Below are 43284 nucleotides of genomic sequence, written 5' to 3'. Positions count from 1 at the left end.
TCTTTGCCTCATGTGTGCCTTGTCCTCTTTTCATTCTACCTCCTTCAATCCTGTCACCCTGAACCCTAACCGTCACCCTGAACTCGATTCAGGGTCTAATGTTTTTGCTTTAGTTTATAGGGTAGGGGGGGTGCCTCATAACCCCTTGATTTTAAATGATTCCTGCTTCAATTTTGCTTCACTATTGAACCAAATCACCATCCTTACTTCCTCTCTTTTCATACCCAACCCCCTATAAACTATAGTTAGATAATAACACATTAAACCCTATTTGTCAAGGGAAAAATGAACTATGGTTTTCATTGCCTGCCATCCCCCGCTCAATCTTTATGTGTTAAAATAAATGTGTGAAATCTATCTCCAACAAGCCTACAGTTCATCTTATCCTCATAGCCCTCTTAGGCATTCTTTCATACTCAAATACATTCAATTCGCCTTTTCAGTGGGATGAAGACTTTCTTATAGCACAAAATCCTATTGTAAAAGACCTTTCATATTTCCTTGAGCCATCAAAGGCAAAGGGATTTGAATATTATGGTGCCTTTAAAAGCAGATATATTGGTTATCTCACATTCGCACTAAACTATAAACTTCACGGCACTGATGTCAGGGGCTATCATATTGTAAACCTTACAATTCATATCCTTAATGCCTTGCTTGTGTATTTTCTTGTTGTATTGACTTTCAGGACGCCTTATCTGTCATTGCGAGGGACAGAGTCCCGAAGCAATCTCATTGCCCTTTTCTCCGCCCTTCTCTTTGTCTCACATCCCATTCAAACAGAGGCAGTTACATATATATTTCAGAGGCTTGCCTCTCTTTGTGCATTTTTCTATCTTCTTTCAATTGTTCTTTATATAAAATGGAGGCTTGCTTTCCCCCTCCCTCGAGGGGAGGGGGTTAGGGGGAGGGTGATACCTCTACTACTCTACCTTGCCAGCATTCTTTCAGCTATCTTAGCCTTCTTACAATGCTTATAATCCCTCTTACTCTTATAGGCATTGATAAGCCTGTTGGAGAGATAATAGGAGATATAACTACTATAGTAGGTGGTTATGAGGATACCGCAAAGAAAACATATCTTTTAACCCAATTCAGAGTGGTCGTAACATACTTAAGGCTTTTGTTTTTGCCTGTAAACCAGAATATAGATTATGACTACCCTGTATTCAATTCATTTTTAAATCCACAGGTATTTTTGTCTTTTCTTTTTCTAATCTTTGTTTTTGGCTCTGCTTTTTATTTTCTTATAAGGTCTAAGTTTTCTCCAATATTAAGGTTTATCTCCTTTGGAATCCTCTGGTTCTTCATAACCCTTTCTGTTGAGTCATCTATCATACCGATACCAATGGTGATAAACGAATACAGGGTTTATCTGCCGTCAATAGGAGTGTTTACTGCCATAGTGACAGGGGCATTTCTATTTATAGGAAGGCTTAAGAATAAGAAGACGCAGAAAGTCATAGGAGCATTTTTAATTCTTATTTCCCTTGCACTTTCATCTGTTACATATGCACGAAATACTGTGTGGAAAAGCTCAATAAGTTTATGGGAAGATGTGGTAAGGAAAAGCCCTTACAAAGCAATAGGGCATAACAATCTTGGTTTTGCTTATGTTGCTAAAGGTTTATATGATAAGGCGATAGAACAATTTCTGATCACTTTACAGCTAACCCCGAATAATGCAGATATATGGGATAACAAAGGAACTACGCTCTCTACACTCGGCAGATATGAGGAAGCACTCTCTAAATAAAAATAAAGATACTGAACAAGCCAGAATGACCTTAATCCTGAGGGTATGTTGTCCCTTCCCTTCATTGAAGTAGGAATCCCGAAGCATCGGGACAGTTGCATTATATTAATTCGCCACCTCCTTCCTATCAAGACCTTGTATGGGTTCAACACATATGAGACAAGTTAATTGTTTTTCTCACTGACAATTCCACCCTCCCCTTTATCCCCTCCCATCAAGGGAGGGGAATTATTTTTTATAAGGGGACAAAGTCCCCTTATCCCCTATTCTGTAAAGAAGATTCTTTTCCGGGGGCATGGGGGCAAAGCCCCCATACCTTAAAAATTGGGCGGGTGGGTGGGAAAATAAAAAATAAAATAACTTTTTATACAACATTTCAGTCTCACATGTATCTGAACTTATTCAGAGATTTTTGCTGCATTTTCAAGTCAATTTAGAAATGTCCTATAAGGAAAATTATAGCCTCTCAATAGGACATTATCATTTTGGCGGGACAGTGGTAAATATTCTAACAATGCGCAGGCTTGTATATTATGCTATGAAAAGTATTATAATAATAAGTTCATTGGAGGAAAAGTGGAAAAAAAGTCAAAAACGGTTTTAGACCGCATATGGGATTTTCTTGCATCCGTTAAACTGGCAGTTGTCCTGTTTGCTCTCATTGCACTGACATCCATTGTTGGAACAATTATCGAGCAGCAGGCACCTTTTGAGAAAAACATACTGGTCATAGAGAAGCTCTTTGGCAAATTCCTTGCACCGACCCTTTATAGGGTTTTTGAGACTCTCGGCTTTATGGACATGTATCACTCATGGTGGTTTGTAGCACTGCTTGGGCTTTTCTCGGCAAATATCCTCATATGTTCTCTCGATAGGTTTCCAAGAATCTGGAAGACTGTTAGAGAGCCTCAGAGACCGCTTGAGGAGGAACATTTCAAAAGCGCACAAATAAGACGGGCTCTTACAATCAAGGGTAATCTTGAAAAGGCTAAGGATAAGGTAGTGAAGGCTTTTAAGTCAGCCGGATTTAATTTCTCAGAGTCAAAAGAGGCTCATGGCTATCAGATTTATACAGAGAAAGGTAAGTTCAGCAGGCTTGGAGTCTATATAACCCACTTAAGCGTACTCCTGATATTTATTGGTGCAGTTATCGGAGTATACTTTGGCTTTAAGGGCGGACTGAACCTTCCTGAGGGCACTGACAGTGCGGTTGCCTATGTAAGGACTTCTCTTAGTGAAATAGAGATAAAGGAGAGAAACACCATACTTACCGCAATGGAGGCATCCAATGGAAGCATATCCCAGGCTTCACAAAAACTAAGAGTTTCAGAGGAACATCTAAGGACGAGGATGAAGAGGGTTGGCATAATGCCCCTCGATTTTGCCGTAAGATGTGAGGACTTCGATGTGGAGTTTTATGGCAACTCGGATATGCCCAAGGAGTTTAAAAGCCTTCTCACCATCATCGATGGAGGGAAGGAAGTAGTAAAGAAATGGATAACCGTAAATGACCCGCTTAAATACAAAGGTGTCAGTTTCTATCAGTCAAGTTATGGTGCAATGGATAACCTACTTAATATGCAATTTAAGTTCAAGGTTACATCAGCCGCAGGCTTATCAGAGACCCTTAGTCTACATCAAGCAGATAAGTTTTCCATTCCTAACACTAACATAGAGGTAGAGGTTATGGACTTTAGCCCTGCCCTCAGTATGGATGCAACTGGAAGGGCATTTACATATGCGGAGATGATGCAAAACCCAGCGGCTCTTTTAAAAATCAAAGATGGCAAAGATACATATATGCAGTGGTCCTTTAAAAGGCGTCCAGATACATGGCTCATTAAAGGAGGTCATGCAATCGAGCTTATTGACATCTGGGGTGCTCAGTATACAGGGCTACAGGTCAGGCAAGACCCTGGTGTCTGGATGGTTTACTTAGGCTGTATTATAATGAGCATAGGCCTTTATGTAGCTTTCTTTATGAGTCATAGAAAGCTCTGGCTAAGGCTCACTCAGGAAAAAGGCAATACAAAGGCTGATATTGCCGCATCTGTCAATAAAAATCGTCCATCACTCGAAAGAAGGATTGATAAAATAGAGTCTGTTTTGCGGGAAGGGGGTAAATAATGGATAGCTCGTTTTTCTTTGGATTTTCAACTGTGGCTTATATCGTTGCAATGATGACCTATATAACTTATATAGCCTTCAAAAACCAGAATGTAGGCCGTGCCGCCACTTCAGTCACCATAGCAGGCTTCATCTCCCAGAGCATAGCCCTGATTTCACGCTGGGCAGAGTTCTATGACCTTAATGCAAGGCTTGGGCAGAAAGAGGGCTTGTTCGAGGACATTCTGAGGTCCGCACCTCTTACCAATCTTTATGAGTCCCTCATATTTTTTGTATGGTGCCTGATTCTTGGGTATCTTATAGTGGAGTTTAAATACAAAAACCGCTCATTTGGAGCATTCGTAACGCCTGTTGCAGGGCTTGCCTTAGCATTTATCAACCTATCAGGAATGTCAAAGGAGATAAGCCCTCTCGTGCCAGCTCTTAAGTCTAACTGGCTTTTAGTTCATGTGCTCATGAGCTTTATATCTTATGCCTGCTTTGCCCTTTCATTCGTAACAGCTCTTATGTTTCTTTCGGTCAACACAGAAAGGCAGGAGAAAAAGACTGCTTTCTGGGCTATACTTGTCATTTTTGCCCTTCTCTTTGGCATAACTACACAAAGCCCCGAGACAGTGCTTCTCTGGATAATTAGTTTCGGTTTTGTCTTGGCAGTGGACATAAAATTGAATATAGATATTACAAGAAGGATATTTCTAAAGAAAGACAGTGGCAGTATATTTAAGAGTATATTAACCACCATTGGACTGTCATTAGTCAGCATATCAGCTATATTCATATTTATCCAGCTCGTTAAGTTTCAGCTCATAAAGGCTGAGGAAGCCGCTATGATGAAACAGCTTGGCACTCAGATAGAGGCAGGTGCATTCAAAGGCACTGCAATGGGAGTTGTTGGCTTGATGTTTTTTGTGTGCCTTGTTCTCATTAAGTATTTAATCCTCGATAAGGGATATTACCTTTTCTGGACATTGACCTCAGGGCTCTTCATAGCCATACTTTCGGCAATGGGACTGGATTTCCTTAAATTCAAGGTAATGGGTTCGGCTATCTCTAAGGGTGAAAGCAGTGTGCTCAAGGCAACATTCCTCAGCCATTCTCCAGCCATTTCGGTGGTTAGCTATGCAATGGCAGTTGCACTCTTATATGCAGTCTGGAGATACGGAGAGGTCTTAAAAAAAATAATCTCAGGCTTCAATATTTCATCCGAGACTTTAGATGAGATTACATATAAAAGCATAACCATTGGGTTTCCTATATTTACCTTAGGTGGGCTCATCTTTGGTGCTATATGGGCTGACCAGGCATGGGGAGTTTACTGGAGCTGGGATCCAAAAGAGACATGGTCGCTTATAACATGGCTCGTTTATACATTTTTCCTCCATGCAAGACTTTTGAGGGGCTGGAGGGGACATAAGATATCCGTTGTGGCAGTCTTAGGGTTTGCAATAGTAATATTCACTTACCTTGGAGTAAATATGCTTCTTAGCGGGCTTCATGCATATGGAGCAATAGAATAAAAAGCGAAATGGCATGCGCCCACTGAAGCAGGGGATAGGAGAAAAGTCTGAGCATTAAAAGTAAATATATTCTAACGGTAACTACCATTCTGATAGCTATGGCATGCGTGCTGGCATATAAGACCCTCGACTCCGAAAATGAAAGAATATCTGCGGAAAACACCGAAAAGGTATCCCTTATAACAAGGATTGTGAAAAATGCTCTGATAAGCATGATGCTTGAGGGCAAAGGCACGGAGTTCAAGGGTTTCTTCAGGACATTTAGTGTTCCGGAGATAAATGCAGTCAGGCTTTTTAAGGCAGATGGCACTATCGCATGCTCAACTCAGCCCTCAGAGATAGATGTTCAGCTTTCTGCCGAGAAAGTAGGCATTTCCCAGCCGGAGCTAAACTCTTATGAGCAAGCAGGCAGGCTTATATACAGCATGAAGGTGCCCATATTCAATGAAATGCCATGCAAGAGGTGTCATGGCATTGATAAGGAGATGATGGGCATTTTGGATGTGGAATTTATCATTGAGAAAAGTAAAAGCAGGAACTTAGAAACGATTATCCTTACATTTTTAGGAGTGCTCGTTATTATTCCTGTTTGCCTTTCGTTAATCACGGCATTTTTTGTAACGAGGCCTATCGAAAATATAATAAGCTCTATAAAACGGATTGAAGGAGGAGACATCAGCACCCGATTTGTTGAGGAGAGAAAAGACGAGGTAGGAAGACTTGCCGGAAGCCTGAATTTTATGCTCGACGAGATGAGCCGTGTAAGACAGGATGCAGATAAATGCCACATAGAGTCGATGCAGAGGGTGGAAAAAATGGCAACCATAGGAGAGCTTGCATCTGCCATTGCCCATGAGATAAAAAACCCACTTGCAGGGATAAGCGGAGCTATTCAGGTATTTGCAGAGGATTTCTCCGAGGAGGACCCTCGAAAGACTATAATAAACGAGGTGCTGACCGAGATAGAGCGGCTGGATAAGGCAGTAAGGGACCTCCTTAATTTCGCAAAGCCTCCTGAGCCCTACCGCATAAAAACCCATATCATGCCTGTAATCGAGCGGGCAGTGAGGCTCCTCGGTGCACAGGCAAAAAAACAGAATGTCGATATCAATACTGTCGTAATGCAAGATATAAAAGAGGTCTATATTGACCCCGAACAGATGCAACAGGTATTCTTAAATATCATGCTCAATGCCCTACATTCGATGTTAGAAGAAGGCTCTATAACTATTGCGACTTACCTTAGGGAGGAAACTAAAGAGGCAGAGATATCTATCTCTGACACAGGGCATGGCATCACAGAGGAAAATATAAAGAATGTCTTTAAGCCATTTTTTACTACAAGGCATATGGGCACAGGATTGGGTCTGGCTATAAGCAAGAATATCGTCGAAAAACATGGTGGAAGAATAGAGCTTGAAAGCAGGGTCGGGGGTGGCTCTAATTTCCGTGTTATACTCCCTCTGGGTGTTAAAGATGTCTGAGGCAAAAATACTCGTTATTGACGACGAGAAACTTTTAAGGTGGTCTTTAGAGCAAAACTTCACAAAAGAAGGCTACACTGTATTCACTGCCGAGAAAGGGCTCGAGGGGCTTGCAGCCTTCAGGGAAGAGATGCCTGATATTACATTCCTCGACATCCACCTTCCAGATGTCTCCGGTATAACTGTCCTTGAAGGCATAAAGGAGATAAGAGGAGATGCCCTCGTTGTAATGATTACTGCATTCGGGGACATACAGACTGCTGTTAAGACGATAAAACTGGGGGCATACGACTTTCTGGAGAAACCCTTTAATATGGATAAACTGAAGATTTTAGTTCAGAAAGCCCTCGAGACGGTCTCCCTGAGAAAAGAGGTCTTTCAGTTTCGGTCTCATCTTTCGGCAAGATACGGCATTGACAGCATAGTCGGAAAGTCCGAGGAAATAAAAAGGGTTTTCGAGATGATAACAAAGATAGCAAAATCTGATGCAACGACAATTCTTCTTCAGGGAGAATCTGGTACAGGGAAGGACCTCACCGCAAAAGTCATCCACTATCAGAGTAAAAGGGCTGACAAGCCATTTATGGAGATAAACTGCACTGCATTGCCAGAGACCCTTATAGAGTCAGAGCTTTTTGGACACGAAAAAGGTGCATTCACAGATGCAAAGACAATGAAGCAGGGACTCTTCGAGCTTGCAGATGGAGGAACCATATATCTCGACGAGATAGGCGATATGAAGCCAAATACACAGGCAAAACTCCTTAAGGTGATAGAAAGCAAGGTCTTCAAGCACATCGGAGGCACAAAGGATATAGAGGTTGACATAAGGATTATAGCCGCAACGAACAAGGACATTGCCGAGGATGTTAGAAAGGGAAACTTCAGAGAAGACCTCTACTACAGGCTAAAGGTTATCCCCCTCGTTATGCCACCTCTCAGGGAAAGAAAAGAAGATATATTGATTCTGGCTAAATACTTTATCCATGAGCTTAATAGGGAATTTAAGAAAAACTTCAAGGGCCTTTCGAAAGAGACAGAGAAGTGCTTTCTTGAGTATTCATGGCCTGGGAATGTCAGGGAGCTTAAAAATGTCATAGAAAGGGTAATGATATTAGAGTCAGAAGACTATATCCTTCCCGACCACCTGCCAGTAGAGCTTACCTATAAGACACAGGCAATACAAACCGCAAAAACCATTAATATCCGTATTCCACCGAGAGGCATAGACATAGAAGAGGTCGAAAAAGAACTTATAAGACAGGCACTGGATTCAACGAGGGGCAATCAGACAAAAGCTGCAAGACTCTTGAACCTTACAAGGGATACCTTAAGATATAGGATGCAGAAATTTGGTTTCCTTCCTGAAAAGGGTGATACTTAGCACGATTTTTGCATATATTTACAAAGTTACTACAAGGTGCTATAAGGGGTTATATGCAGGTTTTAGTTGTAGACGATGAACAGCTCGTAAGGTGGTTCTTAGAAAGGGCTCTGAAAAGGCTTGGTTATGGGGTTCAGACAGTGTCAAGCATTGATGAGGCTTTGAAAATCATTGCCAATAAGGGCGTTGACCTCCTGTTTACCGACCTGAGGATGCCTGGGGGAAATGGCACATCCCTTATAAAAAAAGTGCGTGAATTGCCCACTAATATGAAGGTTGTTGTTTGTTCGGCTTTTATAACTGATGAGATGATTAGGGACTTTAATGAAAGGGGAATTTTTACCCTTAAAAAGCCATTCAAACTCACAGAGCTGGAAAACATACTTAAGCTCGTAGGCGTTTCTTAAGCCTGCCCACAAAAATATTATTCCTTATTGACCTACCTCTTTATGCATGTTAGGCTTTCCTATGGGGTTTGAGGTCTTAGATATCTCAGGAGATGTTGGAATCAGGGCAAAGGGCTCTGACCTTAAAGAGGTTTTCGTCTCAGCCGCAGAGGGGATGTACAGCCTTATAACCGATATAGATAAAGTAGATGTCAAAAAACACATAAAGGTTACGGTTGCAAGTTATAGTCACGAAGGACTTCTCGTAGCATGGCTTAATGAGCTTATATTTTATTTCGATACATATTATTTTATAGGAAAAAGAATTGTCATAAATGAGCTTACCCAAAGTAAGATAGATGCAGTTGTAGAAGGAGAGGACTTTGACCCTCTGAGACACGAAAAAAGGCTTCTCGTAAAAGCCGCAACATATCATGACCTTGTTTTAGAAGATAAAGGCGGTCTCTATCAGGTAGATGTCATATTCGATATATGAGGGAGGTGCAAATGGTAGAGGGTCTTAGAAGGCTCGATGACATAAGATTAGAGGTTCCTTTGGCTTACAAAGAGGGCATGAGGGTAAAAGGGATAATCTATGTAGATAGTGTTTTAGAGAAAGACTTGGAGGCACAGTCCATAGCACAGGTGGCAAATGTAGCGACCCTTCCAGGAATAGTAATGGCATCTATGGCAATGCCTGATATACACACAGGATATGGGTTTGCCATTGGAGGGGTTGCTGCATTTGACCTCAAAGAAGGCATCATCTCTCCAGGAGGAGTGGGCTATGACATAAACTGTGGAGTGAGGCTACTAAGAAGCAACTTGAGAAAGTGGGAGATCGAACCGAAGGTAAAGGACATCGTTGATGTCCTTTATAACGAGATACCAGCAGGGGTCGGCTCAAAAGGCAGAATCCGTCTGAGTTCTGATGAGGAAAGAAGACTTCTCCTTTATGGCGCCAAATGGGCTGTGGAGCAGGGCTATGGAGATGCCTCTGACTTAGAAAAAACAGAATCAGGTGGATTTATAGAGGGCGCAGAGCCATCTCTTATAAGCCAGAAGGCATACGAGCGGGGAAGGGCTCAACAAGGCACTCTGGGCTCGGGTAATCATTTCTTAGAGCTACAGTATGTGGATGAGATATACGATAACGAGACTGCAGGTATATTTGGCTTATTCAAAGACCAGTTTACAGTCATGATTCATACAGGCTCAAGAGGGTTTGGGCATCAGGTCTGCACAGATTTTCTCGAGGTAATGGAAAGGGCTGTCTTAAAATATCGCATAGAGCTTCCTGATAAAGAGCTTGCATGCGCACCATATGAATCTCCTGAGGCTGAGGAGTATCTCTCTTCTATGAGGGCGGCTGCTAACTATGCATGGGCAAACAGACAGTGCATCATGCACTGGACAAAACAGGCACTGCTAACAAGCCTAAATATGTCTCCACTGGAACTGGGCATGTCTTTGGTTTATGATGTTGCACATAACATTGCAAAAATAGAGGAGCATACTGTAGAAGGAAAAAAGATGAAACTCATTATCCATAGAAAGGGCGCAACAAGGGCATTCCCCCCGGGGCATCCTGAACTGCCTCCTGTCTATAAAAAGACAGGACAGCCTGTCATTATACCCGGTGATATGGGTCGGTGTTCGTATGTTCTTGCTGGTGAAGAAAAAGCAATGCACCTTACCTTTGGCTCTACATGCCATGGCGCAGGAAGGGTCATGTCAAGGCATCAGGCAATCAGACAGGCAAAGGGAAGGTCTATAAGAAGAGAGCTTGAAGATAGAGGGATTTTCGTTAGGTCCTCAGGAAGAGAGACCTTGGCAGAGGAGATGTCCGAGGCATATAAGGATGTATCCAATGTAGTAGATGTCGTCCATAAGGCAGGAATCTCAAGGAAGGTTGCGAGATTAAGACCAATGGGAGTTGTGAAGGGATAGGTTTATTTACTATCGTCGCCTCTTTGCCTTTTTATATATGCCTTCACGTGTCCATATTAAGGTAATTGTACCCATGAAACAAGTTCAGGGCATGATTCAGAATGACCTCTCTAAAAATCCCCTCCCTTGACGGGAGGGGTTGGGGGAGGGTGAACAGAAAAGTCCAATCACCCCTCACCCTCGCCCTCTCCCGCAAGGGGAGAGGGGAAAAGAAAACCATAGTTCATTTTTTTCTTGACAAAAGGGATTTAATAGGTTATCATATTAACTATGGTTTGTAGAATAGGTGAGTCTGGAAAAAGGGGTAAGGTTGATAAATATCAACTTAATCAACTTGTGAATCGTTAAAAATCAAGGGGTTATGAGACACCCCCCCTACCCTATAAACTAAACTTAGGAAGGGAAAGGGAGAAAAGACATCCGACCATGAAACAAAAGGTGTAGAGTGCTATAATATATGTTAACTAAGAATTATTAGAGGCAAATCATGAAGACTATTTCAGAGCATAAGGTCGGCACAAAGACCTTGAGACTTATTCAGGCAGATATAACAGAAAGGGATGTAGATGCAATCGTAAATGCCGCAAACAGCTCACTACAGCATGGAGGTGGAGTTGCAGGAGCAATCGTTAGAAAAGGTGGAGACATCATACAGGCAGAAAGCGATAAAATTGGCTTTACACCAGTTGGCACTGCAGTTATTACAACAGGAGGAAAACTAAAAGCAAGATATGTCATACATGCAGTTGGCCCAAGAATGGGCGAAGGAGACGAGGACAATAAACTAAAATCTGCTGTCATAAGCACACTTTCTCTTGCATCGGAGAAAGGTCTTAAGAGCATCTCAATGCCTGCAATAAGCTCGGGAATCTTTGGCTTCCCAAAGGACAGATGTGCAGGGATATTAGTTACCGAGTCATATAAGTATTTAAAGGAAAACCCCAATAGCAGTCTGGATGTTGTTGAGTTCTGCGTTTTTGACGATGCCACTTCAGGACATTTCAAAAGAGAGTTTGAGAGGCTACCTTGAAATCAGTAAGAGGCTAAAATGCCTGCCCCCCTTCCTTAAAGTGTGTTAAAATTAAATCCTTATGAACATCAGACTGACAACAGGCAAAAGCCTTCCTTTGTCAAAAGGAGAAAGCATACTGAATGCCCTTAAAAGGCATGAGATATATCTTGTATCTTCATGTGGAGGCAAAGGCACATGCGGCAAATGCAGGGTCAAGCTCATCGATGGCAAGGCTGATATAGCATCATATGGAAAGCTTACACAGGCTGAAAAAAAGAAGTCGCTTACACTTGCATGTCAGACATTCCCACTTAGCGATGTGCTTTTGGAAATCCCGGAGGAATCGAGACTCGTTGTCGGAGAAAAAATAGCCATAGCCCGCTCAAGAGACCTTTTTGAGCTTCTTAAATCCCTAAAGACAGAGGTAAGCCCAATCGCAAAGACAATAGAGCTGGATCTTCCACAACCTACTATAGAGGACAATATAAGCGACCTCGAGAGATTAAAGAGGGCACTCGAGGAAAAGGGCTTAAAGGATATGAGGTTCTCACACGCCTTTTCCTCATCCCTTTCAAAGACGCTTCGGGATTCGGGCTGGGACATAATCCTATCGTATTCCGAGGCTTCAGAGGCTATATTTATATCATCCACCGAGTCCAAAGACAGATACGGGATTTCAGTTGACATAGGAACGACAACCGTAGTCCTTTACCTTATTAATCTCACTGACGGAAGACTTATAGATGTTGGCTTTACTTATAACTCCCAGATAAGACATGGGGATGATGTCATCACGAGGATAATCTATGCAGTAGAAGGAGGAGGCATCGAGGAGTTGAGAGAACTGGTTTTAGAGGATATTAATGACCTTCTCGATGCAATAGTTGAAAGGCATGGCATAAACAGGCAGGAGATCGACTCAGTAGTCATATCAGGCAACACTACAATGTCTCATCTTTTCTGGGGGCTTGACCCTAAATACATAAGGGAGGAGCCTTATATTCCGTCTTTGAATTTCTTTCCCATGTGGCAGGCAGGCACTGCAAGACTTAAGATTAATCCACAGGCTCCGGTTTATACGATGCCGGCACCTGCAAGCTATGTTGGCGGAGACATCGTCTCAGGCGTTTTAGCCTCAAAGATGCACAGAAACCCAGAAATTTCGCTTTTTATGGATATTGGAACGAATGGAGAGATAGCAGTTGGCAATAATGAATGGCTTCTTACAGCCGCATGCTCGGCAGGACCTTGCTTTGAGGGAAGTGGGATAAAGTGTGGCATGCGGGCAACAGAAGGTGCAATAGAGGCAGTAACCATAAATCCAGAAACCTATGAGCCACAAATAGCCGTTATAGGCAATGTTGTGCCAATAGGCATCTGCGGCTCAGGTATGATTGATGCAATATCAGAGATGTTCCTGAAAGGCATAATAGACCAAAAAGGAGGGCTGAAACTGGATACGAGCCTTGCCGAAAGAATCAGGCACACAGAAGAAGGGCTTGAGTTTGTCATTTATAAAGACCCCATCAGAGAGATTACCCTTACACATGCAGACATCGAAAACATCCTGAGAGCAAAAGCCGCAATATATGCAGGACTTTCGCTTTTACTTAAGGAAGTAAACCTTACTATCAATGACATCCAGAAGGTCTATATAGCAGGCGGGTTTGGAAATTATCTGAATATAGAGAAAGCTATTATCATTGGTATGCTACCTGACATCGAAAGGGAGAGATTCTCATTCTTAGGAAATACATCCATTGCAGGCGCCTACCTGTGCCTTCTTTCAGGAGACATGAGAAAAGAGGCAGAAGACATAGCAAGGAAAATGACCTATATGGAGCTTTCCGTGTCAAGAGGGTTCATGGATGAATACATGGCTTCGCTTTTCCTTCCACATACCGATATAAACCAGTTCCCAACAGTAAGAAGGCTTACTAACCAATAATCCTTTAAGGATTTTTATATAATAATACTATCAAGTATAAAAGGTGGCATACATGAGGCAATTCAGGCAGTGGGCAGAGACACTCAGGGTGATTGCACATCCTGTAAGGCTTAAAATCCTTGAGGAGCTAAAGAAAGGCGTTAAGTGCGTAAGCGATTTTGAGGAGTTTTTAGACATATCCCAGCCAAACATATCACAGCACCTTACGCTTCTCAGAACCCACGGTATCATAGATTACTACATGGATGGAAGGCTCAGGTGCTATTTCCTTGTAGAGCCTTCTGTGCCTGAGCTGCTTAAGGTAATCGAGAAGGATTATAGAAAGCCCCTTCCTCGTCCTGCATGCTGTCCTCTGACAAAAAAGGGAGAATACCCGGGCAAAAGAAAAAGGCGGTAGTGTCCTTTATCTCAGCCCCAGTCTTTTCAAGACGACTCCAAGATATTTGTTAACAGGATTTGCTCTGTTTAGGAACCTGAAAATAGGCGGTTTTCTTATTCCTAAGCTGTTTAGCTCATTTAGAATCTCCTGATTCTTTTCACAGCTCATCCCCTTTCTCAGTGCCTCTATTGCATCTGCTCTTTTGTCTGAAAGCAGATAGACCCTGGCCAGATTAAGGTAAATGACCGAGTTTTCAGGCTCTTTTTTTATTGCCTCATTACACATGGAGATTGCCTTTTTAAACTGACCTCTTTCCCTCGCAATACAGTAGGCAAGATAAGAAGAATTTATGGGATTCTCATCGAGGCTCACTGATTTTTCAAAAAAACTGAGTGCAGAGGGCACATTGCCTTCCTTAAGGGTTTTTAAGCCTTTCTCAAAGAGCAAATCAGCAGGTCTCTGAGACATCTCATCCCCTCTTAGGGCTTTGTCTTAATGCCCATTGCGTTTATGGCAGAGAGAATCTGCCTGTCTTTAATCTTATCGGAGTCGTATTCTATGCTGAGGACATCGTCGGCGTAGAAAACTTCAACCCTCAAGACCCCATCATAGCCCATGAGCACTGACCTCAGGTCTTCTGCACATCCCGGGCAATTTAAGCCTTTTATCTTGGCAGTAATCTTTTCCTGGTGCATTTATTTCTTTGGAACCTTTTCCCAGTCCTTAAGGAACCTTTCTATGCCTATGTCGGTAAGTGGATGTTTGGTCAAATGAAGTATGACGGAATAAGGTATTGTGGCAACATGTGCTCCTATCTTTGCGGCATCGACAACATGAAGCGGGTTTCTTATGCTTGCCACTATGATCTCTGTGCCAAAGGCATAATTTTCGTATATCTGAAGTATGTCTGCTACGAGGTCCATTCCAACAGAGCTTATATCGTCGAGCCTTCCGACAAACGGGCTTACATATGTTGCACCTGCCTTTGCGGCAAGGAGTGCCTGGCTTGGGGAAAACACAAGTGTTACATTCGTCTTTATCCCCTTGGCTGAAAGCCTTTTAACTGCCCTTAAGCCTTCCTCTGTCATTGGGATTTTTACTACTATGTTTTTATGTATGTTAGAAAGAGTCTCTGCCTCTTTTGTCATCTCATCTGCCTTCATGCTTATTGCCTCGGCACTTATAGGCCCATCGACAATCCCGCAGATTTCCCTTAAAAGCTCTATCGGCTCTCTCCCTTCCTTCGAGATAAGCGATGGGTTTGTCGTTACACCGTCAATGACTCCTAAGTCATTTGCCTTTCTAATCTCATCTAAGTTTGCAGTGTCAATAAAAATCTTCATAAGACCTCCTTTTATGAATACTCAAGGTTATTGGTTATTTTATCATTTCTTAAAGAATCTTTCCTAAAGAACTTTCTTTACAAATTCTTCGCATTATGATACCTTCTCATATGTTTTTACCTACTGAGACCTCTACTAAGCTCAAGCTGATAATGGCAATCAAGAGGGCTGGCTTTGCAAGCGTGGATGACTTAAGTAGGCACATGGAGATGACATCCATGGGCGTCAGACAGCATCTCAATACCCTTGAAAGAAAAGGGATTATAAAATATACAATTAAAAAGCATGGGCGGGGAAGACCTAAATTCCTATACACCCTGACTGAGAAGGCATCCGAAATCCTGCCCCATTCATACGACAAGCTTCTGACGGATATTCTTAAGTTTCTGAGAATCAGGGGTGGAAAAACAGGGGTAGATGAGTTATTCAAAATGCGGAAGGAAAAGCTCCTAAGGGAAAAAGAAAGGGATCTTCCAGACAGAAAGAATCTCCGAGCAAGGGTCTTTGCATTGGCAGAGATGCTTAATCAGGAAGGCTATATGGTAGAGGTCGAGGAAACGGAAAAGGAGTTCAGATTAAAGAAATCCCACTGCCCTTTATCCGGAATAGTCAGGGAATTCAAAGACCCCTGCAAACACGAGCTTGAACTTTATAGGGGGCTCATTCATAAAAAAGTCTCTTTGGAACTCTGCCAGCACGATGGAGCCTCCTCATGCATCTATATCATCCCTAAGGTTTAGGCTTTGGCATGTTGACTAAATTAGAAATCCGCTCCTTGTTGCGTTGAATCGTATATGCATTTTCCAATGAACTTAAATATGACTCGAATGCCTTTTTCTGTTTTTCGGCAGTTAGCCTCTGCCTTAAAATCTCCTTTACCATGTCAAAGGAAACAGGCTCTTTCTTCTTTCCAGTTGTCATGACGAAATCAGCCTTGTTCTTTTCGTAATAGCCCCTGACATCATTTTCAGAGACAGTTACTTTTTTATCGACCATATCGTTAAGCAGTAGCTCGATCATCATGAGCTTTTTGAAATTCTCTATCTTGTCTTTTAATTCGCCTGACCTCTCATACCCTTTTTTCTTTGCCTCCTGATAGAGAAGCTCTTTCTTAATGAGTTCCTCTATAAGGCCCTCTATGCCTGCCTCTTGAAGAAACAAGTCTCTGACCTCAGGCGGCAGGGCATTCATCTCCCTCTTCAGGGTCTCATCCGTTATAACAGAGTCATTTACCTTTGCAAGGTAATCTCCTCCTTTTTGAGTGGACTTTTCTGTCATGCCCTTAGAGCAGGATATCACAAACACAAACGCAACCACTAAAAATAAAAGTCTTTTCATTTCGTCTCCTTCAGATGTAATTTTTTATTATAACACATCGAAGGACAATTCCTGTGACCCTTTTATTAGCCCTGCCTCACCTGCTAACCTGAACATCTCCCTGACTGCCTTTATGCCTTCCTCTCCTATATCTATCGAGTAGTCATTTACATAAAGGCTGATATGCCTCTTAATGACCGAGTCGCTTAGCTCCTCTGAATGCCTTTTTATATACCTCATTGGCTCCGAGGGATGTCTTAGCGAGTAAAGAACGCTTTCCCGTATAAGGGACTGTATTTTACCTATAAGGTCTTTACCGAGTGACCTTCTAACTGCAATTGCTCCGAGAGGCAAAGCCTGAGCGGTTTTTTTCTCCCACCATGTACCGAGGTCTTTGACGCATTTTAAGCCATACTGCCTGTATGTAAATCTTCCCTCGTGAATAATAAGCCCTGCATCTACCTCACCGCTTTCAACTTCAGGCATAATCTCGTTAAACCTCATGACCAATACATTGCCTTTGAACCGAGGGTCATAAAGCTCAAGGAGAAGGTATGCAGTTGTAAGTCTTCCGGGTATGGCAATCCTTTTGCCTTGTAAATCCTTCATAGAGCATTTATGTCTCGCAACGACGAGTGGGCCACATCCTCTACCCATTGCCCCTCCTGAGCGTATAAGACAGTATTTGTCCCTGAGTAAGGCAAATGCGTGGTATGAGACCTTTATAACATCGAACTCCTCCTTTAATGCCTTCTTGTTAAGGGCATCTATATCGATTAGCGTCTCGGAAAAAGAGAGCCCTTTTGTTTTTATCAGTCCATGAACGAGCCCATAGAATATGAATGTATCGTTAGGACAGGGAGAGTATGCAATCTTTAGTTCCCTCATAGATAGTATCTCCCAATCAAATCTTATTTCTTCAGCTCCCTTATATATTCGTTTTCAGGAAACTCCCTTTCGAGAAGTTCAATCTCGGATTTTGCATGCTCATTCAGCCCGTTGCCGAGAAGGTAAAACACATAAGAGAGCCTTTCCGAGAGGTCTTTGCCTGCCTTTAGGGAGGCTATTTTCTCATTGATGTTTTTGACTTCCTGTTCTTCGGGAATTAAGAATGTTCCGCCAAATATGCCGACAGGTCCTCCATCCACAAGCCACCTGTAGGTCTCTCCGTATTTGAGAATACCTTCTGGGACTTTCATGGAATTCACCTCGGTGTCTCTGCTGAATATTACATCTTTCCCAGTAAGGATTCTAACAGAGACCTTCTTAATACCCTTACAGTCGAGCCTCCATACGAGCTCAGGGGTCAGGTCGAGAATCGAAGTATTTACAGGTGACACTGTCCTTATGCAGGGCTCTTTGATTGAACTTCTTAAGACAACCGCTCCTATTTGTCCGCCAGCACCTTCCTCGGGTGCATGAAAGCCTTCTTTTATATTTACAGTCCCTTTGATTGTCCTTATCCTGCCTTCGGTGATTTCTACTGATGAGTTGGATAGGATTTCATAGCCTTGTTTTCCCTTAATGGACACTATTACGACCCTTCCGCCTGCCATGACATTAATCCTGTCTCCATCTTTTATTGGGTAAAGGACATGCCTGTCTTTCCTTAATTTTATGAGTCTTCCATCAGAGGTCTTTACCTCCACAGTGCCCTGGATATCAAAGACCATGCCGAATTTCTCATTGCCATGGGCAACGAGCGGCATAAGAAGGAAAACGACTATTAGAGTAATCCTTTTCATTTCTAAAACCTCCTCTTATTGGGTCAATGACCCATTTCTTCTATCGTATATATGCTTAGGGGCTCTTGGCTGCCCTTAACAGTAAAGTCTCCGAGGTATTTGAAACTAAATTCTTCTTTAACCATCTCATATGCAAAGCCACTCAGGAGCAGTTTTCTTTGGAGCTGTTTCGTAAGCCCCTCTATTCGAGATGCTATGTTTACAGGGTCGCCTATTATCGTAAAGTCCATTTTCTTTTCGGAGCCGATATTACCCATAACAACCCTTCCGTAATGAATGCCTATGCCGATGTTGAGTGTCCAGTTGCCGATATGGGATGCCGTAAGCCCATTGTTATTCATCCTCTCGGTCTCCTTCAGGATTTCTACTGATGCCCTGAGGGCATTAGCCACAGGCTCCTCGGTCCCAAAGAAAGCCATCATGCCGTCTCCAATCAGCTTATTTACAAAGCCACTGTGTCTCTGGATTATATCGGTTATTTTACCAAAATATACATTCAGAAGGCTTACGATATTTTCGGCTTTCTGCTGTTGGGACATGGAGGTGAAATCCCTGATGTCAATGAAAAGTATTGCGATGTCCTTGTATTCTCCCTTAAGAAGTGCCGATGGGTCTTTCTCTATGAGGGAATCTATGACCTTTCTGTCTATGTAGTAGCTGAAGGTTTTATATATTTTTTTTCTGCTTCTTTCTTCTACGATATATCTATATGGGTAAATAAATGTAAGCACAAGGAGCGGAGAAAGGATATGAGGCAGAAGAGTTAGTCTATAGCCTGCATAAAAAAGACTCAGGTTTATCAAAAAAAACCCTGCCATAAGGATGAGTGTTCCCAGTATGGCTGAAAAAGGTCTCAGTCTCAAGGATAGTGCTAAACCCATTGCTGTTAAGACAACGAGTATGACTGCATCGATACCAAAAGGGACATTCCTCGGGGATGTGCCGCTTAGCATCGTCTCGACTGTCAGTGCATGCAGCATTGTCCCTGAAATCCGCTCTTTAATGGGCGTGGAATGAACATCCTCGTATCGGGTCATGTATCCAAGAACAACCGTTTTCCCTGAAAACAGGGTCCTCGTCAGTTTGCCTTCCATAACATCCTTAAAAGAATAATATGGGATGCTTTTTCTCAGGGAATAATTAAGCATTATCTCGCTTGGGTCTTTTTTCCCTCCAATGGCGTTGTATATGGCATAGGCAAAATGACCTGTCTTGTTTTCCTCGGGAAACCTCTGCCTTCTTATGATATGGTCTATATCCGGGGTGAGTCTAACAGAGGCAGGATGGACATTTTTCATGAATGCCATGGAGGGGAAATAGTATGGCACGGTTCCCTCTGCCACTGCCTGTATGATGCAGAGCTTCTCTGAGGCTGAAAGGATATTCCTAAGAAGGGAGTTATCGAGTCTTTCGCCTAAATCTTTGAGAAAGCCTATGTGCTGTTTGTCGGATTCGTCGGTTACCGATTCAAAAGCGGAATTTATCTTTTCGCCAAGCGAATGCACTGCTATGAGGTCAATCCCTATGACAGAGGCGCCATAGTCTTTCATCCTCTCGAGGAATAAGCCGATGTCAGGATACCAGAAGATTAGAGGCTTTTCCTTAATCATGGAGTCCTCCTCCATGCCAACTATAACCACATTGCCTGTGTATGTGTCCTTACTCAGGCTTAAGGATTCCAGTGTCCTAAGCCTGAAATCATATGCCTTTAGCTCGATGCCTTCCCATAAGTTATAACTTATGAGGAGAAGGACTGCTACTCCTACTGCAATCATGTAGCTATATGGTTTTCGTTTGCCCATTAAAGTTTATGGTTTCCCCACGAGTATAAATGGAGCCCAGAAAAATGGATTTGGATTTTCTCCCTTTAGCATATTTAATTTAGCCTCTCTCAGTGCCTCGGCCTTTGTCTTACCTTTTGCCATCGAGGTGTAAAACTCGATCATTATGTCTTTTGTCTCTTTACTTGGAACACTCCAGAGGCTCATGAGCAGGGTCTTTGCACCAGCAAGTATGAATGCCCTTTTCAAGCCAAAGACTCCCTCGCCTTTTTTGACATCCCCTGTGCCTGTATCGCATGCAGAAAGCACGACAAGCTCTGTGCCATTGAGCCTCAAGCCTAATATTTTTTCGGCACTCACAATGCCCTCGTCTTTTCCTTCCTTCAGGGAAGTATTAGCTCCTGCAAAGACTATTCCCGAACGGAGCATCGGGTTTTCTATTGATAGCGGTTCTTTTCCAATCCAGCTCTCAGAGAGCATTCCAAGCCTCTGTGCGTCTTCTTTAACCTCAACATCTTTTAGGAAAAACCCATGTGTGGCAAGATGAATGATGCGTGGAGTTTTATTGCCAAAAAGCATTTCCTCGACTGCCTTTTTGTCCTGATAATTAAATACCGTGTATCTCGTCCTCAGGGTCTTTTGTATTTCATCTGCCTCCTCCTTTGTATCAGGAAGCCTTTGAAATCTTAATGTGGATGCCTCTTTAGATAAAAGAGGCAAGGGCTTTTTAACCCCTTTTGCCTTTGGCAGTGCCTCTGCCATGTCAAAGTCTGGGTCTGCCATTATCAGCACAATCCCCTCGGCAAGGGTGGTATCGGAGAACCTGACGATGTCCCTGCCTGCAGTTATATATGTTATAAGGTAATCCTCTATGAGGTATTCCCCAGAAGGGCTTGTTAAGACCTCAAATGGCATGAGGCTAAGGTTACTGTCTGGGCTGATATAGAGCTTTTTTTTGTCTTTGAGGTAGCCTGCTATGGGCGTTATGAGTGCATCATACAGTGCCCTTGAGTCTTTCTTTAGTATCTCGTTGTTTGGTAGTGCTCCAAAGATTAACGGACTTTTCATCTCACTTAAATAGGCATTGATATGACTGTTTATTTTTTCGGACTCTCCAATGTCGATAAGATTCACATGGATGCTATCTCCTCCTGTAAGGATAAAGACGAGGTAATGCTCTTTGCCCCGATTTCTTTTCTGGAAGTCATAGAAATATATGTTTGCGAAATCTATATATGCGACATCCAGAGGAAGGAGTTCTGCTATTTTTTTTGTATCAGCCTTGCCTGAGAGGTTTTCGAGGGAAAAGTCTTTGCTCAGTCTGCTTAGCTCTATCTCTAATCTTTGCTTTTCCTTTTCCAGATTTTCTATCTTTCCTCTATAATCCTCTAAGGTTAGGTTACCTTTGTCGGAGAATCCTATTTTTGCAAGCATACGCCTTATAGAGATAAGCTCGGCGAATTTCTGCTTTATCTCAGGATTAGGGGACTCGATGAGTGCACTCAGATACCTGCCTTGTGCCTCATGAACAGCGCCCTTCCATCTGAGCCATGCATCCAGCGTAACTTCAGGGTCTCCTTTATTCTGGGCTGAATGGCTGATGAAGGCATATATATTGTCTTCGGTTCTTTTCATGTAGGAGAGCTTTTGTTTTTCGGATAAAACGGCAAAGACATTTTCTCTTTTTTTGTCCTCTATCAATAGTGCCTGGCTAAAAAGCCTCTGGCTTTCGGCGTGTCTGCCTGTTGCCGCATAAAGGAGTGCAAGGTTGTTTAGCCATACCGACAGGTCAGGATGCTCTTTGCCGAGTGTCCGCTCACCGATCTCGATTGCCCTCAAATAAAGCGGCTCTGCATCTACATATCTGCCTGTTGAGTAATAAAGGAGAGCAAGGTTATTGAGCGTGGTTGAAAGCTGGGGATGCTCTCTGCCATATGCTCGCTCGAGTATATTCAGTGCCTTGAGATAGGAGTCCTCTGCCTCTTTGCTCTTCCGATCTCCTTGAGATAAAGGGGCTCTGCATCTACATATCTGCCTGTTGACAAATAAAGGCTGGCAAGGTTATTGAGCGTAGTTGAAAGCTGGGGATGCTCTCCTCCCAATGCCTTATCCATTATCTTTATTGCCCTTAGATAAAGGGGCTCTGCATCTACATATCTGCCTGTTGACAAATAAAGGCTGGCAAGGTTATTGAGCGTAGTGAAAAGCTGGGGATGCTCTCCTCCCAATGCCTTTTCATCTATCGTGAGTGCCCTTAGATAAAGAGGCTCTGCCTCCTGGTACCTACCTTTTTCGTCGTAAAGCAGTGCAAGGTTTGTAATGACTGCAGAGACTGTCTGATGGTCTTTGCCATATGTAGTCTCGCATATATCGAGTGCCCTCAAAAGGAGGGGCTCTGCCTCTGAGTGTCTTGACATCGATTTATAAAGGAGGGCAAGGTTTATGATGCCTGCTGCTACTGCTGGATGGTCTTTGCCGTATCTTGCTTCATTTATCTCTAATACCCATTTATAAAGTGGCTCTGCATCTGCATGCCTTTCTGTCAGTTTATAAAGCTCTGCGAGAAAATTAAGTGCCTTTGCCACTGCAGGGTGTTTTCTACCTAAGACCTTTGAGGTTATCTCTAAGGCAGTCTCTATGTATGGGATTGCGGAAGGGACATCGCCTCCGTTATAAAATGCCAATGCCTTTTGGTTGAGCGAGCCTGCTTCTTTCTCGAACCACTTGAGCATTTCAGCCATCTCGGACTCAGAAAAACCTGCATCTTCCATGACATCCTGTGCACTCTTAATGCCGTCCATGTTCCTAAAAATCTTAATGCCGGTTTTGCCATATGCATTGTAAATCCTGTTTTCGAGCTCTTCGGCAGAAGAGCCTGCAAAAGCTGATGTATTAGCAAGGGCGATAATCAGGACGCATGTGCAGGCTGTCTTCATTATGGCTTACGGCATAACGAGGGACTCAGTGAACTGCATAGAGGAATCCATCATTACTGCCAAAGTAGACTATCCCATTGGCTATTAGAGGGGAAGAATACACGAGTCCCCTTGTCCTGAATCTCCATTTCTCCTGTCCGGTTGTAACATCCACTGCATAGAGGTTTCTGTCGTAGCTTCCAAAGTAAACTATATCTTCGGCTATAGAAGGCGAGGAATTCACCCAGTCCCTCGTTCTGAACCGCCACCTTTCCTTTCCAGCCCTTATGTCCACTGCATAGAGGGTTCTATCGAAGCTTCCGAAATACACAGCCCCTCCTGAAATAGCAGGCGAGGAATTCACCCAGCCCCTTGTCTGGAATCTCCATATCTCAGCCCCGGTGATTGCATCAACTGCATAGAGGTTTCCATCCCAGCTTCCGAAATACACTGCCCCTCCTGAAATAGCAGGTGAGGAACATACACGGCCTTTTGTCCTGAACTTCCATTTCTCTAAACCGCTTTTTATGTCAACTGCATAGAGATTTCCATCGCTGCTGCCAAAGTAGACTATTCCATTAGCTATGGCAGGAGAGGAATTCACCTCGTCTCCTGTTTCGAATATCCAGATTTCCCTTTTTGTTTTAATGTCTACTGCATAGAATGTTCCGTTGTTACTCCCAAAAAAAATCACTCCGTTGTCAATGGCAGGAGAGGAAATCACAGGAGCACCTGCCTTAAACCTCCAGAGCTCATTACCAGCCCTTATGTCAACTGCATAAAGGTTTCCATCACTGCTTCCAAAATAGAGCACTTCATCTGCCATGGCAGGCGTGGAGATTATAGCGCCGCCTGTCTTAAACCTCCAGAGCTCCTTACCAGTTCCTATGTCAACTGCATAGAGGTTTCCATTCTTACTTCCAAAATAAACCGCCCTATCGGTTGAGATAGGCGAGGAGTGAACTCCGCCTCTTGCCCTAAAACGCCACTTTAGCCCTCCAAAGGATGACACGGCATTTGTGTCATAAACGCCTGTATGCTGGATGTCTGCCCGAAACATTACTGCATAAGAAGTGTCTTTTTGCTGGGTAATGCCATAGGACGAATAACCCCCGATGCCAACAATCGTGGCAACCACTACGATTGCCATTTTTGGCCTTAACATTACATCCTCCCTTCAAACACAGGTTATTATAACAATGGAGGCAATCGTTTTGAAAGGTCTTAAGACATTAGTGAAAACTACTGCTTTGTAGGATAATTTGCAGGATAAGGGGAATTAGTTTTATTTATATCCATTAAGTATTTTCGGGCTTGATAGAAGTTGGGATTTATTTGTAATGTTTTTTCAAATTCTTCATATGCTTTTCTCTGTTCCCCTATGTCAAGGTAAAGAAGCCCAAGATTAAAATGTGCTTCTGAATAATCAGGCTTTAGTCTCAAGGCAGACTGAAAATGTTCTATAGCCTGATTGAATAAGCCCTTCTTATAGTATGCGTTACCGAGGTTATTATGTATCTCTTCAAAATCGGGCTTCACTTTTAAGGCACTCTGAAAATGCTCTATTGCCTGATTAACAAAACCCTTCTTATAAAATTCAATACCGAGATTATTGTATGCATCTGCAAAAAAAGGCTCAAGCCTTAATGCTTTCTGAAAATGCTCTATTGCCTTGTCAACCAAGCCATTGGAACTGTAGGCGAGGGCAAGGATGTTATGCGCTGTTGCCATCCGGGGAGATTTCCTTACAGTATCCTCCCAGAGGCTTATCTTGCTTGTCCATACGCTGTTTCTGCTGTATGAGGCATATGAAAGAGAAACTGTTATGATAGCTAAAAAGAAAACTACTCCTATTTGCAGATATCGTTTTTTAATTTTTTGCAGAAATATGGATGCTCCCACGACAAATACTATAAATACTCCCACGGAAGGCAGATAAACCCTGTATTCATTAATCCACATTGGTATTGGTATAATGGAGGACTCAACTGAAAGGGTTATAAAAAACCAGAAGATTCCAAAGGAAATAAACCTTAATACAGGAGAGAACTTAGACCTTATAAGAAAATAAAAAGCAGAGCTAAAAACAAAAATTAGAAAAAGAAAGGACAAAAACACCTGTGGATTTAAAAATGAATTGGATATAGGGTAATCATAACCAATGTTCTGGTTTATCGGTAGAAATAAAAGCCTTATATATGTAACCACAACTCTGAACTGGGTTAAAAGATAATCCCATCTCGATATTCCTCCATATCCTTCTGTGACATCTCCAAGCCCGCTTATTATCTCTCCAACAGGCTTATCGATGCCTATAAGAGTGAGGGGAATAATAAGCATTGTCAGAAGTAAGGGAATAAGATAAAGAACTCTCTTACCTAAAGAGCCTTTAAAGAAGAAGAACTCATAAAGGGCAATGACAAGAGGAAGTGTAAATGCATTTTCCTTTGTCTTCATTGCAAGGATAGCTGAAAGAATGCTGGCAAGGTAGAGTAATAGAGGTATCACCCTCCCCCTCGCCCCCTCCCCTCGAGGGAGGGGGTTGTAGGAGGCAAGCCTCCACTTAATATAAAGCACAAGCGAAAAAAGATAGAAAAATGCACAGAGCGAGGCAAGCCTCTGAAATATATATGTTACAGCCTCTGTTTGAATAGGATGTGAGACAAAAACAAGGGCGGAGAAAAGGGCGATGAGATTGCTTCTGCCGATGTTTCGGCATCGCAATGACAGAAACGGAGTCCTGAAAGTCAATACAACAAGAAAATACACAAGCATGGCATTGAGGATGTGAATTGTAAGATTAAAGATATGATAGCCCCTGACATCAAGACCGTGAAGTTTATAGTTTAGTGCGAATGTGAGGTAACCAATATATCTGCTTTTAAGTGCGGGGTAAAGTTCAAGCCCTTTTGCCTTTGATGGCTCAAGAAAGTAAGAGAGGTCTTTGATAATAGGGTTTTTGGCTATAAAAAACTCCTCATCCCACTGAAAGGGCGAATTGAAGGTGTTTGAGTATGAAAGAATGCCAATGAGGGCTATAAGGATGAGGTGAAGGAGAGGTTTATTGAAGATAGATTTCATAGGCATTTATTTTAACAAATCATCAAAGCAGAGACAAACTTCTAAATTCCCTTCCTCCACTTTAAGACTTTAAGGCATTAATGCATTTAAATAGGTTAAAATAAAATTATGGCTCACAAGGTTATTGGAGTTATCAGGAATTTATTAATGTTTTGCTTAATGGTGTTTGTCTGGCTTTTATTGGTCATGACATATTTCAGAAAGTTTATCCCTCCATTTGACAGCCTAAGTCCTTATCTTATGCCGTGGGAAGGGCTTTATAAAATCCCTTATACCGCAACCCTGTCAGAGAGTCTGTCTTTGATGCAGGGAATCCTCGATGCCTCAGGCAGGGTGGCAGAGATATCTCTTTTAGTGCTGGTAATGTGCTTTACGGCATTTAGCGGATACCTGACATATGTGTATCAGCAAAGACAGAGGAGGGCAGAGGAGAATCGGATGCTCCGCATAAAGAATCAGGAGATCTCCAGGAGAGGAGAGTTCATCCGTTACATATCTGCTACAATCAGCCATGAATTCAAAAATAACTTAGGAAGGATTAAAAGAAGGATTGACCTTCTCGATAGCATCTCGCCTGTGGTCAGGGAGCGACTCGATGGCAATCTCGGTAAGCTTTTTGCCGATATAGATATTTTTAAGAAAATCTCCGATGAGCGAGAAGCAAGCCTGATAAGTTTCACAATGGTCAATCTCAAGGAAATGCTGAAAGGACTGAAATCTCAGTATGCCGACTTTGCCGATATCGAATTGAAAGAGACAGATGCGCCCTCAACTATTTTTGCCTCCCAGCCCCTGTTAAAAACAGTCTTCGATAACCTATTAGACAATGCCATCAAATACAAAAAGCCCGGGGATGAGCGTGCCTGCATTACACTGTCTTATGGAATGGATTTCGATGGCAGACGCAGATATGTCTCTTTGTCTTTCAAGGATGAGGGAATAGGGATGGATGAATTGCAGGCTGATAAATGCTTTTATAAGGGTATCTCGATTAGTGGCTGGGGTGAGGGACTTTATTTTGCAAAGTATGTCATTGGGCTTCATGCAGGGAAAATCAGGGTGGGTAAAGAGCACACTGCGCCTAACTCAGGCACTGAAATTATAATTCATCTACCATATGTCGAGGAGACGTTAAATGTTTAGGGTGCTCATAGCAGATGACGATTTCGAGGATAGAGAGCTTTTGAGGCTCGAGATAGAGAAGTCACTTCAAGAGAAAGACAAAGAGCTTAAGTTTTACGAGGCATCAAACATAAAAGACGCCCTAAAGCTTCTCAAGACACAGCCTTTTGACCTTATGACCTTGGACATTCAGTTTGACAAGCTAAACGAGGGTATCGATTCCCTGCCTGGGATTTTCGAGAGCCACCCAACGCTAAACATTATTGTCATAAGCGGAAAGCTTAATAAGTCAGAGGTGTTAGAGGAGCTTTTCCGCTTTACAAAGGATAATTTTCTCAAAGGCAAGCGTTGGCTGAGACACTTTGACATCCTCGATAAAAAGGACGACAAGACAGAGGCAATCCTTCGTGCCTATCTGTTTGCATTAAAGCAGAAAGAAGCAGTTAGAGAGGTCCGTGACCTCTTTATTCTGGCTGAATCCCATCTTGATAGGGGTGAGATTGACAAGTGTCTGGAGGTCTATCAGAAGATTCAAAGCATAGCTCCAGAAGAGACCGAATCCCGGGAAAATATCCTGATTTTCAAAACCCCCGCCTCTGCTGAGCAGGCAGTAGAGTATCTGAGAAAGGGCGAAACGGTTGTGGCGGCTCTTCTTTTAGGGCATCACCTCGAAAGCAGGCTTAAGACATTTACATGGAAGGCATTAGGTAAGTCATTTCAAGGACTTCAGGAGTGCCTTAAAAATCTTGAGCGCACTCACCGCATCAGCCAATATAAGAAAAGCCTTTTTCGGCAGGTACTGAAGTTAAGAAACAAGGCAATACATCATCCTATGGCAGTGTCTGAGGCTGACTTCGATTCTGCATTTAAGAATCTGAAACTACTTGAGGCTGATTTTTAATGAAGACATGTCGCATAAGAGAGCTGATTCCTTCCGGGCCTATGCTGGGCATAACCCTTATCGGTCTTTTACTTCTGAGCGGAGTCCTCTATTACAGAGCAGTAAAAAACCAGAGGTTCCTCGAGCCTGCACTTGCAATCTCACAACCAAAGATGCAGTTTGCGGAGAATCTAACCCTGCACATAGAAAAGGAATTTGGCGATAAAAAAACCAAGGGCATAAAGGTTACAAAGGACTTTATACTCGTCGAAAAATCCCTGCTTTCGAGCATAAAAGGACATGACAACATCAGAAAGCTAAGTCAGGTCTTCCTCGGAATCCTGAAAGACCCATCCATGAAGAACTATGTCGACTCTATCATTATCGTTACAGAGGCTGATTTGAGCACCGATACAGAGATAAATCGAAAGAGATTGTCTAAGACACAGCACTTCTCTGAGGAAATCCTATTCTCCCTTTACGATGCCGAGCCAGAGCTTAAGAGGAATTTCAACACCTACTTTGCGGCTACTTCCATGTATGTTGACCCCATGAGCGAAGATAAAAATATAGTAAAGTTCATGATTGTCCCTTCGGAGCAATTGCATATAGATGTTCTTCGCAGGTTCGAAAAATATGTGCATTAATCCCCTATAAGCTCCAATGAGATGACCTTCGATGAGCCGGGCTCTTCCATTGTTATGCCGTAGATGTAGTCGGCAGACTCCATGGTTATCTTGTTGTGCGTAATCACAATGAACTGGGTATCCATTGCAAGCTCCTTGAGCATCTTTGAGAACTTCTCTGTATTGGCTTCGTCCAATGCCGAGTCTGCTTCGTCAAGTATACAAAGCGGGGTCGGCTTTATGAGGAAGCTTCCAAAAAGAAGTGCCAGTGCCGCAAGTACCTTCTCTCCTCCTGAAAGCAGGTTTATGTTCTGAAGCCTCTTGCCAGGTGGCTGAACAACTATATCGATGCCGGACTCAAGAATATTGTTTTCATTCGTCAGATTAAGCTCTGCCCTTCCGCCTCCAAAAAGAAGGGTAAAAATCTCTTCGAACTTAGCTCTCAGTGCATCATAGGCATCCTTCAGCCTTTTTCGTGTCGTAGAGTTTATCTTTACTATAGCCTCCTCGAGCTCCGAAATGGACTGCTCTATATCGTTTTTCTGTTTTATCAGAAATTCATATCGGCTTTTCAGTTCCTCATATTCATCGAGGCTTCCCATACTTACAGTGCCAAGCTCCTGAATCTTCGACCTCAGGCTTTCTAATCTTTCCTCATCTTCGGGCAATGGTGGGTCAAGCACAAGGTCATCTAAAGACACGCCGTAGTTAGCCCTGGCATTTTCCCTGAGGTTTTCTATCCTGAGCTTATGCTCTGCCCTTGCTACCTCAAGCCCCGAGAGACTGTGTGAAAGGGCATCTATCTTACCCCGCATTGCCTTAAGGGTCTGCTCCTTAACATCGACCTCTTCGAGACCCCCGGAGATGATTTCCTGTAGCAGAGATATATCTTTTGTTAAATCATTTGTCTTTAATGCGATTTCTTTCAGGATGGCTTCTTTTTGCCTGAGATCTGTTTCTTTATCCGCTGTCTTTGATTCTGTCAGGGAGGATTCCTCTTCGATGAACCGAATTTTTTGCGATACCTCTTCGCAAAGCCTACTTACTTCCTTAAATTCCCTGTCAAACGAATTCAGTCTTTCGTTACACGAATTCAAGGAAAGCTGACTTGCAATCTCCTCCTGAAGGGCAGATATTCGCTCATCGCTCTGCCTCTTTCTTTCATCCACATGGTTTAGGGTTTCCTGTTTAATGGCAATGGCTTTTTTTATGTCTTCCTTTTCCCTTTCTATCCCCTCTGCCTCGGCTTCTAAGTAGGAGAGTTTCCGTTCTGTGCGCTCTTTGTCCTCCATACATTTTTCGTACCTAAGTTTAGATGCCTCAAGTTCCTTATCGCAATTAAGGATGCCTTCATCGAGTTCATGGAGGCTGTCTTCTTTTTCCCTGATAGATGTCAGGATATGGTTCATCTCGGACTGTATCGAAGGTATACGGCTTTTTTTCGCCTCTACCTCAGAGGCAATCTCTCTTATCTGCCTTTTAAGTTTCAGAAGCCCTTTGCCCCTACCAACAATGACAGCACCAGAGGGCTCCAGAACCTCGCCTTCGAGGGTCACCATGCAAAGATGGGTCTCATTCATTCCTATAGAGTTCATCCTGATAGCGGTCTTCAGGTCTTTTACGACAATCACATTACCGAGGAGATTTTTAATTATCCCGGAGAAGTCTTCCTTTGTCCTTACGAAATCCAATGCCCTTCCGAGCGAGCCCGGGGGCAGGTCTTTGTCTTGTATATGTAGGCTCGGGCTATTTATAGGTATCAGTGCAGTCCTTTCTGAGTTTTTCTCCCTGATGAGCTTTGCAGCAGGCTCTACATCCTCGAGGCTTTTGAGTATAAACCCTTTTATGGCTTCCCTTAATCCACTTTCAATTGCCTTTTCATATTCAGGGGGAACATCTATTATGTCCGTGACAGAGGCTATATGGCTAATCTCGACAACCTGCTCGCCTTCTACGAGTTCCCTCAGGGATTCAAGCCTCGATGTTACACCTGCAAGCTCCTCCTTTGCACTTGTAAGAGATGCCCTTAAATCATCGAGCCTCTGCTTATGGGAGTTGACCTCCTCGACAATGGAATCCTTTTTTTCCTTAAGGCTAAGGAGTTCATTTCTTTTTGAGTTAGTCAAAGACTCAATCTGGGCGAGCATGGAGTTTAGCTCATCGAGGAGTTTTTTAGAGTCCTCATATTCAAGTCCTATCCTGTCCTGTTTTTTATTTAAGTTTTCAAGAATCGACTCCTGAATGAGAAGCTCATTTTTAATAGAGCTTCGCTCTTGGGCAATTGCAAATATCTCTTTCCTTTTTGAGTCGAGAAGCCCTTCTTTTTCGGACATCTCATCCTCGTTGATGTCCAATGCCTCGTTCTTTGCCCCAAGCTCATCTTTAAGGGAGCTAATCTCATCTATAAGGCTTTCTTTAAGCTCCTTTAGGTTTCTGCCCCTTTCCTCTGCTTCTTTAATCTTTCTAAGGGATGTCTCATTCTCCGTTGAAAGCCTGGATAGGTAATCCTTGAGATTATCTCTGTCTGCCATTAGGACAGCTATGGTGCGCTCTATCTCGGAAAGTTGTTTTTCTTTTGTCATCTGCTCGGATTGTAGTGTATCGAGGTGTTTTTCCTTGTCAAGATATGCTGTCTTTGCTACCTCTATTTCTACCTCTGTCTTTGTCATCTCCGTCCTCAGCTCTATATCCTCTTTTCTATGGCTATCGTATTGCTCGTTTAATTCGTTAAAGGAGGCATTGAGCAGGCTATAATTATTCTTATCTGTTTTAAGCTCTATCAGTTTCACTTCTTCCATGAGTTTTTTATACCGCTCTGCCTTTTTAACCTGCCTGTCGAGGAAATTTATCTGCCTTTTGACCTCAGCTATAATGTCATTTATCCTCTGGAGGTTTGCTGTGGAGGACTCAAGCTTTGAGTGTGCCTCAGCCCTTCTTACCTTATATTTGACCACGCCTGCCACTTCCTCTATGAGGAATCTTCTTTCCTCGGGTTTTGCACTGAGTATGGCAGAAATCCTGTCCTGCTCGAGTATGGAGTAGCTTTTTACCTCAAGCCCTGTATCTAAGAACAAATCCCTTATGTCCTTCAGCCTGCAGATGTCTCTGTTAAGCATATAGTCGCTGTCCCCTGACCTGTAAAGCCTTCTTGTGACCGTCGTAGTCTCTGGCTCTCCGTTGTCCGACTCGCCCAACCCTGACACATAAAGCGTTACCTCTGCCATGCCCTTTGGTTTTTTTGTCTGAGAGCCGTTGAATATGACCTCCTCCATCTTATCTCCCCTCAGGCTCTTTGCGGACTGCTCTCCAAGGACCCACTTGAAGGCATCCACCACATTACTTTTCCCACAGCCATTTGGCCCAACAATGCAGGTAATGCCAGGGTGAAGGTTAAAGGCAGTCTTATCCGTGAATGATTTGAAACCTATGAGTTCTATTTTCTCTACGCGCATAACGAATGTAAGTAATTTTTAGATGCAGTAGTATAACCATAAGGATAAAGTTATGGCAAGAATACTTCTTCTTTAAATTCTCATCGATTTCAAGTAAAATATCATATTCCCATATTCTGGAGGTAATGACATGGGCTATGTAAAGGGGTTAAGGTGCAGAGAGTGTGGCAGGGACTATCCGACTGAGCCCATATATGTCTGCGAGTTTTGCTTTGGTCCTCTTGAAGTAGTCTATGACTACAAAGGCATAAAAAAGGTCCTCACCAAAAAAAACATAGAGAGAAGAAGGAAGAATCTCTGGAGATACAGAGAGCTTCTTCCAATAGACGGAGAGCCTCTGATAGGCTTGGATTCGGGTTATACGCCACTTGTGCGCGCAGAGAACCTTGCCAGAGAGCTTGGTGTTAAAGACTTATACATAAAGGACGATACCGTGGCTCATCCAACACTTTCGTTTAAAGATAGGGTCGTTGTTGTTGCCCTGACAAAGGCAAGGGAGTTTGGGTTTGACACAGTGGCATGTGCATCCACTGGCAACCTCGCACATTCGGTATCTGCAAACGGCGCAAGGGCTAATTTCAAAAGGTTTATATTCATCCCTGCGACCTTAGAGCAATCAAAGATAGTTGCATCCATAGTTTATGAGCCGAATCTCATGGCAGTTGACGGAAGCTATGACGATGTCAACAGGCTCTGCTCCGAGATAGCAAACAAATACAAGTGGGCATTCGTCAACATTAACATTAGGCCATTTTATGCAGAGGGCTCTAAGACCCATGGGTTTGAGATAATAGAACAGCTTGGCTGGAGGGCACCTGACAATGTGGTTGTGCCATGTGCAAGCGGCTCTTTGCTTACAAAGATATGGAAGGGCTTTAAGGAGTTTAAGGATATTGGCTTGATTGAGGAGCTTCCCTCTAAGCTCTTTGGGGCACAGGCAACTGGCTGTTGTCCAATATCCACTGCCATAAAACAGAACACCGATGTCATCCGTCCTGTAAAACCCGATACCATTGCCAAATCCCTTGCCATAGGAAACCCAGCAGATGGCTTTTACGCAGTGCAGTCCATAAAGGAATCCCATGGGTATGCCGAGGATGTCTCCGATAGGGAGATTATCGAAGCAATCCTACTTCTTGCTAAGACAGAAGGCATATTTGCAGAAACAGCAGGAGGTGTGACCTTAGCATCTGCACGAAAACTCATAGAAGCAGGCAGGATAAAAAGTGGTGAGACTACTATATTATGCATAACAGGCAATGGGCTAAAGACTCAGGAGGCACTTTTTGGTCATACACGGAGTGTCCATCATATAAAGCCTAATATGGCATCCTTTGAAGAGGCACTCAAGGGCATTTCAATCTGAGATTTAGGTGGAGGTGATTTAAAAAAATGGCTGTGAAAGTAAAGATTCCAACTCCGCTTCAGAGGCTCACTGGCGGATTGGAAGAAGTTGAAGGCAAGGCAGGCACTATAATAGGGCTCATTGCCGACCTCGATGGTAGGTTTCCTGGAATCGGCGAAAGGATTTCCGAGGAAGGCAAGGTCAGGAGATTCGTAAATATCTATGTCAACGAAGAAGACATTCGCTTTCTTCAGGCAGAAAACACAACCGTAAAAGACGGAGATGAGGTATCTATAGTGCCTGCAATCGCAGGAGGAATAAACCTCTATGAGATTTGAAATTTAGTAGATAAGGAGGATAGATGAAAAAGCGAGTCAAATTGACCTTCCCGACGCATCTTATCAGAGAGCCTGTGATATTCACAATGGCAAAAAAGTATGATTTGATGCCTAATATCAGAAGGGCAAGGGTTACCGACACCGTTGGCGAGATGGTGCTTGAGCTTGAGGGCACAGAGGAAAACCTCGACAAAGGCATTCAATCGCTCAGACAGCAGGGCATAGAAGTAGAGCTTGTCGAAGGAGACATCATTGAATAACAATGAGTAAAACGATATATAGTGGGGTCATAGAGCATTACAAAGAGTTCTTACCTATTTCCGATAAAACTCCGATTGTATCTTTACAAGAAGGCAATACACCTCTTATTAGGGCAGGCAATCTCAAAAAGGAGCTTTTTCCGGAGCTTGAGGTCTATTTCAAATTCGAGGGCGCAAACCCAACAGGCTCTTTCAAAGACAGGGGAATGGCGGTTGCCATTTCCAAGGCACTCGAGGCAGGCTCAAAGGCAGTTATATGCGCCTCCACAGGCAATACATCTGCCTCTGCGGCCGCATATGCCGCAAGGGCAGGAATAAAATGCATCGTGCTTATACCAGAGGGGAAAATCGCACTTGGAAAGCTTGCACAGGCTATCATACACGGCTCGCATGTGATTCAGGTCAGGGGAAATTTCGACAAAGCCCTATCCATAGTAAAGGCAATCGTCGAGAAGTATCCAATGACCCTTGTGAACTCTATAAACCCATTCAGAATTCAAGGACAAAAGACAGCCGCATTCGAAGTTGTAGATGCCCTCGGGCATGCCCCTAAATACCATGCCCTGCCTGTTGGAAATGCAGGAAATATTACTGCCTACTGGATGGGCTATAAGGAATATAGAAGCTCAGGAAGGATAGCTTCACTGCCCATTATGCTTGGGTTTCAGGCATCAGGCGCCGCACCCTTAGTGCTCGGAAAGCCTGTAGAGAAGCCCGAGACCATTGCAACTGCCATAAGGATTGGAAACCCTGCAAGCTGGACAGGTGCAATCACTGCGAGGGATGAATCAGGCGGAAGGATAGATGCAGTCTCAGACGATGAGATCCTCGAGGCGTATGGGCTTATAGCATCGAAAGAAGGCATATTTTGTGAGCCTGCATCCTCTGCATCCCTCGCAGGTGTGATAAAATTATACAAAAAGGGGTTTTTTAAGCATGGCGCTGAGGTTGTCTGCACACTTACAGGACACGGACTTAAAGACCCTGATACAGTGTTTAAGGTATCTAAAAAGCCAATGAAGGTGGATGCTGATTTGGACGCAGTGGAAAGGGTAATAGAAGAGCTAATATGAAATATGTTGTCATAGTAGGAGACGGCATGGCTGACTGGCCCCTTAAGGAGCTCGGAGGCAGGACCCCCCTTCAAAAGGCATTCACTCCAAATATGGACAAGCTCGCAAAGGAAGGCACCATCGGTATGGTAAAGACTATACCAAATGGTTTCTCTCCAGGCTCTGATGTGGCAAACATGAGTATCTTAGGATATGACCCTCTTAAGTTTTACACAGGAAGGGCGCCCTTTGAGGCAGTAAGCATGGGAATCGAGCTTAAAGATGAGGATGCGGCATACAGATGTAATCTCGTCACCCTGAGATTTAACAAAACAAAGACAAAGGCATACATGGAAGACTATAGCGCAGGGCATATATCCACTGCCGAGGCATCTGCGGTTATAGATGAGTTAAACAAAAAATTGGGCTCAAAAGACATTGCCTTTTATTCTGGCGTAAGCTACAGAAACCTTATGGTATGGTCAAAGGGATTGCTACAGCCTGAATGCACTCCACCACACGATATCACAGGAAAAGAAATTTTCGGCTACCTCCCTGTTGGGCAAGGAGAAGATGTCCTCAGAAACTTAATGCTTAATTCTGTGGATATCCTCGAGCCGCATCCTTTGAATAAAGAAAGAGTAAGACAGGGTAAAAAGCCTGCCAACAGTATATGGCTCTGGGGTCAGGGGAAAAAGCCAAAGCTTCCAACCTTCAATAAAAAATACAGAATAAAAGGCTCACTTGTATCAGCAGTAGACCTTACAAGAGGATTGGGCATATACGCAGGTTTTGAGATACTCGATGTCCCTAATGTTACAGGCTATCTCGATACAAATTATGTTGGAAAGGCAGAGTACTCACTTAAGGCACTTGAAAGAGTAGACCTTGCATATATACATGTAGAGGCACCTGATGAGGCAGGGCATTCGGGTAATTATAATGACAAGATAAAGGCAATCGAGGACATCGATGCCCTTGTTGTTGGAACGGTTCTGAGGGGTATGAAGGCATTCGATGAGTATAAAATCCTTTTTCTTCCGGACCATGCAACCCCAGTAGAGGTGAAAACCCATACGCCTGAGCCAGTGCCCTTCGTTATATACGATAGTAGGAGCAAAAGGAAAAACGAGGGTGCGGCTTTCGATGAGACAATCAAAGACAGAGACAACATTATGGTTATAGAAGAAGGCTATAAGCTCATGGATTATTTTATAAAAGAAAAGTAAGATGGACAGCATAAAATCGGCGAATTTAGAAGTCCCTGATAAAGATTATGATAAGTAGAGAGGCTATAGATATTAATAAGATTTACTCGTCTATAGTTGAGGTAGCCAAGGCTCATAATGCAATGTTGGCCCTTGTCTTTGGCTCATTTGCAAAAGGTGACTACTCCAGAAGAAGCGATATAGATGTTATATTTATTGAGGATACGAAAGAAAGATTTATTGATAGAATCGGCAGGTATCTTGATGACCTCTGGGATAAAGATGCATTAAAGTCGTTTGGTATAGATGTGCTGGTTTATACACTACGGGAATTTGAGAAGATGAAAGCAGATGGGAATAAGTTTATTCTCAGGGCATTAAAAGAAGGAAAGATATTGTATGAGCAAGGAAAAAGATAAAAAGAAGGCTACCTTATGGCTTGAGACAGCTATAAGTGACATTGATACTGCAAAACTATTGAGCAATAATAGCAGATTTGCGCATTCGTGTTTTTTCTCTCATCAAGCAGTTGAAAAGGCAGTAAAGGCACTATGGTATTTTAATGATGAAGAACCATGGGGGCATTCGATTCTAAAGCTTATTGCGGATTTAAAATATGTCAATGCGGATATCTATGAAAAGTTAAAATATTTTTTAAAGGGTGCTAAATACTTAGATAAACACTATATCCCTACCCGATACCCCAATGGCTTACCTGACATAACACCTGATATGGCATATGATGAGGATGATGCGAGGACATGTATTGATAGGGCAGAAGATATTCTTAGAGTTATAAAGGAGATTTTAACTTAAATGCTTATTGTCCAGAAATATGGAGGCACATCAGTTGCAAATGCCGAAAGAATCAAGGCAGTTGCAGAGCGTGTCGTAAAGACTGTAAATGAGGGTAATAAGGTTGTTGTGGTTGTCTCAGCCATGGCAGGAGAAACAGACAAGCTCATTTCACTTGCACATGAGTTCTCCACTTCGCCATCGGAGCGGGAGATGGACATGCTCCTTTCCTCTGGAGAGCGGATTACAAGCGCACTTACAGCTCTGGCGATAAGTGCATTGGGAAAGAAATCCGTAGCCCTTACAGGAAGACAGGTAGGCATTATCACAGACACTGCACACACAAGGGCAAAGATAGAGAAGGTTACTGCCAAAAGGGTCAAGGATGCTATAGGAAGAAAGATTATTCCTGTTATAGCAGGGTTTCAGGGAATTACAGAGACAGAGGATGTAACAACCCTCGGAAGGGGTGGCTCTGACCTTACTGCAGTTGCAGTGTCTGCCGCACTCAAGGCTGACCTTTGCGAGATATACACCGATGTGGACGGGGTCTACACAACGGACCCAGATATAGTGCCAGAGGCAAAAAAGCTCGATAAGGTCTCATATGAGGAGATGCTTGAGCTTGCAAGCTTGGGTGCAAAGGTACTTCAAACGAGGTCAGTGGAGTTTGCAAAGAAATACAATGTCCCTATTGTTGTTAGGTCGTCTTTTAACTATAACCCCGGAACATTTGTTACCAAGGAGGATAAGGACATGGAAAAGGTCGTGGTCTCTGGAGTTGCATACGACAAAAACCAAGCAAAGATTACGGTCATAGGGGTCCCTGACAGGCCCGGCATAGCCGCAAAGCTCTTTAATGCCGTTGCAGAAGCCAATATAGTGGTTGACATGATTGTGCAGAATATTAGCCCCGATGGATTGGCAACCGATATATCCTTTACAGTTCCAAGAACAGACAGCAAAAAGGCACTGAAACTGACAAACACGATTGCAAAGGAACTTAAGGCAAAATGTGTTGACATGAGAGAGGACATCTCGAAGGTCTCCATAATAGGCGTGGGAATGAGAACACATTCGGGGGTTGCGGCACAGATGTTTGAGACCCTTGCAAAACACAACATAAATATCATGATGATAAGCACATCGGAGATAAAGGTATCATGCGTTATAGATGCAAAATACACAGAGCTTGCAGTAAGGGTTCTTCACGATTCATTCGGGCTTTCAGGCTGAGGCTATATGGGTATTCTTGACTGCATAGGAAACACACCTCTTGCACGAATAGAGGGCATAAATCCAAACCCAAAAGTAAAACTCTATGCAAAGCTCGAGGGCAATAACCCGGGTGGGTCTGTCAAAGACAGGATTGCCCTTTACATGATTGAGCAGGCTGAAAAAAATGAGGCACTTACAAATGACAAGATAATACTTGAGGCAACATCCGGAAACACAGGCATTGGGCTTGCCATGGTTTCAGCCGCAAAAAAATACAGGGTAAAGCTTACAATGCCTGCCTGCGTAAGCATCGAAAGAAGAAGGGTTCTGGAGGCACTGGGCGCTGAGCTTATCCTTAGCCCATCAGAGGAAGGCACAGATGGTGCAATAAGACTTGCACATAGCATATTCTCTGAGGAGCCCGATAAATACTTCATGCCAAATCAGTTCGATAGCCCTGCAAACGTCCTTGCCCATTACGAGACAACAGGAAAAGAAATAATCGAGCAGACAAACGGAGCCATTACACACTTCGTTTCAGGAATGGGGACAACAGGAACCCTCATGGGTGCAGGAAGAAGGCTTAAAGAATTCAATAAGGATATATTGATAATCGGTGTCGAGCCTGTCTTAGGCCACAGGATTCAGGGGCTTAAAAACATGGCTGAGTCAATCGTTCCAAAGATATTCGACCCTGTGAGGCTCGATGAAAAATACACTGTTAATGACGATGAGGCATTCGATACAACAAGACGGCTTGCAGTCAAAGAGGGAATATTTGTGGGCATGTCATCGGGTGCGGCAATGCATATTGCACTCAGGCTTTCAAGTGAGCTTAAAGAAGGAGTTTTAGTCGTTATCCTTCCTGATAGGGGAGATAGGTATCTTTCTACATCTCTATTCACATCCGTATGTAGTAAATGCCCTCCATAATGGATCAAGGGATGCCAAAAAATCTGATTAAGACTCTGGCTGTCTTCCTCATCCTGATTGCCATTATTGGAGGCAGGGTCCTTTATCTCCAGAGAAGCCATTTCCTTAAAGCAGAAGAATATTACAAAGCCTCAAACTACAAACTTGCAATAAGGGAGTATGACACTTCAATGCATTTCTATGTTCCATTTTCACCATATGCCGAAAAGGCAAGGCAGAGGCTCTGGGACATGGCAAAAGGCTTTGAAAAGGAAGATAAGAATGAGTGGGCTCATATGGCTTACTCATCCATAAGAAGCTCTCTTTATGGTGTAAGAAGCCTCTTCACACCAAGCAAAAAGTGGATTGAAAAATGCGATGAAAAACTTGCTGACTTGAATGTAAGAATGCTTCTAAAGGAAGGCTCTATAAAGATAGAGGATGCAAACTCCGAAAGGGCAAAACATCTCTATACGCTTAAGGTTGATAGGGCTCCAAAGCCCCTCTGGACTTTGCTGGCGGCTCTGGGGTTTTTTGGGTGGTTGGCATCCGTTATCTTCATTATATTCAGGGGATTTAACAAAGAAGGCAAGGTTCGAAGAAATGCCCTTAGAAAGGCAGTTCTAACACTTATGCTTTTTTTTCTTATCTGGGTAGTTTCTTTGCTCAAGGCATAATATGAAAAACAGATTTTTTAGATTCTTAAGCTTATGCTTTTTCCTTTCAGGAGCCACTGCCCTTATATACGAGGTGATATGGGTAAGGCTTTTTACGCTTACCTTTGGCAATACAGTCTATGCAGTTGGAGTAGTTCTTACTGCATTTATGAGTGGGCTTTCTCTTGGAAGTTTTCTGCTCGGCAGATGGGCAGACAGAGATATAAACCTGCTTAAGGCTTACGCTATACTCGAGGCTGGGATTGGAGTCTATGCCCTCGTTTCGCCTGAGCTCATCAGCTCTATGACCTCATTTTATATTAGTGTCTCTCCATTGGGAATGCCTTTATGGATGCTACAAGGCTTAAGATACAGCCTGAGCATTATGGCACTTCTTATTCCTACCACATTAATGGGAGGCACCCTGCCTGTTTTAAGCAGATATTTTATCCGTTCCCATGGAGAGCTCGAAAAAAGGGTTGGCAGGCTTTATGCGATTAACACCATAGGAGGCGTTATTGGAGTATTCCTTGCAGGGTTTATCCTTATCAGATTCTTTGGCTTGAGCTTTAGCCTGATGCTTACTGCATTCCTTAATATAGGCATCGGCATTATTACATTTTATTTGGGCACAACAATACCAAAAGCCGATATGACTGAAGGTATCCCCATAAGAATGCTCTCTGAGGAAAGACCTTCAGGATATAGATACGCTATTTTTGCATTTTTCTTTTCAGGCTTCTCGGCAATGCTCTATGAGGTTGCGTGGAGCAGGCAGCTCGTAGCTATCATAGGCAGTGCTACTTATTCGTTCAGCCTCATACTGATGGGCTTTCTTTCAGGCATTGGCATTGGAAGCATGATTGTTTCGAGGGTCTCAGACAGGCATAAGCCCGGACTTTTTCATTTCTCCGCCATAGAGCTTTTGATTGGAATTACATGTTTCTCAACGCTTTTTCTCTTTAACCTTCTGCCTCCTTTAATGCTTAAAGGACTCCAGCTTACCGAGTCGTATAACACTGTGCTTACATTGGAGTTTCTCCTTGTGCTTGTTTTTATCCTCGTTCCGACAATACTTTTTGGAGCCACATTTCCGATAATAGCAGGGGTTTATAGTAAAGAGGGTCATACAGGGAAAAGTATTGGAAATATCTATGCAGTAAATACCACAGGCTGTATCCTGGGGTCAGCTGTTTCTGCATTCCTCCTTCTTCCTTCGCTGGGCAGTGTCATGTCAGTGAAAATAGCAGTGGCTATTAATATAGCAATCGGTATCGTGGGATTGGCGGTCTTAGGCAGAAGGTATCTCCTTGCGGCATCTACGGTCTTATTTATCGTGCCTTTTATTCCCATAAGCATTCCAAACGAGTATTTGGATTCAGGGGTTTCTATTTATGGAAAACGAAGCGACTATTCCCTGAATCAGAAAAATGTATTCTACCTTTATCAAAAAGAAGGACTTAATGCAACAATATCGGTCAGGGCTAATGCGGAAGGAAATATAAGCCTGAGGACAAATGGGAAAACAGATGCAAGCTTTTATGATATGCCCACACAGCTTGCCTTGGGGTATTTTCCTGTTCTCCTTCATCCAGAGCCTGAGGATGCCCTCGTAATAGGATTTGGTTCGGGAGCTACTGTAAGGGCAGTACTCGATTATCCGAAAATCTCTCATGTTGACTGCATAGAGATAGAGCCTGCGGTTATAGAGGCAGGAAGGTTCTTTGAAAGGGCAAGCGAGAAAGCCCTCCATGACCCAAGACTGAGTCTATTTATAGAGGATGCAAGGAGCTATATAGTCTCTTCAAAGAAAAAATACGATATCATAATCTCTGAGCCCTCAAACCCATGGATAAGCGGAATAGGAAACCTCTTTTCAAAGGAATTCTATGAAACTGCATCGCGGCTTCTTGATGAAGAGGGCATCTTCTGCCAGTGGGTTCAGCTTTACTCTTTGCGCCAAGAAGACCTAAAGATGATACTCAGAACATTTTCTTCTGTTTTCCCCGAATGCTCCATATGGAACTCAAAAACAGGCGACATATTAGTTATAGGTTCAAAAAAGCCACTTAGATTAGACTATAGGGCTGTCTCCGATAAGCTCAGGGGCAAAATGGCATGGAAACTCAAGGCATACTTTAATATCTCGGAGCCATTGGACTTTTTCTCTTTTTTCCTCGTAGGTAAAACAGGTATAGAGAAGCTCTCGGATGGAGCGCCCTTAAATACGGATGATATCCCCTTTCTTGAGTTCAATGCGCCTCTTTCTATTTATGCAGATACCACTATGCAAAACATTACGACTTTGTTTAGACATATGGAACTTCCCCCTATAGTAGGGACAAAAATGACCAATGATATCGTTTCAGAGCTTTTTTATAGGAAATGCACAAATTATATGTATATAGGAATGCTCTATAACATTAAATGGATAGAAGATGCACTTTCTATCTCGCCAAAAAACCCAAACTATATCCTTCGGCATGCAAAGGTTTTAGAGGCAAATCAGAAGACAAAGGAGGCACAGACACTTATCAGAAAGGCACTGAGCCTTGCACCAAACAATGCCCATGCAAACTTTGAAATGGCAATGCTCATGAGGAATATCGACAGACAAAAGGCAGATGCTTATTTTCAAAAGGCAGTCAGCCTCGATGGCAATGAGTTTGTCTTTCTTTCCGAGACAGGAAATTTTAAGCTCTTTAACGGAAACCTCAAGGAAGCATTGGGGTATTTCCTCAAAGCAGTCGAATCGCCCCATGGTATTCTCGAAGACAGCAGTCTTTTCTATAAGATAGGAGTATGTTATATGAAACTCAAAAGCTACGACGAGGCAGTTCATTACCTTAAGGCATCCGTTGAGGCAAATCCATTTAACGGCGAATCCCTTTTTACACTTGCAGACTCCTACCTACTCACTAAAAATACAGAGCCTGTGTGCAGGCTCTATAAAGATGCCCTTAGGCTCGTAGAGGAAGAAAGAAAAGCCGTGATTGAAAAAAGGATTCGGCAGTACTGTAGATAGCAGATGAGAAGAGGCGTGGCTTGGTCACTTAAGCCTTATGAGAAAAGCCCTATTCCCTGTGTTATAATTTCTCATGTATATTATAAGTTTCTGTCTTACAGGCTTCACTTTAAACCATTTTACCTTTAAGCCCAAGGCGACACTCTTGGAAATGTTATAATTAGGTGAAATGGACATCCTTTTTGAGGTTAAAACTGTTTTTGGAAAAACCATCAGGACTACATACAGCCACTGGGAGCTTATTACAAAACTGAAGCACCCTGAGATTTT

39 protein-coding genes are annotated in these 43284 nt (G+C 43.0%); 27 read left to right on the top strand and 12 right to left on the bottom strand.

Translation table 11 applies throughout. From position 1 onward, the window contains the following. Window positions 1-347 precede the first annotated feature (347 nt). The 12 genes from HY805_04290 (at window position 348) to HY805_04235 (ending at window position 13961) form a co-directional block, all read left to right on the top strand. Window positions 348-980: a hypothetical protein gene (locus HY805_04290; GenBank protein MBI4823436.1), complete on the top strand. Its 633-nt coding sequence runs from the start codon at window positions 348-350 to the stop codon at window positions 978-980. Then, on the top strand, window positions 971-1756 hold the full coding sequence (locus tag HY805_04285; GenBank protein ID MBI4823435.1) for a tetratricopeptide repeat protein: 786 nt from the start codon (window positions 971-973) through the stop codon (window positions 1754-1756). The genes HY805_04290 and HY805_04285 overlap by 10 nt, the downstream gene beginning before the upstream one ends. A 576-nt stretch (window positions 1757-2332) precedes the next feature. Further along, window positions 2333-3883 carry a cytochrome c biogenesis protein ResB gene (locus HY805_04280; protein ID MBI4823434.1) on the top strand — a complete coding sequence of 517 codons (1551 nt, stop codon included), beginning with the start codon at window positions 2333-2335 and terminating at the stop codon, window positions 3881-3883. After that, the gene (gene ccsA, locus HY805_04275) at window positions 3883-5400 is read left to right on the top strand and encodes a cytochrome c biogenesis protein CcsA (GenBank protein ID MBI4823433.1); all 1518 of its coding nucleotides are present in this window, start codon (window positions 3883-3885) and stop codon (window positions 5398-5400) included. Before HY805_04280 ends, ccsA begins: the two co-directional genes overlap by 1 nt. Window positions 5401-5498: 98 nt before the next feature. Further along, window positions 5499-6884, top strand: a complete 1386-nt coding sequence (locus tag HY805_04270) for a HAMP domain-containing protein (GenBank protein MBI4823432.1) — start codon at window positions 5499-5501, stop codon at window positions 6882-6884. Beyond that, entirely contained in the window at window positions 6877-8268 is a 1392-nt protein-coding gene (locus HY805_04265; GenBank protein MBI4823431.1) for a sigma-54-dependent Fis family transcriptional regulator, read from the top strand. Before HY805_04270 ends, HY805_04265 begins: the two co-directional genes overlap by 8 nt. Window positions 8269-8321: 53 nt before the next feature. Then, window positions 8322-8675, top strand: coding sequence for a response regulator (locus HY805_04260; GenBank protein MBI4823430.1), 354 nt, complete (start codon window positions 8322-8324; stop codon window positions 8673-8675). A gap of 46 nt (window positions 8676-8721) precedes the next feature. After that, complete coding sequence (locus HY805_04255; protein MBI4823429.1) at window positions 8722-9150, top strand: archease; 429 nt, start codon at window positions 8722-8724, stop codon at window positions 9148-9150. 11 nt (window positions 9151-9161) lie between these two features. Then, window positions 9162-10604 (top strand): RtcB family protein, encoded by a 1443-nt coding sequence (locus tag HY805_04250; GenBank protein ID MBI4823428.1) that lies wholly within the window; start codon window positions 9162-9164, stop codon window positions 10602-10604. A 487-nt stretch (window positions 10605-11091) separates the two neighbouring features. Further along, window positions 11092-11634, top strand: a complete 543-nt coding sequence (locus tag HY805_04245; GenBank protein ID MBI4823427.1) for a macro domain-containing protein — start codon at window positions 11092-11094, stop codon at window positions 11632-11634. 61 nt (window positions 11635-11695) lie between these two features. Beyond that, the gene (locus tag HY805_04240; protein MBI4823426.1) at window positions 11696-13564 is read left to right on the top strand and encodes a DUF4445 domain-containing protein; all 1869 of its coding nucleotides are present in this window, start codon (window positions 11696-11698) and stop codon (window positions 13562-13564) included. Window positions 13565-13616: 52 nt separating this feature from the next. Beyond that, on the top strand, window positions 13617-13961 hold the full coding sequence (locus HY805_04235) for a winged helix-turn-helix transcriptional regulator (GenBank protein ID MBI4823425.1): 345 nt from the start codon (window positions 13617-13619) through the stop codon (window positions 13959-13961). A 6-nt stretch (window positions 13962-13967) separates the two neighbouring features. Here HY805_04235 and HY805_04230 read toward each other — a convergent pair whose 3' ends face one another. Genes HY805_04230 through fsa form a run of 3 tightly spaced genes read right to left on the bottom strand, consistent with a single transcriptional unit; the run spans window position 13968 to window position 15286 of the window. Then, complete coding sequence (locus tag HY805_04230; GenBank protein MBI4823424.1) at window positions 13968-14411, bottom strand: tetratricopeptide repeat protein; 444 nt, start codon at window positions 14409-14411, stop codon at window positions 13968-13970. Window positions 14412-14422: 11 nt separating this feature from the next. Then, on the bottom strand, window positions 14423-14638 hold the full coding sequence (locus tag HY805_04225) for a cation transporter (GenBank protein MBI4823423.1): 216 nt from the start codon (window positions 14636-14638) through the stop codon (window positions 14423-14425). Continuing rightward, on the bottom strand, window positions 14639-15286 hold the full coding sequence (gene fsa / locus HY805_04220; protein ID MBI4823422.1) for a fructose-6-phosphate aldolase: 648 nt from the start codon (window positions 15284-15286) through the stop codon (window positions 14639-14641). A gap of 110 nt (window positions 15287-15396) precedes the next feature. Here fsa and HY805_04215 point away from each other — a divergent pair, with 110 nt between their 5' ends. Continuing rightward, window positions 15397-16026, top strand: coding sequence for a DeoR family transcriptional regulator (locus HY805_04215; protein ID MBI4823421.1), 630 nt, complete (start codon window positions 15397-15399; stop codon window positions 16024-16026). Here the strand turns inward: HY805_04215 and HY805_04210 are convergent. The 8 genes from HY805_04210 to HY805_04175 all read right to left on the bottom strand — a co-directional run bounded on the left by HY805_04210 (window position 16016) and on the right by HY805_04175 (window position 26131). Beyond that, complete coding sequence (locus HY805_04210; GenBank protein ID MBI4823420.1) at window positions 16016-16624, bottom strand: SurA N-terminal domain-containing protein; 609 nt, start codon at window positions 16622-16624, stop codon at window positions 16016-16018. The genes HY805_04215 and HY805_04210 overlap by 11 nt on opposite strands. Before the next feature lie 27 nt (window positions 16625-16651). Further along, window positions 16652-17491 carry a 1,4-dihydroxy-6-naphthoate synthase gene (locus HY805_04205; protein ID MBI4823419.1) on the bottom strand — a complete coding sequence of 280 codons (840 nt, stop codon included), beginning with the start codon at window positions 17489-17491 and terminating at the stop codon, window positions 16652-16654. 23 nt (window positions 17492-17514) lie between these two features. Continuing rightward, on the bottom strand, window positions 17515-18348 hold the full coding sequence (locus tag HY805_04200; protein ID MBI4823418.1) for a hypothetical protein: 834 nt from the start codon (window positions 18346-18348) through the stop codon (window positions 17515-17517). A gap of 23 nt (window positions 18349-18371) precedes the next feature. Then, the gene (locus HY805_04195) at window positions 18372-20150 is read right to left on the bottom strand and encodes an adenylate/guanylate cyclase domain-containing protein (protein MBI4823417.1); all 1779 of its coding nucleotides are present in this window, start codon (window positions 20148-20150) and stop codon (window positions 18372-18374) included. Between the two features lie 6 nt (window positions 20151-20156). Continuing rightward, window positions 20157-21968, bottom strand: a complete 1812-nt coding sequence (locus HY805_04190) for a CHAT domain-containing protein (GenBank protein ID MBI4823416.1) — start codon at window positions 21966-21968, stop codon at window positions 20157-20159. 113 nt (window positions 21969-22081) lie between these two features. Beyond that, on the bottom strand, window positions 22082-23065 hold the full coding sequence (locus tag HY805_04185) for a tetratricopeptide repeat protein (GenBank protein ID MBI4823415.1): 984 nt from the start codon (window positions 23063-23065) through the stop codon (window positions 22082-22084). A 25-nt stretch (window positions 23066-23090) separates the two neighbouring features. Then, the gene (locus HY805_04180; protein ID MBI4823414.1) at window positions 23091-24209 is read right to left on the bottom strand and encodes a PQQ-binding-like beta-propeller repeat protein; all 1119 of its coding nucleotides are present in this window, start codon (window positions 24207-24209) and stop codon (window positions 23091-23093) included. A gap of 77 nt (window positions 24210-24286) precedes the next feature. Beyond that, a complete protein-coding gene (locus HY805_04175; protein ID MBI4823413.1) occupies window positions 24287-26131 on the bottom strand; it encodes a tetratricopeptide repeat protein in 1845 nt (614 codons plus the stop codon). Window positions 26132-26233: 102 nt separating this feature from the next. Here HY805_04175 and HY805_04170 point away from each other — a divergent pair, with 102 nt between their 5' ends. From HY805_04170 to HY805_04160, 3 genes are read left to right on the top strand one after another with little or no spacing between them, the layout of a single operon-like run. Beyond that, window positions 26234-27268, top strand: coding sequence for a HAMP domain-containing histidine kinase (locus HY805_04170; protein ID MBI4823412.1), 1035 nt, complete (start codon window positions 26234-26236; stop codon window positions 27266-27268). After that, window positions 27261-28148 carry a response regulator gene (locus HY805_04165; GenBank protein MBI4823411.1) on the top strand — a complete coding sequence of 296 codons (888 nt, stop codon included), beginning with the start codon at window positions 27261-27263 and terminating at the stop codon, window positions 28146-28148. The genes HY805_04170 and HY805_04165 overlap by 8 nt, the downstream gene beginning before the upstream one ends. Continuing rightward, complete coding sequence (locus HY805_04160) at window positions 28148-28774, top strand: hypothetical protein (GenBank protein MBI4823410.1); 627 nt, start codon at window positions 28148-28150, stop codon at window positions 28772-28774. Before HY805_04165 ends, HY805_04160 begins: the two co-directional genes overlap by 1 nt. On the opposite strand, the gene smc is transcribed toward HY805_04160, so the two are convergent. Beyond that, complete coding sequence (smc, locus tag HY805_04155; protein ID MBI4823409.1) at window positions 28771-32205, bottom strand: chromosome segregation protein SMC; 3435 nt, start codon at window positions 32203-32205, stop codon at window positions 28771-28773. The two genes, HY805_04160 and smc, sit on opposite strands and share 4 nt — an antisense overlap. A 130-nt stretch (window positions 32206-32335) precedes the next feature. Between smc and HY805_04150 the strand changes: the two genes are divergently transcribed. Genes HY805_04150 through HY805_04100 form a run of 11 tightly spaced genes read left to right on the top strand, consistent with a single transcriptional unit; the run spans window position 32336 to window position 43014 of the window. Continuing rightward, window positions 32336-33571 carry a threonine synthase gene (locus HY805_04150; GenBank protein ID MBI4823408.1) on the top strand — a complete coding sequence of 412 codons (1236 nt, stop codon included), beginning with the start codon at window positions 32336-32338 and terminating at the stop codon, window positions 33569-33571. Between the two features lie 26 nt (window positions 33572-33597). Further along, entirely contained in the window at window positions 33598-33888 is a 291-nt protein-coding gene (locus HY805_04145) for a MoaD/ThiS family protein (GenBank protein MBI4823407.1), read from the top strand. A 23-nt stretch (window positions 33889-33911) separates the two neighbouring features. Continuing rightward, the gene (locus HY805_04140) at window positions 33912-34148 is read left to right on the top strand and encodes an NIL domain-containing protein (GenBank protein MBI4823406.1); all 237 of its coding nucleotides are present in this window, start codon (window positions 33912-33914) and stop codon (window positions 34146-34148) included. A 2-nt stretch (window positions 34149-34150) separates the two neighbouring features. After that, window positions 34151-35221, top strand: a complete 1071-nt coding sequence (locus HY805_04135) for a threonine synthase (protein MBI4823405.1) — start codon at window positions 34151-34153, stop codon at window positions 35219-35221. Beyond that, window positions 35218-36429 (top strand): cofactor-independent phosphoglycerate mutase, encoded by a 1212-nt coding sequence (locus tag HY805_04130; protein ID MBI4823404.1) that lies wholly within the window; start codon window positions 35218-35220, stop codon window positions 36427-36429. The genes HY805_04135 and HY805_04130 overlap by 4 nt, the downstream gene beginning before the upstream one ends. A gap of 47 nt (window positions 36430-36476) precedes the next feature. Continuing rightward, complete coding sequence (locus tag HY805_04125) at window positions 36477-36827, top strand: nucleotidyltransferase domain-containing protein (GenBank protein ID MBI4823403.1); 351 nt, start codon at window positions 36477-36479, stop codon at window positions 36825-36827. Next, complete coding sequence (locus tag HY805_04120) at window positions 36808-37224, top strand: HEPN domain-containing protein (protein MBI4823402.1); 417 nt, start codon at window positions 36808-36810, stop codon at window positions 37222-37224. Before HY805_04125 ends, HY805_04120 begins: the two co-directional genes overlap by 20 nt. After that, on the top strand, window positions 37225-38439 hold the full coding sequence (locus HY805_04115) for an aspartate kinase (GenBank protein MBI4823401.1): 1215 nt from the start codon (window positions 37225-37227) through the stop codon (window positions 38437-38439). It abuts the gene before it with no gap. Window positions 38440-38445: 6 nt separating this feature from the next. After that, window positions 38446-39354, top strand: a complete 909-nt coding sequence (locus tag HY805_04110; GenBank protein MBI4823400.1) for a cysteine synthase — start codon at window positions 38446-38448, stop codon at window positions 39352-39354. A gap of 11 nt (window positions 39355-39365) precedes the next feature. Beyond that, window positions 39366-40010 (top strand): hypothetical protein, encoded by a 645-nt coding sequence (locus tag HY805_04105; protein MBI4823399.1) that lies wholly within the window; start codon window positions 39366-39368, stop codon window positions 40008-40010. Window position 40011: 1 nt separating this feature from the next. Then, the gene (locus HY805_04100) at window positions 40012-43014 is read left to right on the top strand and encodes a fused MFS/spermidine synthase (protein MBI4823398.1); all 3003 of its coding nucleotides are present in this window, start codon (window positions 40012-40014) and stop codon (window positions 43012-43014) included. Window positions 43015-43284 lie beyond the last annotated feature (270 nt).

The sequence above is a fragment of the Nitrospirota bacterium genome, assembly GCA_016207905.1.
Taxonomy (GTDB): Bacteria; Nitrospirota; Thermodesulfovibrionia; order Thermodesulfovibrionales; family JdFR-86; genus JACQZC01.
Note: the sequence above shows the minus strand (reverse complement) of the source record. Positions and strands in the feature narration are given on the sequence as shown.

Excerpts from the sequence above, each read along its gene's own strand:
- HY805_04120 (MBI4823402.1), top strand. The coding sequence starts at position 36,808 with ATGAGCAAGGAAAAAGATAAAAAGAAGGCTACCTTATGGCTTGAGACA.
- HY805_04165 (MBI4823411.1), top strand. The coding sequence starts at position 27,261 with ATGTTTAGGGTGCTCATAGCAGATGACGATTTCGAGGATAGAGAGCTT.
- smc (MBI4823409.1), bottom strand. The coding sequence starts at position 32,205 with ATGCGCGTAGAGAAAATAGAACTCATAGGTTTCAAATCATTCACGGAT.
- HY805_04185 (MBI4823415.1), bottom strand. The coding sequence starts at position 23,065 with ATGAAGACAGCCTGCACATGCGTCCTGATTATCGCCCTTGCTAATACA.
- HY805_04110 (MBI4823400.1), top strand. The coding sequence starts at position 38,446 with ATGGGTATTCTTGACTGCATAGGAAACACACCTCTTGCACGAATAGAG.
- HY805_04205 (MBI4823419.1), bottom strand. The coding sequence starts at position 17,491 with ATGAGGGAACTAAAGATTGCATACTCTCCCTGTCCTAACGATACATTC.
- HY805_04135 (MBI4823405.1), top strand. The coding sequence starts at position 34,151 with ATGAGTAAAACGATATATAGTGGGGTCATAGAGCATTACAAAGAGTTC.
- HY805_04115 (MBI4823401.1), top strand. The coding sequence starts at position 37,225 with ATGCTTATTGTCCAGAAATATGGAGGCACATCAGTTGCAAATGCCGAA.
- fsa (MBI4823422.1), bottom strand. The coding sequence starts at position 15,286 with ATGAAGATTTTTATTGACACTGCAAACTTAGATGAGATTAGAAAGGCA.
- HY805_04270 (MBI4823432.1), top strand. The coding sequence starts at position 5,499 with ATGGCATGCGTGCTGGCATATAAGACCCTCGACTCCGAAAATGAAAGA.
- HY805_04105 (MBI4823399.1), top strand. The coding sequence starts at position 39,366 with ATGCCAAAAAATCTGATTAAGACTCTGGCTGTCTTCCTCATCCTGATT.
- ccsA (MBI4823433.1), top strand. The coding sequence starts at position 3,883 with ATGGATAGCTCGTTTTTCTTTGGATTTTCAACTGTGGCTTATATCGTT.
- HY805_04195 (MBI4823417.1), bottom strand. The coding sequence starts at position 20,150 with ATGGGCAAACGAAAACCATATAGCTACATGATTGCAGTAGGAGTAGCA.
- HY805_04100 (MBI4823398.1), top strand. The coding sequence starts at position 40,012 with ATGAAAAACAGATTTTTTAGATTCTTAAGCTTATGCTTTTTCCTTTCA.
- HY805_04215 (MBI4823421.1), top strand. The coding sequence starts at position 15,397 with ATGTTTTTACCTACTGAGACCTCTACTAAGCTCAAGCTGATAATGGCA.
- HY805_04150 (MBI4823408.1), top strand. The coding sequence starts at position 32,336 with ATGGGCTATGTAAAGGGGTTAAGGTGCAGAGAGTGTGGCAGGGACTAT.
- HY805_04130 (MBI4823404.1), top strand. The coding sequence starts at position 35,218 with ATGAAATATGTTGTCATAGTAGGAGACGGCATGGCTGACTGGCCCCTT.
- HY805_04235 (MBI4823425.1), top strand. The coding sequence starts at position 13,617 with ATGAGGCAATTCAGGCAGTGGGCAGAGACACTCAGGGTGATTGCACAT.
- HY805_04125 (MBI4823403.1), top strand. The coding sequence starts at position 36,477 with ATGATAAGTAGAGAGGCTATAGATATTAATAAGATTTACTCGTCTATA.
- HY805_04140 (MBI4823406.1), top strand. The coding sequence starts at position 33,912 with ATGAAAAAGCGAGTCAAATTGACCTTCCCGACGCATCTTATCAGAGAG.
- HY805_04145 (MBI4823407.1), top strand. The coding sequence starts at position 33,598 with ATGGCTGTGAAAGTAAAGATTCCAACTCCGCTTCAGAGGCTCACTGGC.
- HY805_04200 (MBI4823418.1), bottom strand. The coding sequence starts at position 18,348 with ATGAAAAGGATTACTCTAATAGTCGTTTTCCTTCTTATGCCGCTCGTT.
- HY805_04240 (MBI4823426.1), top strand. The coding sequence starts at position 11,696 with ATGAACATCAGACTGACAACAGGCAAAAGCCTTCCTTTGTCAAAAGGA.
- HY805_04250 (MBI4823428.1), top strand. The coding sequence starts at position 9,162 with ATGGTAGAGGGTCTTAGAAGGCTCGATGACATAAGATTAGAGGTTCCT.
- HY805_04170 (MBI4823412.1), top strand. The coding sequence starts at position 26,234 with ATGGCTCACAAGGTTATTGGAGTTATCAGGAATTTATTAATGTTTTGC.
- HY805_04255 (MBI4823429.1), top strand. The coding sequence starts at position 8,722 with ATGTTAGGCTTTCCTATGGGGTTTGAGGTCTTAGATATCTCAGGAGAT.
- HY805_04260 (MBI4823430.1), top strand. The coding sequence starts at position 8,322 with ATGCAGGTTTTAGTTGTAGACGATGAACAGCTCGTAAGGTGGTTCTTA.
- HY805_04245 (MBI4823427.1), top strand. The coding sequence starts at position 11,092 with ATGAAGACTATTTCAGAGCATAAGGTCGGCACAAAGACCTTGAGACTT.
- HY805_04265 (MBI4823431.1), top strand. The coding sequence starts at position 6,877 with ATGTCTGAGGCAAAAATACTCGTTATTGACGACGAGAAACTTTTAAGG.
- HY805_04230 (MBI4823424.1), bottom strand. The coding sequence starts at position 14,411 with ATGTCTCAGAGACCTGCTGATTTGCTCTTTGAGAAAGGCTTAAAAACC.
- HY805_04160 (MBI4823410.1), top strand. The coding sequence starts at position 28,148 with ATGAAGACATGTCGCATAAGAGAGCTGATTCCTTCCGGGCCTATGCTG.
- HY805_04180 (MBI4823414.1), bottom strand. The coding sequence starts at position 24,209 with ATGTTAAGGCCAAAAATGGCAATCGTAGTGGTTGCCACGATTGTTGGC.
- HY805_04175 (MBI4823413.1), bottom strand. The coding sequence starts at position 26,131 with ATGCCTATGAAATCTATCTTCAATAAACCTCTCCTTCACCTCATCCTT.
- HY805_04225 (MBI4823423.1), bottom strand. The coding sequence starts at position 14,638 with ATGCACCAGGAAAAGATTACTGCCAAGATAAAAGGCTTAAATTGCCCG.
- HY805_04210 (MBI4823420.1), bottom strand. The coding sequence starts at position 16,624 with ATGAAAAGACTTTTATTTTTAGTGGTTGCGTTTGTGTTTGTGATATCC.
- HY805_04285 (MBI4823435.1), top strand. The coding sequence starts at position 971 with ATGCTTATAATCCCTCTTACTCTTATAGGCATTGATAAGCCTGTTGGA.